This is a genomic window from Pseudomonas sp. GW821-FHT01A09 (assembly GCF_058986725.1).
Genome location: NZ_JBYSWB010000006.1, coordinates 170282 through 227952, shown reverse-complemented (window position 1 = coordinate 227952; position 57671 = coordinate 170282). Strand labels below are relative to the sequence as shown.

The following is a 57671-nucleotide window of genomic DNA, read 5'->3' as shown; positions in this document are numbered from 1 at the left end:
CAAGATTTCCGAGCCAGAACTCGCCCGCACCTACGGCATCAGCCGCGGGCCGCTGCGCGAAGCCATTCACCGCCTTGAAGGCCAGCGCCTGCTGGTTCGCGTGCCCCATGTCGGCGCGCGGGTGGTGTCGCTCGACCGCGCCGAACTGATCGAACTCTATGAAATCCGCGAATCCCTCGAAGGCATGGCCTGCCGGCTGGCAGCCGAGCGCATGACCCTGGAGCAGATCGACGAACTGCGCCGCGTGCTCGATACCCATGAACGCGATGCCGCCTTTCAGGCCGGCGTCGGCTACTACCAGCAGGAGGGCGATTTCGACTTCCACTACAAGATCATCCAGGGCAGCGGCAACCGCACCCTTACGCAGATGCTCTGCGGCGAGCTGTACCAACTGGTGCGCATGTACCGCATCCACTTCTCGGCCACGCCCAACCGTCCGCGCCAGGCCTTCACCGAACACCATCGCATCCTCGATGCCATTGCCGATCGCGACGGCGAGCTGGCCGAGCTGCTGATGCGCCGGCATATCGCTGCATCCAAACGCAACGTCGAGCGTCACTACCAGGACGCCCCCCATAACAACAGCCTACGAGGTGAGTCATGAGTCAGCCCAACAGCCCCGGCCAGCGCTTTCGCGATGCCGTCGCCAGCGAACGGCCCCTGCAGGTGGTCGGTGCCATCAACGCCAACCACGCCCTGCTCGCCAAGCGTGCCGGATTCAAGGCCATTTACCTGTCCGGTGGCGGTGTCGCCGCCGGTTCCCTGGGCCTGCCGGATCTGGGCATCAGCGGGCTGGACGACGTGCTCACCGACGTGCGGCGCATTACCGATGTCTGCGACCTGCCGCTGCTGGTGGATGTCGACACCGGCTTCGGCTCCTCGGCCTTCAATGTGGCGCGCACGGTCAAGTCGATGATCAAGTTCGGCGCGGCGGCCATGCACATCGAGGATCAGGTCGGCGCCAAGCGCTGTGGCCATCGGCCGAACAAGGAGATCGTCTCTCAGCAGGAGATGGTCGATCGTATCAAGGCAGCGGTGGATGCCCGCACCGACGACAGCTTCGTGATCATGGCGCGTACCGACGCCCTGGCAGTGGAAGGCCTGGAGTCCGCTCTGGAGCGCGCCGCCGCCTGCATCGAAGCCGGTGCCGACATGGTGTTCCCCGAAGCCATCACCGAGCTGGACATGTACAAGCTGTTCGCCGCGCGGGTGAAGGCGCCGATCCTGGCCAACATCACCGAGTTCGGCGCTACGCCGTTGTACACCGTGGACGAGTTGCGCAGTGCCGATGTGTCGCTGGTGCTGTACCCGCTGTCGGCGTTCCGGGCGATGAACAAGGCCGCCGAAAATGTCTATGCCGCGCTGCGCCGCGACGGCACGCAAAAGAACGTGATCGACACCATGCAGACACGCATGGAGCTGTACGACGCGATCGACTACCACGTGTTCGAACAAAAGCTCGATGCGTTGTTCGCGCAGAAGAAAGCTTGAACGTCAGCAGCCTGTAGGGGGGATAGCCCCCGAACCATGAGCCCCAGGCAGATAGCAGCGCTTTTCAGGGGCGAGCCCCCTCGCTACAGATGCACAAGCGGACATAACAACAAGATTGGAGAACTGAGATGGCTGAAGCAAAAGTATTGAGCGGCGCCGGCCTGCGCGGCCAGGTCGCCGGGCAGACCGCGCTGTCCACCGTGGGACAGGCAGGTGCCGGCTTGACCTACCGGGGTTACGACGTCCGCGAGCTGGCCGAGCACGCGCGCTTCGAAGAAGTTGCCTACCTGCTGCTGTACGGAGAGCTGCCGACCCAGGTCGAGCTCGACGCCTACCTGAGCAAACTCGGCGCCCTGCGCGAGCTGCCGGTGGCGCTCAAGGAAGTGCTCGAGCGCATCCCCGCCGATGCCCACCCGATGGACGTGATGCGCACGGGCGCATCGTTCCTCGGCAACCTGGAGCCGGAAACCTCCTTCGAGCAGCAGCGCGACGCCACCGACCGCCTGCTGGCGCTGTTCCCGGCAATCATGTGCTACTGGTACCAGTTCAGCCACCACGGCAAGCGCATCGACTGCAACACCGGCGAGGCCTCGATCAGCGGCCATTTCCTGCACCTGCTGCATGGCAAGACGCCGAGCGAGCTGCACCGCAAGGTCATGGACGTGTCGCTGATTCTGTACGCAGAGCACGAATTCAATGCCTCGACCTTCACCGCCCGGGTCTGCGCCTCGACCCTGTCGGACCTGCACTCCTGCATCACCGGCGCCATCGGCACCCTGCGCGGCCCCTTGCATGGCGGCGCCAACGAAGCGGCCATGGCGATGATCGAGAAGTTCTCCTCGGCCGACGACGCCGTCAAAGGCACCTTGGCCATGCTCGAACGCAAGGACAAGATCATGGGCTTCGGTCATGCCGTCTACCGGGACAGCGATCCGCGTAACGAGGTGATCAAGGTGTGGTCGAAAAAGCTCGCCAGCGAGGTCGGCGACACCGTCATCTACCCAGTGTCGGAAGCGATCGACAAGACCATGTGGGAGCAGAAGAAACTGTTCCCCAACGCCGACTTCTATCACGCCTCGGCCTATCACTTCATGGGTATCCCGACACCGCTGTTCACACCGATTTTCGTCTGTTCGCGGTTGACCGGCTGGGCCGCGCACGTGTTCGAGCAACGCGCCAACAACCGCATCATCCGCCCGAGCGCCGAGTACACCGGGGTGGAGCACCGCAGCTATGTGCCGATCGGCGAGCGCTGAGTCGGCGGGCTGCGCGGGTGCCCTCGCGCACGCTTTCGCAGGCAAGCCTTGCTCCCACATTGCACACTGCTCCGATGGCGTACACCTGTGGGAGCGAGGCTTGCCCGCGAAGAGGCCAGCCGCCACACCGACCAGCGCCCCCCATAAGCGCCCAGCCCCATTACCGTGAGCGAGCCCCAGACCATGAACACTGAGTACCGCACCAACCTCCCCGGCACCCCACTGGACTACTTCGACGCCCAGGCGGCAGTCGATGCGCTCCAGCCGGGCGCCTACGCCACCCTCCCCTACACTTCACGGGTGCTCGCCGAAAACCTGGTGCGCCGCTGTGACCCGAGCACCCTCCAGGCTTCGCTGACCCAGTTGATCGAGCGCAAACGCGATCTCGATTTCCCGTGGTTCCCTGCGCGGGTGGTGTGCCACGACATCCTCGGCCAGACCGCCCTGGTCGACCTCGCCGGCCTGCGCGACGCCATCGCCGATCAAGGCGGTGATCCGGCCCAGGTCAACCCGGTGGTGCCCACGCAACTGATCGTCGATCACTCGCTGGCCGTGGAGAGCGGCGGCTTCGACCCTGACGCCTTCGAAAAAAACCGCGCCATCGAGGACCGCCGCAACGAGGACCGCTTCCACTTCATCAACTGGACCAAGAAGGCCTTCAAGAACGTCGACGTGATCCCGCCCGGCAACGGCATCATGCACCAGATCAACCTGGAGAAAATGTCGCCGGTGATCCAGGCCCGCGAGGGCGTGGTGTTTCCCGATACCTGCGTGGGCACCGACAGCCACACGCCCCACGTCGATGCGCTGGGGGTGATCGCCATCGGGGTCGGCGGTCTGGAAGCCGAAAGCGTGATGCTCGGCCGCGCCTCCTGGATGCGCCTGCCGGATATCATCGGCGTCGAGCTAAGCGGCAAGTTGCAACCTGGGATCACCGCCACCGACATGGTCCTGGCCCTGACTCAATACCTGCGTCAGCAAAAGGTCGTCGGCGCCTGGCTGGAGTTCTATGGCGCCGGCGCCTCGGCGCTGACCCTGGGCGATCGCGCGACAATCTCCAACATGGCCCCGGAGTACGGCGCCACTGCGGCGATGTTCTACATCGACCAGCAGACCATCGACTACCTCAAGCTCACCGGCCGCGAAGACCAGCAAGTGCAGTTGGTCGAGCAGTACGCGCGCCTCACCGGGCTGTGGGCCGACAGCCTCGCCAGCGCCGAATACGAGCGCGTACTGCGCTTCGACCTGTCCAGCGTGGTGCGCAACATGGCCGGCCCGAGCAACCCCCACGCGCGGATGGCCACCAGCGAACTGGCCGCCAAGGGCATCGCCGGGCACTGGGACGAGGTGCCCGGGCAGATGCCCGATGGCGCAGTGATCATCGCTGCCATCACCAGCTGCACCAACACCAGCAACCCGCGCAACGTCATCGCCGCCGGGCTGATCGCACGCAACGCCAATCGCCTGGGCCTGACGCGCAAGCCGTGGGTCAAGTCGTCGCTGGCGCCGGGTTCGAAAACCGTGGCGCTGTACCTCGACGAAGCCGGGCTGACCAGCGAACTGGAGCAATTGGGCTTCGGCGTCGTGGCCTTTGCCTGCACCACCTGCAATGGCATGTCCGGGGCGCTGGACCCGGTCATCCAGCAAGAGATCATCGAGCGCGATCTGTATGCCACGGCGGTGCTCTCGGGCAACCGCAATTTCGACGGGCGCATCCACCCCTATGCCAAGCAGGCGTTCCTCGCCTCGCCGCCGCTGGTGGTGGCCTACGCCATTGCCGGTACCATCCGGTTCGACATCGAGAAAGACGTACTGGGCATCGACCCCCAGGGCAACGAAATTCGCCTCAAGGACATCTGGCCCAGCGACGAAGAGATCGATGCGGTGGTCAAGTCCTCGGTCAAGCCCGAGCAGTTCCGCCAGGTCTATATCCCCATGTTCGCCATCCATGAAGACACCGGCCCCAAGGTCGCGCCGTTGTATGCATGGCGGCCGACGAGTACCTACATCCGCCGCCCGCCGTACTGGGAAGGCGCCCTGGCCGGCGAACGCAGCCTGACCGGCATGCGCCCGCTGGCGGTGCTGCCGGACAACATCACCACCGATCACCTGTCGCCATCCAACGCCATCATGCTCGACAGCGCTGCCGGTGAGTACCTGGCGAAAATGGGCCTGCCCGAGGAAGACTTCAACTCCTACGCCACCCACCGCGGCGACCACCTGACCGCCCAGCGCGCGACCTTCGCCAACCCCAAGCTGTTCAACGAGATGGTGGTCGAGAACGGCAAGGTCAAACAGGGTTCCCTGGCCCGGGTCGAACCGCAGGGCGAGGTGATGCGCATGTGGGAAGCGATCGAAACCTACATGGCGCGCAAGCAGCCGCTGATCATCATTGCCGGCGCCGACTATGGCCAGGGCTCGTCCCGCGACTGGGCAGCCAAGGGAGTGCGGCTGGCAGGCGTGGAGGCGATCGCGGCAGAAGGCTTCGAGCGCATTCACCGTACCAATCTGGTAGGCATGGGCGTGTTGCCGCTGGAGTTCCAGCCGGGCACCGATCGTCACACGCTGGCCATCAACGGCACCGAGACCTTCGACGTGATCGGCCGACGTACCCCGGGGGCGACCTTGACGCTGGTGCTGACGCGACGCAACGGCGAGCGCCTGGATGTGCCGGTCACCTGCCGCCTGGATACCGCCGAGGAAGTCTCGATCTACGAGGCCGGCGGCGTGCTGCAGCGCTTTGCCCAGGACTTCCTGGAGTCATCGGCGGTGGCGTGATTTTGTAGAGCCCGCAAGGGCCCCTTCGTGGGCAAGCCCAGCTCCTGCACAGTCGTACACCTGTGGGAGCAGGGCTTGCCCGCGAAGACGCCGGTAGCATCACCGCTATCCCAAGCCTTATTCGGAGACACCACCATGCCCCACCCCGCGCAACTCCGTATCCCTGCCACCTACCTGCGTGGCGGCACCAGCAAGGGAGTGTTTTTCAAACTCGAAGATCTGCCCGCCGCCGCCCAGGTCCCCGGCCCGGCCCGTGATGCCCTGCTGCTGCGCGTCATCGGCAGCCCTGACCCCTATGCCAAGCAGATCGACGGCATGGGCGGCGCCACTTCCAGTACCAGCAAGACGGTGATCATCTCCCGCAGCCAACGCCCCGGCTTCGATGTCGATTACCAGTTCGGCCAGGTGTCCATCGATTCGGCCTTCGTCGACTGGAGCGGCAACTGCGGCAATCTGTCTGCGGCGGTGGGCCCGTTCGCCATCGCCAACGGCCTGATCGATGCGCAACGTATCCCGGAAGACGGCATCGCCACCGTGCGCATCTGGCAGGTCAACATCGCCAAGGCGATCATCGCCCACGTGCCGATCACCGCCGGGCAGGTCCAGGAAACCGGCGATTTCGAGCTCGACGGCGTGACCTTCCCGGCCGCCGAAGTGCAGCTGGAATTCCTCGACCCCGCAGCCGATGAAGGCGATGGCGGCGGCGCCATGTTCCCCACCGGCAATCTGGTCGACGACCTGGAAGTCCCCGGCGTCGGCACCTTCCGGGCGACCTTGATCGACGCCGGCATCCCGACCATTTTCATCGACGCCGAGGCGCTGGGCTACAAGGGCACCGAACTGCAGGACGCGATCAATGGCGACCCAGAGGCGCTGGCCATGTTCGAGACCGTGCGCGCCCATGGCGCCCTGCGCATGGGCCTGATCAAGCACCTCGATGAGGCCGTCAAGCGTCAGCACACGCCCAAGGTGGCGTTCGTCGCGCCCCCGGCGGATTACGTGGCGTCCAGCGGCAAGGCGGTAGCCGCGGGCGACATCGACCTGCTGGTGCGGGCGCTGTCCATGGGCAAGCTGCATCACGCGATGATGGGCACCGCAGCCGTGGCCATCGGCACGGCGGCAGCGATCCCGGGCACGTTGGTCAACCTCGCGGCCGGCGGCGTCGAACGCACTGCGGTGCGCTTTGGCCATCCGTCCGGGACCCTGCGCGTCGGCGCGCAAGCGCGCGAGGAAGACGGTCAATGGGTGGTGACCAAGGCCATCATGAGCCGCAGCGCCCGAGTGTTGATGGAAGGCTGGGTGCGAATCCCACAAGTCTGATTGCACGCCTTCGTGGGCAGAGCCCACGCCCACAGGGGGAGCGCATTCCAACCTGTGGGGGTGGGCTCTGCCCACGAAGAAACCCGCAAAGACGCCGCGCTTGGATCGTCCAGAAAGTGGACAATGCCCGCCCTCTGAACTGTCCAGCCGCTGGACACTTCACCCCCTCCTGCCACACCGCCATTGCCAGCCGGGCCCCGCCCCCAAGGCCTGCGACAAAATGGCACGCCCCCTGCTAAGACTATTGCAACACCAGCCCATCCATCAGGCGCTGGTGAGCGCTCGCGCCTCATAACGACAACCTGAAGACACGAGGGACATTTTTGATGAGCACCCCTGCCGCCACTGCAGAATTTCTCCCCGCATCACTCTGGACCCAACGCCTGTTCACCGGTACCTGGCAACCCGGCAGCGCCGCCCCGACGGCGGTGATCGAGCCTGCCACTGGCAAGGCGCTGGGCGAGATCGCCAATGCCGATGGCGGCCAGATCGGGCAATCGGCCAAGGTCGCCGCCAGTGCCCAGCGTGACTGGTATGCCCTGCCCTATGACGACCGCGCCGCAGTGTTGCGCAAGGCCGCACAACTGGCCGAAAGCAACTTCGACAGCATCGTCGACTGGCTGGTGCGCGAGAGCGGTTCGACCCAGCCCAAGGCCGCCTTTGAAACCAGCATCACCATCAAGGCCCTGTATGAAAGCGCCGCGCTGCCGTCGCGCAGCCAGGGCGAAGTCCTGCCCTCCAGCGCCGGCCGCTTGAGCCTGGCGCGACGTCGGCCGCTGGGCGTGATCGGGGTGATTTCACCGTTCAACTTTCCCTTGTATCTGGCCATGCGGGCCGTGGCCCCAGCCCTGGCCACCGGCAATGCCGTAGTCCTCAAGCCCGACCCGCGCACTGCCGTGTGTGGTGGGCTGGTGATCGCGCGGCTGTTCGAACTGGCTGGATTGCCGGCGGGCGTGCTGCACGTGCTGCCTGGTGGCGCTGACGCGGGTGCGGCGCTGACCAGCGATCCGCACGTGGCGATGATTCAGTTCACGGGCTCCACAGGCGCAGGGCGCAAGGTCGGTGAAGCGGCCGGCAGGCACCTGAAAAAAGTATCCTTGGAGCTGGGCGGCAAGAACTCGCTGATCGTGCTCGACGACGCCGATCTCGAACTCGCCCTGGCCAACGCCACCTGGGGCGTCTACCTGCACCAAGGGCAAATCTGCATGTCCACCGGGCGCCTGCTGGTACAGCGGGGTATCTACGAGCGCTTCCTGGCCAAGCTGGTGGCCAAGGCCGAAAGCCTCTCGGTCGGCGATCCGGCCAGCGGCCAGGTCCATCTGGGGCCGTTGATCAACGCTCAGCAGCGCGATCATGCGGCCAAAGTGGTCAAGGCAGCGGTCGAGGCCGGTGCCACCCTCGCTGCCGGGGGCAATTACACAGAGCTGTTTTTCGAGGCCACGGTGCTCAGCGATGTGACCCGCGACAACCCGGCCTTCCATGAAGAAATCTTCGGCCCGGTGGCCGTGGTGATTGCGTTCGATACCGATGCCGACGCCATCGCCCTGGCCAACGACACCGAGTACGGCCTCAGCGCCGCTGTACTGTCGCAGGACGTCGGCCGCGCGCTCAAGCTCGGCGAGCAACTACGCGTCGGCCTCCTGCATATCAACGATCAGACGGTCAACGACGAGGTCATCAACCCCTTTGGCGGCGTCGGCGCTTCGGGCAACGGCACCAGCATCGGCGGCCCGGCCAACTGGGAAGAATTCACGCAATGGCAATGGCTGACCGTCAAAGGTGATGCCCCGGCCTACCCGCTTTGACACCAGGAGAACAACAACAATGAACGCAACTGTCTACCGTCCCGTTACTGCAGCCGTCACACGTGGCAAAGGCGCGCCCTTCACCCTCGAAGCCGCGCAGATTCGCAATCCACGTGGCGATGAAGTGCTGGTGCGCATCGTCGCCACCGGCATGTGCCACACCGACATGATCGTGCGCGACCAGTACTACCCCGTGCCATTGCCAGCGGTACTGGGGCACGAAGGCTCGGGTATCGTCGAGGCTGTCGGGCCGCTGGTGCAGGGCCTGCAAGTGGGTGATCACGTGGTCCTCAGCTATGGCTATTGTGGCCATTGCCTGTCCTGTGGCGGCGGCCATACGGCGTACTGCCAGGAGTTTTTCGGGCGCAACTTCAGTGGTGCCGATCCCTTGGGCGAAAGCGCGTTGCAGGATGAAGCCGGTGCCCGCCTCAACGATCACTTCTTCGCCCAATCCTCCTTCGCCACCCTTGCCCTGAGCCGTGAGAACAACGCGGTCAAGGTCAGCCGCGAGGCACCGCTGGAGCTGCTCGGGCCATTGGGCTGCGGTATCCAGACCGGCGCAGGCGCGGTGATCAACTCGCTAAAGGTCACCCCTGGCAGCAGTTTCGCGGCCTTCGGCGGCGGTGCGGTGGGCCTGAGCGCAGTGCTGGCGGCCCGGGTCGCCGGCGCCACCACCATCATCGCCATCGACGTGGTGCCGTCACGCTTGACCCTGGCCACCGAGCTGGGGGCCACCCATGTGATCAACAGCAGGGACACCGACCCGGTCGCGCTCATCCGTGAAATCACCGGCGGCGGCGTCAACTTCGCCTTGGAGTCCACTGGCCGCCCGGCGGTGCTGCGCCAGGCCGTGGACGCCCTCGGCAGCCGCGGCGCGCTGGGCGTGGTCGGTGCACCGGCGCTGGGCACGACTGCGGAGTTCGACGTCAACGATCTGCTGCTGGGTGGCAAGACCATCCGCGGCATCGTCGAAGGCGACAGCGTGCCGCAGAAGTTCATCCCGGAACTGGTCAACCTCTACCTGCAAGGGCGCTTCCCGTTCGACAAGCTGGTGAAGTTCTACAGCTTCAACGAGATCAACCAGGCTGCCGCCGATAGCGAACAAGGTATCACCCTCAAACCCATCATCCGTATCGGCCAATGACTGAACGCCCGGGGCGCTCAGCGTACCGGGCTGTTCACCCATAACAACAAGAAAGGTACTTCCCATGCAGGTTTCTTCCCGCTCACGTCTGGGCGCGCTGGCGCTCGCCCTCGGTTCGAGCAAAGCCATGGCCGTCGACGTCAACGCCGGTGACTACACCGCCTTGCCGGCCGGCACCAACGTCGCCGCGTGGTACCAGCAGTACAGCCGCTCCGACCGCTTCAATGCCGATGGTGGCCCGGACAGCACAGGGCAGACGAGCCTCAAGTCCAACATCAGCATCCTGCGTCTGATTCACTTCATGGACATCGGCGGCATCACTGTCGACCCGCAGATTCTCCTGCCCTTCGGGCATGTCTATGACGCGCGTATCGGCGGGCAGTCGCTGGGCAGCGCCAGCGGCATGGGCGACCCCATCGTCGGCGCGACCTTCTGGCTGGTCAATCAACCGGCAGCAGGCGCCAGCGGCCGCTATTTCGGGATTACCCCGCTGCTGTACCTGCCGTGGGGCAGCTATGATCGCCACGACTCGCTGAACCTGGGCGAGAACCGCTTCAAGGGCGACTTGCAGGTGGGTTGGGTGGAGCCGTTGTGGGGCAAGGTGTCGATGGAGCTGTACGGCGATGCCATCGTCTATGGCCATAACGACGATGCTGGCAGCGGCAATCAGACCTTGAAGCAGGACCCGACCTATCAGGTGCAAGGCAACCTGCGCTACGACTTCAACCCGGCACAGCGCGTCGCCCTGGGCTACAGCGCCAGCACCGGCGGCAAGCAGTATCTGGATGGCAACTACAGCGGGCAGAAAACCCAGGTGCAGCAGGTGCGCCTGGAGTTCCAGCAGATGGTCGGGAGGCGCGTGCAGCTGAGCGCGCAACTGACCCACGACATCAGGGCCGTGGGTGGCTTCGAGGAAGACGCAGGGATCAACCTGCGGGCCTTGCTGCTGTTTTGATCTTGACGCTGGCGGGGGGAAGGTATATCTGAGAAAGGGTCGTGGTCGGTGCCTGTGCCGGCGCAACGCCGCAGCGCCTTACAAGCGTTCTCCCAACAATGATAGAGGTATCTCCATGGATGCCCGTGCTTTGCTGGATCAGCAACAGCTGATCCACGCGCGCCATCGCTTCGTCGAAGGCATGCCCCTACCCACCGGCCTGCTACCGGAACCCATTGCGCAATCCTGGGCCCGCTCCCGTGCCAGCGGCTTGCTGCCCTGGAACACCTGGCAGGCCGAACGCGACGATCAACTGCAGGTACTGGACGCCGCCGACCATCGCCTGGCCGAGTGCGTGCGTCCGGAGATCGATCGCCTGTGGCAACAGATCGGCGGCGCCTCGTGGACGCTGTTCTGCGTCAACCCTCAGGGTGTGATCGTCCATGCCCGCCAGTCTCGACAGCTCGACGGCCCGCTGTTGCCGTTGCAGATCGGTCGGCGTATCCAGGAGTCCGACATCGGCACCACCGCCCCCGCCTGCACCCTGGCCGAAGGCGTGCCAATGGTGGTGATCGGCAACCAGCACTACCTCAGCGAACTGGAACATGTGTTTTGCGTCAGCGTGCCGGTACGCGGCCTGCACGGCGAAATCATCGGCGCCATGGACATCACCGGCGTCGGCGAACGCCAGGCCGGTGCGGTACTGGAGCAGCTCAGCCACGCCGCCATGGCCGCCGAAAACCGGTTGTTCGCGACCTTGGGCGACTGCCGCATCCTGTCCCTGCAGCATGATCCGCGTTTGCTTGGTACGCCATTGCAGGGCCTGCTGGCCATCGACCATGCCGGACGCATCCGCAGCGCCAATCGCGCTGCTCAGCGGCTGCTGGGGCTGGAGCACTACCAGCCCGAAGGCCGTCATCTCGACCAATTGTTCGAAGCCAGCACCGCCATCGACCTGCATCGCGCGCCCCAGCAACTGACGCTCAACGATGGCTCGCGGCTGTTTGCCCGAGTGCTCGAGCAACAACGCCCGGCCGCGACCCGCAGTACGCGCCTGAATCAATCGCCCTCGCCGCTGGGGGCCGACCCGGCGCTGAATCGCCAATTGCAGCAGGCGCACAAGGCCTTCGCCGCCGGGGTGCCGATTCTGCTGCAAGGCGAGACCGGTACCGGCAAGGAGGTGTTCGCCCGCGCCCTGCACGAGCAGTGGAATGCCCAGGCGCCCTTTGTGGCGATCAATTGCTCGGCCATCCCGGAGAGCCTGATCGAGGCCGAACTGTTCGGATACGCCGAAGGCACCTTTACCGGTGCGCGCAAGGGCGGTGCCCGCGGCCAGTTGGAGGCGGCCCACGGCGGCACCTTGCTGCTGGATGAGATCGGCGATATGCCGGCGGCCTTGCAGACCCGCCTGCTGCGGGTGTTGCAGGAGCGAGAGATCACCCGCCTGGGCAGCAGCCAGCGCCAACCACTGGATGTGCGGGTCATCAGCGCCACGCATTGCGATCTGCTGCGACGCATGGCCGAACAGCTGTTTCGCCAAGACCTGTACTACCGGCTCAACGGTCTGTGCGTGCAATTGCCGGCTCTGCGCGAACGCGAAGACCTCGACACCCTGATCGAACGCCTGCGCCTGCGCCATGCCGGGCCGCCGTTGCATGCTGCGGCGCTGCAAGCTCTACAGCGCCAGCCTTGGCCGGGGAACATCCGCCAGCTTGAGCAGACGGTGCGTCTGGCCTCGGCATTGGCCCAGGGCGAGTCGATGATTCGCCTGGAGCATCTGCCGCCGCAGGTTCAACAGGTGCCCTTGGTCAGTCATGGCGATGATTTGCAGTCGGCGCTGCAACGTACGGTCAAGCAAGCCCTGGCGGCCAATGGCGGCAACATCTCCGCCACTGCCGCACAGCTGGGGATTTCGCGCACTACGTTGTACAAGAAGCTCGGACGCTGAGGGCCTCTTCGCGGGCAAGGCCCACTCCCACGATGGAACGGATTCCAATCCGTGGGCGCGGCCTCCTCCCGTGCAAGGGTTCATGATTCAGCCCAGGTCGCCGCCGCCTACGGGCAAGGTCACCCCAGTGATGTACGAAGCCTCGTCACTAGCCAGAAACAGAATCGCGCCAACCTGCTCGTCGATGGTCCCATAGCGCTTCATCAGGCTGCTGTCGATGGTCTGGTCGACGATCTGCTGATACCAGACTTTTTCATCCGCACTTGGCTCGGCGCTGTTGCGCGGGATGCGTCGTGGGGGCGCCTCGGTGCCCCCCGGCGCCGTGGCATTGACCCGCACGCCGCGCCCGGCGGTCTCGAACGCCAGGCAGGCGGTGAGCGCATTCACCCCGCCCTTGGCCGCGCCATAAGGCGCTCGGTTGACGCCACGCGTGGCGATGGACGAAACGTTGACGATCGCCCCCTGCCCTCGTTCGAGCATGCCTGGCAACGCTGCGTGGCAGCACCAGAGTGTCGGGAACAACGAGCGGCGCACCTCGGCCTCGACCTGTTCCGGCAAGTAATGCTCGAACGGCTTGGCCCAGATGGTGCCACCGACGTTGTTGATCAGAATGTCCAAGGCACCGAAGTGGGCGACGCCGGCAGCCACCACTTGCTCGCATTCGCTGTATTGCTCCAGGTCCGCCGTCAAGGTGAACACCGCGCCTTGATATCCCGGTAACTCCCGCAATTCATGCACCAGCTCGGAGCGGTCCACGGCGATCACCCGCGCGCCTTCGGCCAGCAGGCGCTCGGCGACACCGCGACCGATACCCTGTGCGGCACCGGTGACCAGCGCGACCTTGGCGCCGAAGCGCTGACGAGAAATTTGACTGCTCATGAATTGCCTCCTCAGGCCGCCGATGCCGCGAATTTTTCGTAGTAGAAATTGGCTGGCGTGATGCCCTGCTCACGGATGTACTGGCTGACCGCTTCGACCATCGGTGGCGGCCCGCACAGGTACACGTCCACATCGCCTTCGTTGAGATGACCCGGCGCAATATGCTGCGTGACATAGCCCTTGAGCGGGTGCTGGCTGTCAGGGTTGGCCACGCAGGCGCCCCAGGTGAAGTTGGGAATCTGCGCGGCCAGCGCGGCGAGCTTGTCCAGCTCCACCAGATCGAAATCGTTGGTCACGCCATAAATCAAATGCACCGGATGAGCACTGCCCTGCTCGGCAATTTTTTCCAGCATGGCGGTGAAAGGCGCCAGCCCGGTGCCTCCGGCCAGCAGCAACAATGGCCGACGAATCTCGCGCAGATAGAAGCTGCCCAATGGCCCGGCCAGGCTGAGGGTATCGCCGGCCTTGGCGAGGCCGGTGAGGAAGCTGCTCATCAAGCCGCCGGGCACATTGCGGATCAGAAAACTCACCTCGCCGCCCTTTTGCAACGAGCTGAATGAATACGCGCGGGTCTGCTCGCTGCCGGGCACCTGCAGGTTGACGTACTGGCCAGGCAGAAACGCCAGCTGATTGAGCGCCTCGCCCTTGATTTTCAGGGCGATGGTGCTGTCCGATAGCTGCTCGACGGCGCTGATCTGCGCCTGATAGGTCGCCTGGCTGACCTTGCACACCCCCGAGTCGACGGGCACGCGCACCACGCAGTCACTCTGGGCACGCATCTGGCAGGTCAGCACAAAGCCTTGCTCGGCTTCCTCTTCGGTCAAGGCGTCGTCGATGTACTCTTGTCCGAGGTCGTAGCGGCCAGCTTCGGCGAAGCATTTGCAGGTGCCGCAGGCGCCGTCGCGGCAATCCAGCGGGATGTTGACACCTTGGCGATAGGCAGCGTCGGCGACGGTTTCGGCGCCATTGGCCTGGATGAAATGGGTAACGCCATCTTCGAAATTCAGGGCGATCGTGTGCATGCTGCACCTCGCTTTTTATAAGGTTTCAGTGAATCAGGTGCATGGATCAGATGTGATAGATGTCGATGACCTGACGCACGTAGTCGTTCTTGAGCACTACTTTCTTGGCCTTGATCAGCGGCTGCTCGCCACGGATGTCGAGGGTGTAAAAGCTGGTGCCGAAGTAGCTGTCGACGGTCTTGTAGCGAAAGCTCAAGGTGTGCCAGTTGAAGCGCACCTTGCACAGACCGTCACCCTGCTCAAGCAGCTCGATGTTGCTGAGGTTGTGCGAGGTGCGGGTGTCGGGAATGCTGGCGCTGGAGCGCTCGGTCTCGATGCGGAACACGCGGTCTTCGAGACCGTCGCGGCGGCCGTACCAGATCAGCGAAATCTCCCGCTGCGGGTCCTCGGTGAGTTCATCGTCGTCGTCCCACGACGGCATCCAGAAGGTCGCGTCACTGGCGTACATTTCCAGCCAGCTGTCCCATTGCTTGTCGTCCAGGTGGCGAGCCTCGCGGTAGAGGAAGTCGCGCACCGTTTCATAGGTCATGGTCATTGCGCGGCCTCCACCGGGATACCTTTGGCCTGCTCTTCGGCCACGGCCTCGAGCATGGTCCGTTGCCAGTACTTGTGCTGCATCACGAACAGTCCTTCGTCCTCGGTGCGCACGCCGCTGAGCAGGGGTTGCAGATCGATTTCCTGGGCGGCGGCATCGGCGCCCTGGACCCAATGGGTGGCGCCACGGGACATGTCGTTCCAGGCGGTGGTGCTGCCTTGGTAGCCCATCTGGCAGGAGCGGAATTCTTCGAGGTCGTCGGGGGTGGCCATGCCGCTGACGTTGAAAAAGTCTTCGTACTGGCGGATGCGCCTGGAACGCGCCTCGTCGCTTTCACCCTTGGGGGCGATGCAGTAAATGGTGATCTCGCTGCGGTCCACTGACAGCGGCCGCACGATGCGGATCTGCGAGCTGAACTGGTCCATCAGGTAAACGTTAGGGTACAGGCACAGGTTGCGCGAGTTCTCGATCATCCAATTGGCGCGGGCCGAACCGAACGCCTGTGCCAGCTCGTCACGACGCTCGTACAACGGCCGATCCTCGGGGTTGGCCCAGCGCGTCCAGAGCAGCATGTGGCCCTTGTCGAACGAGTAGAAGCCACCGCCCTGCTTGGCCCAGCTGCCGGCGCTCATGGTGGGTGTGTCGTCGCCGGCCTCGCGTTGCTTGCGCTGGTTCTGAGTGGCGGCGTAGTTCCAGTGTACGGAGCTGACGTGATAACCGTCGGCGCCGTTTTCGGCGGTGAGTTTCCAGTTGCCTTCGTAGATGTAGCTGCTGGAACCGCGCAGGACCTCCAGGCCTTCGGGGGACTGGTCGACGATCATGTCGATGATCTTCGCCGACTCGCCCAGGTGCTCGGCGAGGGGCGCGACATCGGCCTTGAGGCTGCCGAACAGAAAGCCGCGATAGGACTCCAAGCGCGCGACCTTGGTCAGGTCATGGGAGCCTTCGCAGTTGAAGCTGTCCGGATAGCCCGCCTCGGCCGGGTCCTTGACCTTGAGCAGCTTGCCGGAGTTGTTGAAGGTCCAGCCATGAAACGGACAGGTATAGGAAGCGCGGTTGCCGGTCTTGTGGCGGCATAGCATGGCGCCGCGATGGCTGCAGGCGTTGAGAAAGGCGTTGAGCTCGCCGTTCTTGTTGCGCGCGATGAAGATCGGCTGGCGGCCCATGGTGGTGGTGTAGTAATCGTTGTTGTTGGGGATCTGGCTTTCATGGGCCAGGTACAGCCAGTTGCCTTCGAAGATGTGTTGCATCTCCAGGTCGAATAGCCGCGGGTCGGTGAACATCTCGCGCTTGCAGCGGAAGACGCCTTGCTCGTGATCTTCCTCGAGCAAAGAATTGAGGTATGCAGTTCCCAGGGACATGGCCGGGGCCTCCGTTGTTATTGTTCAGGCCAGGTCAGATTAGGATTTGACGGGGCGGCGCAATAGCCAACGGTCGCAGGCTGATATCCGCTTTGCGCCGATGAGTAGCCGTTTCTGGCACGGGCCTATCCGCTTTTCGCAGGAGGGATCGTGCAGCGGCGCCTGACGACGGTGGGGCGCCATCGTCAAGGTTGATCAGCGATGGCGCTTGAAGGTTTGCGAGGGCAGCTCGCCGAACAGCAGCCGGTAGTTTTCCGAGAACCGCCCGAGATGCAGAAAGCCGTAGTCCAGAGCGATTTCAGTCACGCTGCGCACATGGCATTGCGGATCGCTGAGGCAGGCGTGTACGCGTTCGAACTTCTTGCGGCGGATGAACAGCTTGGGGCTGACCCCGGCATGGCGCTCGAACAGGGTATACAGCGCACGGCTGCTGATCTGCGCCTGGCGTGCCAGGTCGTCAGGGTGGATATCGAGCTTGAGATTGCGTTCGATGTAATCGTTGAGGCGCTCGAAGGTCGGGTTGCGCAAGCCCGATGCCGGGCGCTGGACGTTGGTGTTCATCAGGCTGAGCATCTTGCCGGCGATGATCTGCTGGTAATGCTCCTGCACGCGCAGCATCGAATCGGCAGCTTCGGCCTCATGGCAGAGCATGCCCAGCAGCCCGGCGAAACCGTCGAGGTCGGCGAGGCGGTAGCGATTCTGCACGAAGCGTACGCCCCCTTGCGGCACGTCCCAGCGCTGCTCGCGGCACAGATCGTCGAGCACCCCGCGAGGCATCTTGAGGATGAATTTCTCGCAGTCTTCGGAATAGGTCAGATCGACCGGGTCATCGGGGTTGATCAGCAGCAACTCGCCGGGCATCAGGTACAGGTCTTCCTGGGCGCCACGGGACAGGCAGTGGCCACGCAAGAGAATCTGCAGGTGATAGATGGTGTCCAGCGCCGCCGAAGTGACCCTGACACTGGCGCCATAACTGATGCGGCACAGGTCGAGGCTGGCAAGCTTGCGGTGGTTGAGATCGGCGGCGCCCTGGCCACGATCGGGCATGCGGATACAGTGGGCACCGACATGCTGATTGACATAGGAAGAAACGGCATAGGGGTCGGCATGCTCGAACACCCGACTGCACTCACTCAGCAGACGACTTTCCATCACACGGCACTCACGGCTTGTTGTTCTTGTAGGTCTGGGTCTTCGCCCATGCTGGCAATACCGGCAGCTTAAGCCAATTCCCCGCGCAGAAGGAATAGCGGGCTGTCAGCCAGGCCGGCTATCCACATACGCTGGCAAGGATAACCGCCCGTAGAGGCAGGTTAGGCCGAACGGACCCGGCGGAGAAATACTTTGTGCCTATGTTGTGATACCCGGGAGGTATGCCGATGCGGCTTACTGCTCGGCTTCGGGACGGGCGCGTTGACCAAGTCCCATTTTGGGACTAGGATCCAGCCATGAGAATAATTGCGACAAGTCATCTGAAAGCGTTCTGGGAACGTCATCCCGATTCCGAACAGCCGCTGCTGTCATGGATCGATGAAGCAAAAAAGGCACGGTGGCTTCATCCGGGTGATATCAAGCCGCAATTTCGTGCTGCGAGCATTCTCAAAAGTCGCCGCGTGGTATTCAACATCAAGGGCAATGACTACCGGCTCGTCGTCGCTGTGGCCTATAGATTCGCTGCTGTCTACGTCAAGTTCGTGGGTACCCACAAACAGTACGACGCCATCGACGCCGATACTGTTGAAATGGAGTGATCGACATGAATATTCATCCTGTCCATACCGAGCAGGACTACAAGGCGGCGCTCAAAGCCGTGTCGCCGATGTTCGACAATGAGCCCGAGCCAGGCACCCCGGAAGGCGACTTCTTCGATGTCATGGTGACCTTGATCGAAGTCTATGAGGCCAGGCATTTCCCCCTGGACTTGCCTGACCCCATTGCCGCCATCCGTTTTCGCATGGACCAGTCGGGGTTGTCCGCCGCCGATTTGGTACCCGCGATCGGCCGACAGAATCGCGTCTACGAGGTGCTGAACGGTACCCGAGCCTTGACGCTGCCGATGATCTGGCGGCTTCACGAGATGTTCGGGATCCCGGCCGAAAGCCTGATCAAACCTTCTCGAGCACCTTGCAGCGGCTGATTTTCAGTACCCCAACCCCTTCAAGATCTCATCCACCGACCGCGTTGCCGGGCGTTTGTAGAACTTCAGCAGTTCACTGGCGCGATTGGTGAAGATGCCGTCGACGCCGGCGTCCATGACTTTCTGGTAGTCCACTGGATCGTCCACGGTGTACACGTGCACCAGCAGGCCTTTGTCGTGGGTGAGCTTGTTCATCCAGGGTTGCACCAAGTCCATGTAGCTCTGATCGCCGCCCTGAGTGAGCGCCGCCGAGGGGCCGGTACCGACGGCGCCGTTGGCCTTGGCGAAATCTATCCATTGCCCGAACTCGGCGGGGTCCTTGGGTTGCTGCCGAGCATAGTACGCCGCCTTGCTCTGGCCGCTGGCGGCGTCGAACGGCTTGGTGGATGCCGGCGTCATGCCGCCCTCGCCCACCCACAGCAACAAGATCTTCGGCACCTTGTGCATGTATTGGTCGAGCAGCGTCAGGCTGTTGCGCTCGAACGTCTGCAGGATCAGGTGATGACCGCTGGCGACGTCGCCATTGGCGGTGATCCAGCCGCGTTGCTGAAGCTTGGCGTGCAGGTCTTTTTCGATCCCCGGAAACAGCTGCGGCGCCTTGGTCTCGATATACAGGCCGGGGCGATGCCGGGGAGTCTGATCGGCGATATCGATGATGTCGTCGAGGGTCAGAATCTGCAATCCCGCATAGCCGGGCCGGGCGCGTTGGGGATACGCCTGGTTGAACCAGCTGCCGGCGTCCAGCGTGCGCAGCTCGGCCAGGGTGAACTGACTGACGGGCTGGTCCTTGCGCTCGGGAAATTTGCGGGCGATGTCGGTGGTGCGATTGAGGTTGGTGTCGTGCAGCGCGATCAACTGGCCGTCGCGGGTACGTTGCAGGTCCATCTCGAGGTAGTCGGCGCCCAGCTCGCGGGCCAGCAGGTAGGACGCGCGAGTCGACTCCGGCGCGTCGTAGGATGCACCGCGATGGGCGATCACCGCCGGCCAGGGGATGCCCGCCGCCTTGGCCAGTGTCTGGCCCGGCGCGGTGGCCGCATGAACGAAGGGGGTGGCGAGGGTCAGCGACAAGGCGCTGATCAACAGGGTTTTATGCCAGCTCGACAAGGGGACGCTCCTGCTTGGGTAGTTTTTGTGGTTCGAGGACGAACATAGTCGGTGCCGAAGATGACAGACAAATGTATCCAGGGCATCCGGTGAAACATCCAGCAACAGGCTGGGCAAGCAAGCCACTTGCCATTGCCGTTAGGATGCGCAAATACGAATGACATGCATCTGCGACTTCTGCGTCGTGGTGCTCGCAGCGCTTCAGGCCGAGACTCATTCGGTCACTCTCAGCACCTTCGTATGCCCCTTACCCCGCCCATCACTCAAGGATCCTCTCCATGCGTCACCTGCCAAAAACGCTGATCGCCGCCGCCCTGGGCGTGTTTCTCAGCGCCAATGCCTGCGCCCACGGCCTGTGGACCGAAGAACGCCGCGGCAATATCGAAGTGGTATTCGGCGACGGTGCCGAAGATGACGCCTACAAGGCCGAGCAGATCAAAAACGCCTGGGCCTACGATTCGACCGGCAAGGAAATCGCCGTCACCGTCGAGCCGCAAGCCGACCACGCACGGCTTAAACCGGCGAACAAGGCCGCCACCCTGTTCGTGGCCATGGACGGTGGTCTGTGGGCGCAGAAGCCCGACAAGACGTGGGTAGCGCAGGGTAAACGGGAAGTGCCCGGCGCCCTCGACGCGTTGCGCAGTGTGCGCTATAGCCTGGCAGTCCATGAAGAAAAGGCCAGGATAGTGGTGCCCAAGGACGTGCATTTCGTGATCGTGCCTCAGGTTGATCCACTGCATGTCGGCGTGGGCAAGGACCTGCCGGTGCAGGTGTTGCTCGACGGCAAGCCGGCCAGGGATGTATCGCTGATCGGCGACTTCCGTGGCGCACCGCACACCCTATCGGCCAAGACCGACGCCGAAGGCCGCGCCGCTATCGCGGTGCGTAACGACGGCCTCAACATCATCGCCGCCTACACCTCTCAGGACGTCACCGGCGATGCCGACGTCAACAAGAACAGCTACTTCACTTCGCTGACCTTTATCGGCACCCCCGAGCAAGAATAACCTGCAGACCCCGTAGCGAGGGGGCTCGCCCCCGATAATCGAAGCCCACACGCAACATAGTGGTTTATCGGTTTTCAAGGGCAAGCCCCCTCGCTACCCTGGCGGGTGGGCCGCTAACCTTTGGTCGACTGTCCAACAACGCACCACCGTGGCATAGTTTGCCCTGCACACCCGATGCCCGGCCCCCAAGCCGTGCACTTACAGAGCTAACAAACGCCGCAGGTGCCCGCATGTCGATCTACACGCAAGGCCTGGCCAAAGGGCCAGTCAATCACGTGGCCCTTACCCCACTCAGTTTCATCGAGCGCACCGCCCACACCTACCCCAACCACCTTGCGGTCATCCATGGCTCCTTGCGGCGCACCTGGGCGCAGACCTACGCCCGTTGCCGGCGTCTGGCCTCGGCCCTCGCGGCCCACGGCATCGGCCCTGGCGACACGGTCGCGACCATGCTGCCGAACATCCCGCCGATGCTCGAAGCGCATTTCGGCGTGCCCATGCTCGGCGCCGTGCTCAATACCCTCAACATCCGCCTCGATGCACCGGCGATCGCCTATATGCTGCGCCATGGCGAGGCCCGGGCACTGCTGGTCGACCGCGAATTCGCCACAGTGATTCGCGCCGCCCTGGCCCAGCTCGACAACCCACCGCTGGTGATCGACGTCAACGATCCCGAATACCCCCAGGGCGAGCCCGTATCGGACCTCGACTACGAGGCGCTGCTGGCCAGCGGCGACCCCGACTTCGCCTGGGCCTGGCCCGAAGACGAGTGGGACGCCATCTCGCTCAACTACACTTCCGGCACCACCGGCAACCCCAAGGGCGTGGTCTATCACCATCGCGGCGCCTTTCTCAATGCCGTCGGCAACCAGATGGCCTGGGGCATGGCGCATCATCCGGTGTACCTCTGGACCCTGCCGATGTTCCATTGCAACGGCTGGTGCTACCCCTGGACCATCACCGCCCAGGCCGGCACCCATGTGTTCTTGCGCAAGGTCGACCCGGTGAAGATCATCGAGCTGATCCGCGAGCACCGCGTCAGCCATTTCTGCGGCGCGCCAGTGGTGCTCAACGCCCTGGCCAATGCGCCGGACACCACGCCCTTCGAGCATCCCGTGGCGGTGATGACCGCCGGCGCCGCGCCACCTGCACGGGTGATCGCCTCGGTGGAAGCCATGAACATCCAGGTCACTCACGCCTATGGCCTTACCGAAACCTACGGCCCGGTAACGGTCTGCGCCTGGCACTCGGACTGGGATCGGCACAGCCCTGATGAACGCGCCCGGCTCAAGGCTCGGCAAGGCGTGCGCTATGCAACCCTCGAAGGGCTGATGGTCGCCGATGCCCAGACCGGCCTCGCCGTGCCCCAGGATGGCGAGACCCTGGGGGAAATCTTCATGCGTGGCAACACGGTGATGAAGGGCTACCTGGGCAATCAGGAGGCTACCGCCGAGGCCTTCGCCGGCGACTGGTTCCATACCGGCGACCTGGCCGTGTGGCATCCGGACGGCTATGTCGAGGTCCGTGACCGTCTCAAGGACATCATCATCTCCGGCGGCGAGAACATCTCCACCATCGAGGTCGAGAGCGTGCTTTACCGTCATCCGGCGGTGCTGGAAGCCGCCGTGGTGGCCCGCCCGGATGAAAAATGGGGCGAGACGCCTTGCGCCTTCGTGACCCTCAAGGACAACCACAGCGCCACGGCCGAGCAGATCATCCTCTTCGTGCGCGAGCACCTGGCCAGCTTCAAAGCGCCGAAAACCGTGGTGTTCACCGCGCTGCCAAAAACCTCCACCGGCAAGATCCAGAAGTACGTGCTGCGCGAGGAGGCCAAGAAGCTCTGAGCCGGCTGTGACACCCACGGTCCATGCAAGCGACAAGCCCCCATAACAACAACACCGGGTCAAGTGCTGCCGATGAACATCCTTTACGACGAACGCGTCGACGGCGCCCTGCCCGCCGTCGACCGGACCGAACTGCTGCAAGCGCTGCGCGCGCGGGTGCCGGATCTGGAGCTGTTGCATCGCAGCGAAGACCTGCGCCCGTACGAGTGCGACGGCCTTTCGGCCTACCGCACCACGCCGCTGCTGGTGGCCATGCCGCGGCGCCTCGATCAGGTCCAGGCGCTGCTGCGACTCTGTCATGAGCGCCGCGTGCCGGTGGTGGCGCGCGGCGCCGGTACCGGGTTGTCCGGCGGTGCGTTGCCACTGGCCAAGGGCGTGCTGCTGGTCATGGCGCGTTTCAACCGCATCCTTGAAGTCGACCCGGCGGCGCGTCTGGCGCGGGTCGAACCCGGCGTGCGCAACCTCGCGATCTCCCAGGCCGCTGCCCCGTTCGGGCTGTATTACGCCCCCGATCCGTCCTCGCAGATTGCCTGCTCCATTGGTGGCAATGTCGCCGAGAACGCCGGCGGCGTGCACTGCCTGAAGTACGGCCTGACCGTGCACAACCTGCTCAAGCTGGAGATTCTCACCGTCGAGGGGGAACACCTGACCTTGGGCAGCGAGGCCCTGGACGCGCCCGGTTTCGATCTGATGGCGCTGTTCACCGGCTCCGAAGGCATGCTCGGGATCATCACCGAAGTCACCGTCAAGCTGCTGCCCCGCCCGCAGGTGGCCAAGGTGCTGCTGGCGGCTTTCGATGATGTCGAGAAAGCCGGCCGGGCCGTGGCCGATATCCTCGCCGCCGGGATCATCCCAGGTGGTTTGGAGATGATGGACAACCTGGCGATTCGCGCCGCCGAAGATTTCATCCACGCCGGTTACCCGGTCGATGCCCAGGCCATTGTGCTGTGCGAACTGGACGGCGTCGAAGCGGATGTCCACGACGACTGCGCGCGGGTCCGCGAGGTGCTGGAGCGCGCTGGCGCCACCGAGTTGCGCCAGGCCCGGGACGAGGCCGAGCGCGTGCGCTTCTGGGCCGGGCGCAAGAATGCCTTCCCCGCGGTCGGGCGCCTCTCGCCAGACTACTACTGCATGGACGGCACCATCCCCAGGCGCGCCCTGCCCCGGGTGCTGCAAGCCATCGCCGAGCTCGCGCGGGAATACCAGTTGCGGGTCGCCAATGTCTTCCATGCCGGGGACGGCAACATGCACCCCTTGATCCTGTTCGACGCCAACCAGCCGGGCGAGCTGGAGCGCGCCGAGGCCTTCGGCGGCAGGATTCTGGAGCTGTGCGTCGCGGTCGGCGGCAGCATCACCGGCGAACATGGCGTGGGCCGCGAGAAGATCAACCAGATGTGTGCGCAGTTCAACAGTGACGAAATCACCCTCTTTCACGCGGTCAAGGCCGCCTTCGATGCCCATGGCCTGCTCAACCCCGGCAAGAATATTCCGACCCTGCAGCGCTGCGCCGAATTCGGTGCCATGCATGTGCATGGCGGGCAGCTGCCGTTCCCGGAACTGGAGCGATTCTGATGCTCGATCGACCCGATCAGGACTTCGCCGCGACCCTGCTCGAACAGGTCGAGCAGGCACTCGCCCATGGCACGCCGCTGCGTATCCGCGGTGGCGACAGCAAGGCAGCGCTGGGCCGCGAGACCACCGGCCAAGCCCTCGACCTGCGCCCGCACCGCGGCATCGTCCATTACGATCCGACCGAACTGGTGATCACCGCCCGCGCCGGTACGCCGCTGCAGACGCTCTACGAGACCCTCGATGCGGCCGGCCAGATGCTGCCCTGCGAAGCGCCCTTCGCCGAACGCGGTGCCACGGTCGGTGGCATGGTCGCGGCCGGGCTGTCAGGGCCAAGACGGCCCTGGGCCGGCGCAGTGCGCGATTTCGTACTCGGCACCCGGGTCATCACCGGCCACGGCAAGCACCTGCGCTTCGGCGGTGAGGTGATGAAAAACGTCGCTGGCTACGACCTCTCGCGCTTGCTGGCCGGCAGTCTGGGCAGCCTCGGGGTGATCACCGAAGTATCCTTGAAGGTCCTGCCCAAACCGCGTTGTTGCACCAGTCTGGCCTTGCCCATGGACACCGCCCAGGCGTTGGCGTGCCTGGCCGAATGGCGCCAACAGCCGCTGCCGATCAGCGCTGCCTGCCACGATGGCGAGCGCCTGCATCTGCGCCTCGAAGGCGGCGAAGGCTCGGTCCAGGCCGCCAGCGATCGGCTCGGCGGCGAGCCGCTGGAGGCGAGCTACTGGCAAGACCTCAACGCCCAGCGGCTGGCATTTTTCGCGCACGAGCACCCGTTGTGGCGCCTGTCGCTGCCCGACAATTGCCCAGCGCTGCCGCTGCCCGGCCACCAGTTGCTGGATTGGGGCGGCGCGCAACGCTGGCTGTGCTCGGCGGCCGACGAAGCGCAGATCCGCGCCGTCACCAGCGCCCATGGCGGCCATGCGATCTGCCTGACCCCGGGCGCGGCGGCGTCGCCCTTGCATCCGTTGCCCGCCGCCTTGCTGCGCTATCAGCGCCAGCTCAAGGCACAGCTCGACCCACAAGGCATCTTCAACCCCGGCCGCCTGTATCAGGAGCTCTGACCATGCAGACCACCCTCAGCGAACAGGCCCGGCAACTGCCACGCGGCGACGAAGCCGAACGCATCCTGCGCAGTTGCGTGCACTGCGGCTTCTGCAACGCCACCTGCCCGACCTATCAATTGCTGGGTGACGAACTGGACGGGCCGCGCGGGCGCATCTACCTGATCAAGCAAGTGCTCGAGGGCCAGCCGGTTACCGCCTCCACCCAGTTGCATCTGGACCGCTGCCTGTCGTGCCGTAACTGTGAGAGCACCTGCCCGTCCGGCGTGGACTACCACAACCTGCTGGACATCGGCCGCGCAGTGGTCGACGACGCGGTCGCGCGGCAGCCGGGCCAGCGCTGGCTGCGTGCCGGCCTGCGCCATGTGGTGACACGGCCGACGCTGTTCGCTGCGCTGATCCACATGGGCCAGCTGTTCAAGCCGCTGCTGCCGTCAACCCTGGGAGCCAAACTGCCGGACCGGGCAGTGGCTCGCCCACCCTTGCCGACCCGGCAGCATAGCCGACAGGTCCTGATACTCGAAGGCTGCGTGCAACCCGCCCTGGCGCCCAACACCACGATTGCCACGGCGCGGGTGCTGGACCGGTTGGGCATCGGCGTCACGCCAGTGCGCGAAGCCGGCTGTTGTGGCGCCGTTGACTATCACCTCGACGCCCAGGCCGCCGGGCTGGACCGCGCCCGGCGCAATATCGATGCCTGGTGGCCGCACCTGGAACAAGGCGCCGAAGCCATAGTGCAGACCGCCAGCGGCTGCGGCGCGTTCATGAAGGACTACGGCAAGCTGCTGGCCACCGACAGCCGCTATGCGCACAAGGCCAAGCGGGTCAGTGAGCTGACCCGCGACCTGGTGGAGGTCCTCGCCGAGGAGCCATTGCACAGACTGGACATGGCGCCGCAACAGCGCCTGGCGTTTCACTGCCCCTGCACACTGCAGCATGCGCAAAAGCTCGGGGGCGCCGTCGAAGCGCTGCTGACCCGCCTGGGTTTCGTCCTCACCCCGGTGCCGGATGGGCATCTGTGCTGCGGCTCGGCGGGGACCTATTCGATCACTCAGCCGGCGCTGGCGCGGCAGCTGCGTGACGAGCGCCTGAATGCTTTGGAGAGCGGCCATCCGCAGTTGATCGTCACCGCCAACGTCGGTTGTCAGAGCCATCTGGCAGGGGCTGGACGCACGCCGGTTCGGCACTGGATCGAGGTGGTCGAAGCCGCCCTGGCGCCGCAACCCTGATGCCGTGGCGGTACCCCTCTAGCGCCAGAGGCGCCCGGCGCGGGCCTAGGCTCGGTGTCCCTTCTCTTGAGGTACACCGACATGAACGCCATCGGTCCCCTGGAACAACTCGAAGCGCAGGATCAAGCCCTGAGCGCTGAACTGGCGAACGCCTTTTCCCTCCGCCGGTTGCTCGCCAAGCGCGTCGCCGACCGCCTGCCGAAGCTCGACACCACGCAGCTGCGCATTGGCAAACTCAGCCTGCCTGAAGCGCTGATCGCCGGACTCGACGACGACGCCGCGATTGAGCAAAACGATGGCACCGCGCTGCCAACGGCGCAGAGCCAGGCATTACTCGACTACCTGCGGCGGCTGGGCGAGCAACTGCCGCAGCTCGCCGTGGACAGCGCCGTCGGTTTCTGGAAAACCGCACGCTGGCCGGGGACCACGCTGCCGGCGCTGGAGGGCCTGGCGGCAGAGCTGCAACGCCGCTGGCGCGCTCAACTGGCCCTGCGCCAGGAGGACCATACACTGGACGCCGGCAGTATCGGGTTGATGCACCAGGCGCTGGCCAGCGCGCCCGCCGGCCTTTGGATCAAGCGCCTGTGCCTGAAAGCCGAGCCGCAAGCATCCAGCCTCGCCCTGCCGGGGGTATTCGTCATCGGCGCCGACAGTGCCCCGGCGGTATTGCTGCACAGCCTGGCCTTCGGCTTCGAACAGTTCGTCTCTTTGTCGCGCCTCGAACGGGAGTTCAGCGAGCGCCTCGACGACCCGCGCCAAGGTAGCGCCCTGCTGGCGCCGCTGACCACCGCGCAACGCCATGAGGCCCACCAGGCCGATGCCCTGGTCTTCGAGCCGCTTCAGGGCGAACTGGCGGCGACCATTGCCCGCGACCTGCGCGATTGGCATCTGCGCCATCTGCGTCAAGCGTGGCAGCAGCGCCCACTCGACACCGATCTGGCGAGCCTCGAACAGCACCTCGATAAAGGTGCCGACCTGGCGCAGTTGCTGCATCGTCGTGGCGCACTGCAAACGCGCTATGCGCTGCTGCTGGCCCGGCACATGCTGCCCTGGTTCAAGAACACCGCCGAGGATCAGAAAATCAACGCCATGCAGGCCATTCGCGAGTTGATCCTGGCCATGACCCTGGCGCGCAGCCCGGCGCTGCCCAATGCCCACCAATTCAGTCAGCGCGATGAACTGCTGGCCTTTGCCACGCGCCAATTGCGCCAGCGCATCCTTGTCGAACTCGGCATCGAGGTGGACCCACAGCAGGTGATGATCGCCACTACCCGGGCGGTCCGGACCGGGCCGCTGTTGCACCCACTGCAGCCCAGCAGCTACATCTCGGGCGTACTGCGTGACCAGGCAGGGGAATCGCTGACCCTCATTACCCACCGCCGCAGCCTGGCGGCATTGGCACTGGAAAACGTCAGCCTGCTGGATCTGGACTTCATCCTGACCGCGCGGGTGAGCCTCGATGGCGCACCGGCCCCACGAGCGCTGACCGCCACGGTGGTCAAGAAGCTGGTCCGCCGGCTCAATCTGGGCAGCAGCTATGTGGCGTTCGTACAGCAGCGACTGCTGCACGACACCGACGCGCAATGGCGGCGCGAGCGCTACCGCCATCTGGCGCTGGCGCGCATGCGCTACGAGGCCTACAAGAGCAACGCCAGCGGGCGCTTTATCGATCACCCGCAGCAGCGTGGTTTCAACTGGGCCTGCACCCTGCTCGATCATCCGCAGGCCAGCGAGCGCCAGGCATTGCCGAGTCCTCGGCGACTGGAAGTCAATCAACTGCTGATTCAGGAAGCGACCATCAGCGGCGTGCTGGTGATCACCGCGACCGCGTCCCAGGCGCCCTTCAACGTCGTGGTCTATACCCCCGCCGCGCCAGATCGCCGAACCTGGCGCGAGTACAGCAGCCGTGCCGCATTCATACAGGCCTTCACTCGCGAGGCTGCGCTGCTGGACTATCTGGTCAACCGGGCCAGCCTGGCCGAACAAGCGCGCGTCCGGCAAGCGCTGGAAAACCCGGCCGGGGGCAGCGCGCTGAAACTGGCCGCTATCGATGGCGACTTCATCGAGCGCAGCTATGACGCGGAAGTACGCCATGTCCTGGCCAATATCCGCGCACAGACCACCAGTACCGGGCGCCTGGACAGCATCATCTTCACTCAGGTCGGGCTCTCGGTACTGGAGCTGATGGCCGGATTCGCGCCGATGCCGGTGCCCTTGCTGGTGGCGCTGGCCAGGGCCTTGGGCAATCTGTGGGAGGGTCTTGAGAACCATCGCGATCGCGATGCGGCGTTGCAGCACTTCATGAGCGGCATCACTTATCTGGGCGATGCGGGCGTGAGCCTGGCGGGCTCACCGGTGTTCGCCCGCGCCTTCCGTAACCTGCCGTTGCACTCTCCTTCGGTGCTCAACAGCGCCATGGCCGTGCCACGGCAAAACACGCGCCTGCGTTACCGCATCGACGGCATCTACCGTGAGGGCGTGTACGAAACCCTGGGCGAGGACGGCGCGGCCGCCGAGTACCTGATCGAAGATCGTGCCGGGCGGCGCTACAAGATCGAGTTCGACGGCGAGTATTGGCACATCATCGACCCGCGCAACGCCGAAGCCAATCATCCGCCGCAGGTGCGCAAGAACCAGGCCGGCGAGTACGAAATCGTCTCTGACCTGTATTGGCAAGGCACCCGGCCGGACCTGACAAGGCTGCTCGCCCAGGCCCGATTGAACACAGTCCCCGACGGCCTGAATTTCAATCACCGCGGCATGGCCACGCGCAACCATCAACGCTTCATACGATTAAGCCAAGGCGTCTACGAGGTGCGCAAAAGTCTGGTGCGTAGCCGCTACCGTCTGGTGCTGCCGCAAAGCAGCGGCGTGATTTATCCAGCCACGGTGCTGCTGCGCAGGGACGCCAGCGATCGACGCTGGCAGATCATGGTCAAGCAGACGGGGATCGGCAGCCCCTGGCTGGAGCTGCCCTCCCAGGAGTAATGCCGCCGTTGAACAGTGGCCCTGCTTGCCGGCCTCTTGGCCGGCAAGCCGTGCTCCAACCGGTGCACAATCCGCTACTCACCGCGCCCGCAAATGCTGCACGTAGCGATCCCCCAGGTACTGAATGCCGCACACCAGCACGATCAGGATCGCAATCACGCACAGCATCACCTGGGTGTCATAGCGTTGATAGCCGTAACGGATCGCCAGATCGCCCAGGCCGCCTGCGCCAATGGCACCGGCCATGGCCGAGGCGCCGATCATTGCCACCAGGGTGATGGTGAAGCCGCCGATGATGCCGGGCAGCGCTTCGGGCAGCAGCACATTGAAGATGATATGTCGCCGCTCGCAGCCCAGCGCCTGGGCCGCTTCGATCACGCCGCCGCCGACTTCACGCAGGCTGACCTCGGCGATACGCGCGAAGAACGGCGTGGCGCTCAGGGTGATCGGCACCACCGCCGCCCACACACCGATGGTGGTGCCGGTCAGCAGGCGCGTCAGCGGGATCAGCGCCACCAGCAAGATGATGAAGGGCGTGGCCCGAAAACCGTTGACGATGCCGCCCAGCACCCGGTTCAAGGTCGGCGCTTCGAAGATCGCCCCGCGCGCGGTGGTGATCAGCACCATGGCCAGGGCGATGCCAGCGAACCACACCACCACACCGGAGATACCGACCATGGTCAGGGTGTCGACAAAGGCCTTCCACAAGGCTTTAAGCATGAATTCAGACATGACCGATCACCTTGGCGCTGCTGAACAGCCCGGTTTTTTCCAAAAAGGCCGCCACGCGGCTGGCCGGCGCCACAGTAGAAATCAGCAGCCGCCCCTGGGCGCGCCCCTGGATCCGGTCGATACCGCCATGCAGCAACTCCACCTGCCCGCCCAATGCCTGGCCGATAGCGAACACATCGGGTTCGCGCGCACTCTGGCCATCGAAAATCAACTCCAGCACGGTCGCACCCTTGCCCTCGCTGGCGTGCAGACGCGCCGCCAGATCAGCCGGCAGCTGCGTCGATAGCGGCGCGAGCAATGCCCGGGTGGCCTCGGCCTGGGGCTGACCGAAGATTTTCCATACCGGTCCCTGCTCCACCACGCGGCCCTGTTCCAGCACCACCACGTGATCGCAGATCTGCCGGATCACCGCCATCTCGTGGGTGATCAGCACCAGCGTCAGGCCCAGGCGCTGGTTGATTTCCTTGAGCAGCGCCAGCACCGATTGGGTGGTTTCCGGGTCCAGCGCGCTGGTGGCTTCGTCGCACAAGAGGATCTGCGGTTCGAGCATCAATGCCCGCGCAATGCCGACGCGCTGCTTTTGCCCGCCCGACAGCCGCGACGGATAGACCTTCTCCTTGCCCTCCAGGCCCACCAGCGCCAGCAGTTCGCGGGCGCGCTGTTCGATCACCGCGCGGCCGATGCCAGCGGCCTTGAGCGGCAGCGCCAGGTTCTCCAGCACGGTTTGCGACGACAACAGATTGAAGTGCTGAAAGATCATGCCGATGCGCCGCCGCAACGCCACCAGCTCCTTGCCATGCAAGGTGCCAATGTCGATGCCGTCGATGCTGACGCTGCCCTCGGTGGGCTCCTCGAGGCGGTTGAGCATGCGAATCAGGCTGGATTTGCCGGCGCCGCTGCGGCCAATGACGCCGAAGATCGCCCCACGGCGGATGCTCAGGTCAACCCCGGTCAGAGCCGTGACGGCACCGCTGCCGGCCTGGTAGGTCTTGCCCAGCTGGCTGATCTGCACATGCACCTGGGCGGTGTCCGGCGCGGGCTCGACCGCAGGCGCCAATGGTCGCAGTGGCACCACCTGGCTCATCGCGAGGCCTCTTTGGCGTCATCCAGCCAGCCCAGCGAGTAGAGTTTTGGGTTGCCGTAGGATTTTTCGATGGCTGCGCGGACCTCCGGGTCGTTCTGGAAAATCTGCACGAACTCCTTGATCGCCGGGTTATCGAGGTTCTTGCGCGCGACCACGAAACGCAGCGCATAGAGGTGGTCGCCCGGGGCGTTCTGGCTGAACAGCAAAGCGTTGTTCGGGTCCTTGCCGGCAGCCAGCATGTGCGACGGGTAGCTCTGGGCGATGGTGACGTCATTTACCACGCGGGCCAGTTGTGGCCCAGGCAGCTCGATGAACTTCAGGTGTTTGGGGTTGGCGGTGATGTCCTGCAGCCCGGCCTTGGGCCCGGCATCGGCACGCAAGGTGATCAGACCGGCCTGCTCGTACAGATGCAGGCCGCGGCCCTGGTTGACCGGGTCGTCGGCCACGGCAACGGTGTCGCCGTCCTTGACCTGATTGAAGGATTTGATCTTGTTGGAATACAGGCCGACGCGGTTCTCGACGCCATAGCCGATAGGCACCAGATCGAAGCCATTCTGCTTGTTGGCGTTGTCGAGGAAGGGTTGGTGCTGGAAGTAGTTGACGTCGATATCACCGTTGCTGAGCGCGATGTTCGGCGTGTTCCAATCACTGAACGACACCAGTTCGACGTCCAGCCCCCTGGCGGCGGCGCGCTGGGCAGCCACCTCCAGTGCGACGTTCTGCGGGCTGTCGTTGATACCGATACGAATGTGCTGAGTGGGCTGCGCGGCGAAGCCCGCCACCGGTGTGAGCAGCACGGAGAACAGCAGAGAGTGACGCAATACGGACCTGATCGACACGGCAAAGCTCCTGAAGGAAGCGATCTCCGGTAGTCCGGTCGAGGCAGGGATTTAGGTTAGGAGTACTAAAGTTATACGAATAAGAGCCGAGCTTTAAATACTCAAATGGAATATAAATATAGCTTCAGCACCGTCCCTGTAGCGAGGGGGCTTGCCCCCGATTCGGTCTCCAGTTGCACCCCCCTTGCTGGCAGACTTTCGGGGGCAAGCCCCCTCGCTACAGATGATTCAAACCAGCGCCGCGCCTCGCTGGCGAGCTAGCTTGGGGTTGAGGGCGGTATTGAGGGCATCGCCGAGCAAATTGAGCGCCAGTACGGTGAGCATGATCGCCACGCCAGGCAGCGCGGTCATGTAAGGCGCCGTACGCAACGCCTCGCGGCCCACACCGACCATGCTGCCCCAGCTCACATGGTTAGGGTCTCCCAGTCCGAGAAACGCCAGCCCCGCCTCGGACAGAATCGCGTTGGCCACTAGCAACGCGGTGCTGACGATGATCGGCGTCAGCGCGTTAGGCAGGATCTCCAGCACGATCAGGCGTAACGACGATGCACCGAGCGCCTCGGCGGCACGCACGAACTCGCGCTCGCGCAGCACCAGGAACTCGCCACGGGTCAGGCGTGCGATGCCGGTCCACGAGGTCACGCCCAAGGCGAACACCAGGGTCGCCAACGACGGTTGCAGCACCGCCACCAGAATGATCGCCAGCAAAAACGCCGGGATGGTCTGGAAGAACTCGGTGATGCGCATCAGCACCGCATCTACCTTGCCGCGATAGAACCCGGCCAGCGCACCGATGAGGATGCCGATGCTCAAGGCGATCAAGGCCGCCACCCCGCCCACCAGCAGCGACACTTGCGCGCCGTGAAGCAACCCGGCCAGCAGATCGCGGCCCATCAAGTCGGTGCCCAAGGGGAAATCACCGTCCTCGCCCGGCGCCAGGTACGGCGCACCGACCATCTCCAGCGGATCACCGGGAAACCAATACCTCGCGCTCAGCGCTGCACCCACTGCCGCCAGCAACATGATGCCGCCGATCCAGGCCGAGGGTTGTCGTGCCAGAGTGCGTAGTAGTTGCTTCATGCTTCACTCCTCACGCGCGGATCGAGCACGCGGTACAGCAGGTCGACCAACAGATTCAGGAGCACCACCAGCACCGCACTGAACAGCAGGATGCCGAGCAGCACGTTGAGGTCGCGATTGCTGATGGCGTCGAACGACAACTGCCCCAGCCCCGGCCAGGCGAACACGCTCTCGACCACGATGCTGCCACCGAGCAAGGCACTGCTCTGCAGGCCGAACATGGTCACCACTGGCAGCATGGCGTTGCGCAAGGCATGCCGCCAGACGATCCGCGGCCCTCGGTTGCCCTTGGCCCGCGCGGTGCGAATGAAGTCTTCCTGCAGGGTCTCGATCATCGACGCCCGCGACAACCGCGCGAACACCGCCAGGTAATACAGGGCCAAAGTCGAGGCCGGCAGCAGCAGATGCCGTGCGCGATCCCACCACAGCGCCCAGCCGTGGCGCTCGACGCCGATCTCCTGGATACCCGAGACCGGCAGCCACTCCAGGTGCACGCCGAACAGCACGATGAGCATCAGCGCGGTCCAGAACATCGGCGCGCTGTAGCCCAGCGTCGACAGACTCGACAGCAAGGTGTCGAGCCAGCCATGGGGGCGCTGCGCCGAGGCGATGCCGAACAGCACGCCAAAGACCACCGCCAGCGTCAGTGCCGCGCCCACCAGTGCCAGGGTCGCGGGCAGGCGCCCGAGGATCAGGCCGAGCACCGATTCGTTGTAGCGAAACGAATGCCCCAGATCCAGGTGCGCCAACTGCCATAGATAGTGCCAGAGCTGGGTCAGCAGACCGCTGTCCAGGCCATAGGCAGCCCGCAGCTGCGCCATGTATTCGGGGGTGGCCGAGCCGCTCTGGACGGCGATGACATCCACCAGATCGCCCGGCACCGCCTTGAGCAGAAAGAAATTCAGCACCGCCGTGGCCAGGACCGTCAACACGATCAATGGCAAGCGGCGCAATACCAGGTTCAGCATGGCTGTGTCACCGGGTCAGGTCCCGCCGCGAGATGCCCGCCATGGGCACCCCGCGACCGGGAGGTATTACTGGGCGCCGGCCTTGGGAGCAAGCCAGACGTGCGCGAAGTTGCTTTGCGAGTGATCGTAGGTGTCGGTGACGTTGTGCAACTGACGGTCCCAGATACCGAACCAGCGGAACTCGAACTGCACGATCTGTGACAGATCACGCTGTGCCAACTGCTGCACCTTGTTGTAGTCGGCCACGCGCTTGGCCGGGTCGAGCTGGGTCTGGGCATCCTCCAGCGCGGCGTCCATGTCCGGGTTGGCATAACCGGTGGCGTTCAACCACGGCGTGCCCTTGCTCTCGGCCTTGGACCAGAAATGCTGCTCGACCCCCAGCTGCGGATCCTGCCAGTTGGCGCCCCAGGAGCTGACCAGCTGGAAGTTGTAGTCGGTGAACACGTTCTTGGTCCAGGTCGCCAGGTCGAGGCTGCGCAGGGTCACGTCGATACCGACCTTGCGCAGCGCCTGACGGACGAACTCGCCAGTGCGCTTGTAGTCATCGCCATAGGGGATGTAGTCGTGGTTGAGCTTGAAGCGCCAGCCATCGGCCTGACGCGGGAAGCCGGCGGCGTCGAGCAGCCGCTCGGCCTCGGCGGGGTCGTAGTCGTACTGCTGGGTGTCCTTGTCATAGAAGCCTTTGAGCAACGACGACACCGGCCCGGTGGCGGGCACCGCGTAGCCGTTCCAGACGGTCTTGACCAGCGCCTGGCGGTCGATGGCATGGGCGATGGCTTGACGCACCTGCAGCTTGCCGAGGATCGGATCGCGCAGGTTAGGCATCAGCCAGAACCAAGAGGCGAAGCCGTTGTAGCCGTCGGTCGAGACCTCGAGGTTGGGCAGCTTGCTCAGACGCTTGGCATCGGCGAAGGTCACCGGGTTGCGCTCGCCGTATTGCACGTCCCCGGTCTCGAAGGCGGTGGCGCGGCCGGCGACATCAGGAATGATCTTCCAGACGATACCGTCCAGGTACGGCTTGCCGGCTTCCCAGTAGTGATCGTTGCGGGTCAGGCTGATGAAGCTGCCGCGTTGCCATTCCTTGAACACGAACGGCCCGGTGCCCACCGGCTTGTTGTTGTACGGGTTGGCAAGAATGTCGGTGCCCTCGTACAGGTGCTTGGGCAGAATCGGCGCGCTGACCACGTCCAGCGCATTGACCAGCACCGGCGCCGGCTTGGACAGGTGCAGCACCACGGTCAGATCGTCCGGAGTGTCCACCGAGGTCAGATTCTGAAAGATCCGCCGTGCGGTCGGAGCGTATTTCTTCCAGATCACTTCGGCGCTGAACTTGACGTCGGCGGCGGTGAACGGCTGGCCGTCGTGCCATTGCACATTGGGGCGCAACTTGAAGGTCACGGTCAGTCCATCCGCCGAGATGTCCAGGCTCTGGGCCAGTTGCGGGCGCGGCTTGAGGTCCGGGCCGTAGTCGAACAGGCCGTCGAAGATCTTGCTCGCCACCGCCCGGGTCGGCGTCGCGGTGTTGATGAAAAACGCCAGGGTCGGCGGCTCGGGCTGGATGACCGCCTTGAGCACGCCGCCGCGCTGGGCGCCTTGCTCACTGGCTGGGGCGTTGCCCGTAGCGGCTGCCGGGTCGTCGGCAAAGGCGCTGGCGCTCAACAACAAGCTGCCAGCCAGCACCGTGTTGGCCACCATCGCGAGGGCGCGACGGGGCAGCAATGAAAAGTCGTGCATGAGGTTGTTTCCTGAAAAGAGCGCTCACAGCGCTTAAACGGCGGACACCGCCGTGGGCCGAGACAATGACTGCCAGCTCGCCTCGGGCCGACAGCTCGGCACCGCTTCGATCAGGCTCTGGGTGTACGGGTGTTGCGGGTGCTGCCAGACCTGCTGGTGATCGCCGCTTTCGACGATGCGCCCGGCGTTCATCACCAGCACCTGATCGGCGAAATAACGCACCACCGCCAGGTCGTGGGAAATGAACAGATAGGCCAGGTTGAACTGCGCCTTGAGCTCGACCAGCAGGTTGAGGATCTGCGCCTGCACCGAGACGTCCAATGCCGACACCGGCTCGTCGCAGATCAACAGTTGCGGCTCCAGCAGCAGCGCCCGGGCAATGCCGATGCGCTGGCGCTGGCCGCCTGAGAATTCATGGGGATAGCGTGCCAGGGCAGTGTTCGGCAGGCCGACCGCATCGAGCATGCGTGACGCGCGCTGCTGACGTTCGCGACGATCGCCCACGGCATGGATGCGCAAGGCGGTGTCGAGCAGCGTCGCCACGTTCTGCCGCGGGTTGAGCGAGGCGTAAGGGTCCTGAAAGACCATCTGCACTCGGCGCCGAAACGGCTTGAGCGCACGCCCGTGCAGCGCGGTGATGTCCTCGCCGTCGAGCAGAATCTGCCCGCCGGCACTGTCCACCAGGCGCATGATCGCCCGCGACAGACTCGACTTGCCGCACCCCGATTCGCCCACCAATCCCACGGTCTGCCCGCCTCGTACGTCGAAACTGACACCACGCACGGCTTCGACGCGCTCGCCATGGGGCGCGGTGTAGTGGACCTCGAGATCCCGCACCTGCAGCAATGGCTGACGGCCAATCGGCAACAGCTGCACGGGCGCCGGGGTGAAGCCCTGGAACAGCGGCTGGCCCCGAGCGTCCTCGCGCACGCGGATCTCGCTCAAGCGCTTGTCGCGGTAATGACCCTTGCTGCCGTCGTGCATCGAGGCCTGCAGCAGCCCGGACGCATAAGCGTGCAACGGTGGCTGCGGGTTGGCGGCGAACAAGCGTTCGGTGCTGGCCTGTTCGACCTTGCGGCCACCGTGCATGACCACCACACGGTCCGCCCACTGCCCTACTACGCCGAGGTCATGCGTGATGAGCAGCAAGCCCATGCCCAGCTCGGCACGCAGTTCATCCAGCAGCGTGAGAATCTGCGCCTGCAGGGTGACGTCCAGCGCCGTGGTCGGCTCGTCGGCGATCAGCAACCGAGGTCGGCAGGCGATGGCCGCGGCGATCATCACCCGTTGGCGCTGGCCGCCAGACAGCTGGTGGGGATAGTCATGCAAGCGCTTGCGGGCCTCGGGCAGCTTGACCCGATCGAGCAGGGTCAGGGCCTCGGCCAGCGCCGCTTGCTGCGTCATGCCACGGTGCAGCACCAGGGTTTCGGCAACCTGATGGCCGATGCTTTGCAGTGGATTGAGCGAGGTCATGGGCTCCTGAAAAATCATCGACAGGGCATCACCACGCAACTGGCTCATGGGTTTTTCCGCCAGACCTAGCAGCTCGCGGCCTTCGAACCATACCTGCCCGCGGACCTTGGCCTGCTTGGGCAGCAAGCGCATCAGCGCCATGGCCGTGCTGGACTTGCCACAGCCGGACTCGCCCACCAAGGCCAGGGTTTCCCCGGCCTGCAGGGTGAAGTCCAGGTCGCGCACCACGGCCTGACCGGCAAAACCGACCTCCAGGCCACGGACGTCCAGTAGCGCTGTCATGACCGCGCCACTTTGGCGGTATTCGCAGCGCCGCCACCCTGACGCCAGCGCGCCCCGCTGTGTTCGGCGGGCAGACGATCGCCCTGGCCGAACAGCTTGTGGCGCAGGCTGCCCTGGGCGTATTCGGTCTTGTACAGGCCGCGGGCCTGCAACACCGGGATCACCAGGTCGATGAAGTCTTCGTAGCTTTCCGGGGTCACGGTGCGGGTCAGGTTGAAGCCGTCCAGGCCGGTGTCTTCGATCCAGGCCTGCAGCGCATCCGCCACCTGCTCGGGATCGCCGACCAGCGCTGGGTAGCGGCCACCCAAGGCGTTTTCCTCGAGGATGCGCCGTACCGTCCAGTCGTTGTTGCGGGTCAGGGTCTTGACCGCCGACTCGATGGCGTTGTTCTTCTCGTAACGGATCGGCTCGTCCAGTTCATAGCGCGACAGGTCGATGCCGGTGGAGGCGGCGTAGTGCGCCAGGCCAGCCTCGGGGTTGGCATAACGCAGGTATTCGGCGTGTTTTTCGCGGGCCAGGGCCTCGGTCTTGTCCACCACCACGCTGATGCCCATGAACACCTTGATCGCCTGGGGATCGCGCCCGGCCTTGCGTGCGCCTTCACGGATGCTGTCCACCGCGACCTTGACCGCCGCGCGGCTCTGCCCGCTGATGAAAACGCACTCGGCATGCTCGCCGGCAAAGCGCTGACCACGGGGCGACGAGCCGGCCTGGAACAGCACCGGGGTGCGCTGCGCCGAAGGCTCGCACAGGTGATAGCCCTCGACCTGATAGAACTCGCCACGGTGCTCGACCTTGTGCACCTTGCCCGGCTGGGCATAGACGCGGCGCTCGCGGTCCTTGACCACGGCGTCGTCTTCCCAGCTGCCTTCCCAGAGCTTGTACAGCACCTCCAGGTATTCATCGGCCTGGTCGTACCGGCGATCGTGTTCGACCTGGGCCGGGCGGCCCATGGCGGTGGCCGCGCTTTCCAGGTAACCGGTGACGATGTTCCAGCCGACGCGGCCACGGGTCAGGTGATCGAGGGTCGACATGCGCCGGGCGAACAGATAGGGCGCGTCGTAACTGAGGTTGGCGGTCAGGCCGAAACCCAGGTTGCGGGTCACTGCGGCCATGGCCGAGACCAGCAGCAAGGGGTCGTTGACCGGCAGCTGGATGCTCTCCTTGAGCGTCAGGTCGATGCCCTGCTGGTAGACGTCATAGACGCCGACGATATCGGCGATGAACAGCCCGTCGAACAGCCCGCGCTCCAGGGTCCTGGCCAGGTCGGTCCAGTACTCCAGGGTGTTGTATTCAGTCGAGCGGTCCCGCGGGTGGGTCCACAGGCCGTGGTTGATATGGCCCACGCAGTTCATGTTGAAGGCGTTGAGCAGAATCTGTTTTGGCTGTGCCATGGAGTGATCTCTTGGTGGCCGGAGCATGCGCTGGGCTGAGCGGCGGCTCAGATGTAGCCCTTGCGCGGCGGCAATTGCTGATTGAGGTGGAAGTTGCCGATGGCGTGATACTTCCAGCGCACCGGGTCGTGCAGGGTGTGCACCCGGGCGTTGCGCCAGTGGCGATCCAGACCATGTTCGCTGAGGGACGCGCGGGCGCCACCCAGCTCGATCAGCTTGCTGCCGGCGGCCAGCGATACCTCTGTGCTCAAGGCCCGGGCGGCGGCAACCGCCAACGAAGCATGGCCGACGTTGTCGGCGTCGGGCGCGTGCAGCGTGGCATCGACGGCCGTGCCGGCGCGTTCGAGCAGCGCTTCGGCGGCATGCAACCGAATGGCCAGGCGGCCGATCTCGCTGATGGTCAGCGGATCGTCCGTGGCCTTGTCGACGCCCGAATCCGGCCAGGGCCGCGCGTGCTCGCGCACGAAACGCAGGGTGTCCTCATACGCGGCGCGGGCGATACCGGTGTCGATGGCGGCATGCATCAACTGCGCGTGCGGGCCGACGCTGGTGGGGCGATCGAACGAAGCCTGGAACGGCACGATGTCGTCGGCCTGTACGTAGACGTTGTCGAGCACCACCGAGCCGCTGCCGGTGGTGCGCTGGCCGAAGCCGGACCAGTCGTCGACGATGCTCAAGCCCTGGGTGTCGCGATCGATGAAGACCATGTGCTGCACACCCTGCTCGTCCACCGCCGAGGTGGGAATACGCTGGGCATACAGGGCGCCGGTGGCGTAGAACTTGCGACCGTTGACGCGATAGCCGTCGCCCTCGCGGGTCAGTGTCGTGGTGCGGATCTGCGAAGTGCTGGTGCCCAGTTCGGCCAGCGCATTGCCGAAGCGCGCGCCGGCCAGCACCTCGGCGAACAGCCGCTGCTGCTGAGCCAGGCTGGCGTTGACGCGCAATACCTCCAGTGCATAGAAGTGGTTCTGCGGAATCTGCCCCAGCGAGCCATCGGCCTGGGCGATCCGGGCGATGACCTTGGCCAGCGTCACGCTGCTGACCTCGGCGCCACCAAAGGCTTTCGGCACGGTGATGCCCCACAGCCCGGAGCGGGAGAACGCCTCCAGTTCGGTATGCGGCAACCGCCGCTGGCGATCACGCAGCGCCGCCTCGAGGCCGAACTGCTCGGCCAACTGCTCGGCAGCGGCCAAGGCTTGGGCGTCGTTTTCGATCAACACGGCCGACCCCGTCACGGGGCGTTGCAAAGGTGCGTTCATGGCTTCAGATCCAGGAATGACGCGCGGGCAAGGCGCCGTTGAGGTGGTAATTGCCGACGGCGTGCACCTTCCAGCGCACCGGGTCATGAAGGGTGTGGGTGCGGGCGTTGCGCCAGTGGCGATCGAGACTGAATTCGGCCAAGGTGGCGCGGCTGCCGGCCAGCTCGAAGAGTTTTTCGCTGGCCAGCAAAGCGATTTCGGTGGTCAGCACCTTGGCTTCGGCCACGGCGATGGAGGCTCGCGCGGTGGTGGCAGGGTCCAGTGGCTGTGCGGCTACTTCGTCCAGAGTGCGGGCGGCGCGTTCGAGCAGCGCATCGGCGGCCAGCAATTCGATCTGCAGTTTGCCGACTTCGGCGATCAGGAACGGCTCCAGCCGCGCCTGCTCGACCTGCGCATCGTGCCAGGGCCGCGCTTTGTCGCGCACGAAGGCGATCGCATCGGTCACTGCGGCGTGGGCGATGCCGGCGTCGATGGCGGCCTGAATCAACTGCGAGAAAGCGCCCTGGATATTCGCCACCTGCGCCAGGCGGCCGCTGTGGATCACCCGCTCGGCAGGCACCACAACATCGCGCAGCACCACCGTGCCGCTGGCGGTGGTGCGCTGGCCGAAACCGGACCAGTCATCGACGATATGCAAGCCCGGGGTGCCTCGCTCGACGAAGGCCATGACCGCCTGGCCGTCATCGTCCAGTGCCTTGATGCTGACCCAATGGGCGAACAAGGCGCCGGTGGAATAGAACTTTTCGCCATTGAGGCGATAGCGGCCGTCAGCCTGGCGCTGTGCAGTGGCGCGGATCTCCAGCGTATGTCGGGTGCCCCGCTCCGGCCCACCGTTGCCGATGCGCCGGCCTTCGAGAATGCTCTTGAACAGGGCCTGCTGCTGCGCCGGCTCGGCCACATGGCGCACCACGCTGAGTACACCGAAATGATTCTGCGGGATCTGCCCCAGCGCCGGGTCGGCCTGGCAGATGATCTTGAACACCTGGGCGACCGTCACATAGCTGACGTCGGCGCCACCAAAGGCGTGAGGAATGGTAATGCCGCCCAGGCCGCTGGCGGTGAAGCGCTCGAGCTCGGCCCAGGGCAGGCGGCGTTCGCGATCACGCAGCGCCGCGTCCCGGCGGGCATAGGCGGCAAAATCGCGGGCGGCCTGCAAGGCCTCAGCGTCGCTGGCAATCACATGGGCGGGAAAGACGGCCGGAACGGTGTCGGCCGGGAGTTGCTCGGAAAAGGTGGTCACACGGGCCTCGCTTCGATGGCGTAGGCCAGAACTGCGAGCAGCTCCGGCCAGCGTTTGGAATGCTGTCGTCTTGACCAGCATCGAAGTCCGGTTGACCGGTGTACTTATGTTATGCGGGAATAAAAATAATTATAAATAGCGATTTAGAATATATATATTCGCGTTTGGGCAGCGGCCTCTGGACCGCTGTTCCTAACGCGCCTGCCAGCGCTATCAATCGCCGCCGCCCGGCAGCAACAAGGCGAAGACCGTCTCCCCGCCCCGTCCATACACCACCATCAATCGTCCACCATGGGCTTCGACGATCGACTTGCAGATCGCCAGCCCCATGCCCATGCCGCTGGCCTTGGTGGAGTAGAACGCCTGGAAAATCTGCTCGGTATCGGCGACAGCGACCCCAGGGCCACTGTCCTCCACCAGCAGCATCGCCCCCTGCGGCAGCGCCCGCAGCGCCAGGCGCAGCAGCCGCGCGCCAGGCTCGACCGCTTGCATGGCTTCGACGGCATTGCTGATCAGATTGAGGACCACCTGCTGTAACTGCACTGGGTCGCCCTGCAGCCTGGGCAACGGCTCGATGACCATCTGCACCGCGACGTGCTTGTCCTCCAGCTCCGCGCGGGTCAGCTCCACCACGCGATGCACCAGCGCTTCCAGCGCCAGTGGCTGGCGCCGCATCGGCTCCTGGCACGCGAGCGAACGCATGGCGCTGACGATGTCGGCGGCGCGTCTGCCATCGGTGAGAATATCGCGCACGCTCTCGGTGGCTTCTTGCATATCCGGCGTATCCCGTTCGAGCCAGCGCAGACTGGCGCTGGCGTTGGCCAGGATCGACAGCAGCGGCTGATTGATTTCGTGAGCGATGGAGGCTGCCAGTTCGGCCAGCACCGTGCGCTGGCTGATCCGGGCCATCTCCGCCCGTGCGCTGCGCAATGCAGTCTGGGAGCTCAGCAACCGCGTTTCGCTGTCGCGCCGGCGGCGGTTCTCCTCGAGCAGGTCTTCGTACAGCCGCGCGGTGGTCAGGGAAATCGCCGCCTGGGCCGCCAGCACTTCGAGCACGTCGACCCGCGCCGGATTGAACACCCCGGCCACCAGCAGGTTTTCCAGGTACATGGCGCCAATGATCTCGTTTTGCTTGAGCAACGGCACACACAGCAGCGAGCCGGTGCGGCGGCCACGCAAGTACGGATCATCGACGAAGCGCTCGGGATGACGGGCGTTTTCGATGACGATCGAGCGGCGGCTGCGCAAGGCAGTGCGCACCAGGCTCAAGGGCAGTTGGTCGGCCCGCGGAACATGGCGCATCAGAGTGACTTCGACGCCGTCGGCACCGGCCTGCCCGACCGCTTCGACGCTCAGGCTGTCGCCCTGCATCAGCAACAAGGTGGCATGGCTGGCGCCGGCATGGACAATGGTGTTGGCCAGCAGCGTCTTGAGCAGTTGCTCGACCTGCAGCTCGCGGGACAGTGCCTGACAGGCCTTGGTGATGGAGATCATGTCCAACTGCTGCTGGCCGCCCGGCAGGTCGACGCTGGCGCGGGCGCCCACGGCCTGATCCTGCAGGTAGGGGTGCTGCGCCTCCATCTGCTCGGCCAGGCCATGGGCACCCCATTGCCGCCAGGCGTCCCGGGCCTTGCGCAGGTGGGTGCGGGTCGAAACCGTCAGGCCCAGAGCCTGATGACAGCGGCTGGCGAGCTCGTGGGCCAGGCCCTGGATATGCACGGCGCCACACCCCACTGCCTTGGCCACTGATTCGTCGTACAGCCGCAGCGCCTCCAGCGTCTGCCCCTTGGCCCGCAGCACCTCGGCGCGGCCCAGGGCGAGGCGATCGCCGAACGCCTTGGGGTTGAGCGAAGCCAGATACTGCAGGCGCTCCATGGGCCGTTCCAGTGCACTCAGCGAGTCCGGCGAGCCATCCAGCCGCGCCGCACTGTTGAGCACCGAAAACAGCGCCAGATCGATCAGGTGAATATGCGCTGGCGCCGCCCAGCTCAGGGCCCAGGCCCGATCCAGTTCGAGGCTGGCGCGGGGAAAGTTGCCTTCGAGATAGAAGAACAGCCCTTCGAACAGATGCCACCAATACTGCGCCGGGCCAACGCGGCCGACTGCCATGCGGCGGGCCATCTCGTCGCGACTCGGCAGCGCCATGCCACCGGCGCCGCCACCTGCCAGTCGGCGAATGTACAGCGCCTGGATAAACAGGATGTTCTGCGAGTCGACGAACTCCAGGTGCTGGGCCAGCGCCAGACCGGTGTCGATCTGGCGCAACGTGCGCTCGATCGGCGCCCCCATCACCAGCAGGTTGGAGACGATATGGTTGTTGGCATAACAGCCCATGATCGGTGTGTCGCGGGCCAGGCTGGTGCGCAATGCCTGCTCGGCGCAGCCCAGCGCAAAGGGCAATGGCCGCGCCCAGGCGCTGATGCGGTCCAGGGCCAGCAGCACCGAAGGGCGCCGCTCGGTGTAGCCACGCTGGTCGACCAGGCGCAGGGCCATTTGTGCCCATTCGAAGCCCTGCGCATGGCTGTCGTGACGGTGGGCGCTGGACACCCCGAACCAGGCGAAGGTACGCGTCGCCGCAGCGGTCAGGCCATGCTCCAGGCTTAAGCGCACGCCATGGCAGAGCAGCACGAACATCAGGTTGCGCTGCACGAAGCAGCCGATGATAGCGGCGGTGGTGAGCAATTCGACCAGGCAGGCGATACGGCTGTCGTCAGTCTCCGGCAGCTCGCTCAGAGAGGCGATCGGGCGGCCGTCGAGGCTCGCCAGCAGCGCCTGCCAGGCTCGCTCGGCCGCCACGTCGTCGGGCGCGCAATCGACGTGCAAGCCCAGGCAGGCGAGCCCTTTGACGGCCGCGCCGACGGCTTCGGTATAGTCGCCGGCCAGCAACAGAATCTCGGTCTTGAGCACGTATAGCGACGACAACGCAGCGCTGTCGTCGACCCAACCGAGGAGCTCGACGATCTGCTCATCGGCCTTCAGGTACTGGGTGCTGAGGATCAGGCACTGGGCGCGCAGAAAAGCCATTTCATAGGTCAGGCGCGCGTCCGCCGGCACCGGCCGCTGATCCAGCAAGTGCTGCGCATGGGCCAGGTAGTCGAGGGCGAAGGGCGCCGCGGCAGCCTCCTTGGCCCGATACGCGGCGCGCAGCAGCAGGTCGATGAATGCCTGGCGCTGTTCATCGGCAAGGCCCTGACTGTCGGCCTGCAACACATGGGCGGCGGTACGGAAGACCTGTTCGGCAGAGGCGCTCGCGCACAGCGTGCGTAGCAGCCGCGTGGCGATATGGCGGTGCTCGGTGCCCAGTGGCGCCGGCAGCAGGCGCATGGCCGCCTCTTGCAACTGGTCGTGACAGAACAGCAGGCCATCGTGGCTTTCGCGAATCAACTGCGCGTTCAAGGCTGGCGCCAGCACCGCATCCAGCGCGTCTGGGCACAACCCGCAAGCCGCCGCCAGGGAGCTGCGCTCGACGTGGTTGCCGAGCAGCGCCATGCGCCCGAGCAGTGGCCGCGTCGCCTCGGGCAGGCGGGCCAGGCGCGCGGCCATTACTGCGAGCAGGTCTCCCACCGCCAAGGTCTCGGCCTGCGGCGGGCTTTCTTTGAAGGCTTGCAAGGCCTGGCTGACGAACAGCGGATTGCCGTCGCCCTGCTGGTGCAGACGCTGTGCCAGGTGCAACGCGTCCGGCTCGCAAAGGGTCAGGCCGGCCTGCACCATGGCCAGCACTTCGGACGCCGTCAGCCCCTGCAATTGCAGCTCGTCGTGCGGTACCGGCAAGCCGCGGACAACGCGCAGAAAACCCTGCAGGGCGGCGTTGTCGACGTCACTGCGATAGGCCGCGATCAACAACAGGTGCTGGAAGTCTTCGCCGCGCAACGCCTGGAAAAACGCCAGGCTTTCGCTGTCGAGCCAGTGCAGGTCATCGAAGAACACGATGACCGGGCGCTCGGCACTGCCCAGGGCCCGCAGCGCGCGCAGGAACAGCCCCAGCAGGCGCCGACGGGCTTGGGCGGCAACCGGTTCGTTGTCACCCGGCAGCGGCCCGGTGACCCATTCCAGCTCCGGCACCAGCCCCGCGAGCAATTGCCCGTGGCAACCCAATGTCGCCCTGAGCCGGGCACTGCAGCGTTGGAGTTCCTCGGGCTCATCGCCCACCACCCGCGTCAGCAACGAAGTCAGCACGCTGGACAGCGCTGCATAGGGGCTTTTCTGCAGCCCTGCTTCGAACTTGCCGCTGCCGAACATCAGCGATCCGCCCGCCAGCTCACTGCGCAATTGGCGTACCAGCGCGGTCTTGCCCATACCCGCAGGCGCCGAGATGCACAGCACGCCACCGCAGAGCCCGGCGCTCAGGCGCTGACTGCCGGCAAGCAACTGCTGGTACTCGACCGCGCGCCCGAGCAACGGCGCCTGTGCGGCGACCAGCACCTCGGCATCATCAGCGCCGACCGGCTCATTGATATGGGCGAACTCGTTCCACTCGCTCAAGGCCTGGCGCAACTGGGTCGCCAGCATTGCCGCACTGGCGAAGCGCTCGCGGGCGGACTTGGCCAGCAGCCCATCGATCAAGCGTTGCAGAGCACTGGGCAAGCCCTGGCGATTATGCTCCAGAGGCACCGGCGCCACTGCCACATGTTGATGCAACCAGCCGGCAGCGTCGCTGGCCTTGAACGGCAGCTGCCCGGTGAGCAATTCGAAGAGGCTGACACCCAGCGAATACAGATCGCTGCGCTGATCGGCCGCGTGATTGAGGCGCCCGCCCTGCTCCGGGGACATATACGGCAGGCTGCCGCTGATGGCTTCGGCATCCGCGGGCAGGGGCAACTGCGGATGGGTGGCCAACATGAAGCCGCTCAGACGCAGCTGGTTGTCGCCGCCAAGGATGAAGTGCGCGGGCTTGATGTCACGGTGGGTGATGCCTTGGGCATGGGCCGCCGCCAACGCCGATGCCGCCGCCGTGGCCAGCCGCAGGAACCGGCCCACGGCGATCTGCCCATCTGCAAGGGCCGACAATGGGCGGCCGCCGTCGTCATCGAAGACCAGCAGCGGTCCGTCACTGGAGTGCAGCTTGAGCACCGGCAGCACCGCCCAGCTCGGTTGCAGATAGCCCGCGAACAGCAACTCGCGGTCCAGGCGGCGCACATCGGCGTCACTGGCTTCGGCCCGCGGCCGCACCACCAGCCAGCTGCGCGTGGCCGCGGGCGAGCGCACCTGCCACCACACCAGGCCGCCATGATCCTGCAGCGGCGTCCACTGCAGATCGCGCAGCCATTGCTCGTCGAACCGCTCGGTGTCGGCGCGTAGGTTGGCATCAGCCCAGGCCAGGCTATGGGGGTCGAGAGCAGTCATGGTTGCAGGCTGTCCATGGGGTTGATGCAACACGCACGACTGAAGCGTGGCTGCAGGGCAAGGATTCAATGCATAGAGAGTATGGAGTTATAACGGGGCGACTGATTTGCTCGCAAGTTTATTGCTCACAACATAAATGCAATAAATAGAGAGGGAACCCCCGGTTTACGGGGCCCAGGAGAAATCCATGCCGCGATCGTGGCCAGATTGGGCACCTGAATGTCCTGATTGCGCACCATGAGTTAGAGCGAACGATCCTAGGCAATCCGCCAAGGCCAGCAAGCTCATTGAATCCTTGACCCCGGCTGCCCCGGGCTTCATCGCGATGGTCTCGATCGTGGAGCTCGTTTGGGTACTTCAGCCTTGCTATGACTCGGCCAAAAGCGAAATCATCGTTGTTCTGGAAACGCTTTTACGCACCCGGGAACTGATCGTCGAAAACTCGGAAATCGTCTGGCAGGCCTTGCGCCGATATTCTCAAGCGAATGCAGATTTCGCCGATTGCCTGATCGAGCGCAGTGCATATGCCGCCGGCTGCGACCATACCGTCAGCTTTGACGCCAAGGCGGCCAAGACGGCTGGCATGCAGCGCCTGACCTGACCCATCACTCCTGCGGCGCGCACTCGACGCGGTTGCGCCCTGCTCGCTTGGCGCGATACAGAGCTGCATCCGCTGTCCCGTAAGCACTGTCGAACGGCGTGCCGGCAGCATTGGCGCTGACGCCGAAACTCGCGGTGATCTGCCGTTGTACCGGTGCCTCGAATCGATGCTCGGCGATGGCCACGCGCATGGCTTCGGCCAGCCCCCGCCCTTGTTCGAGGGAGGCCGCGGGCACCAGCACGGTGAACTCTTCACCCCCTACCCGGCCCACCTGCCCGGCGCTGCCAACGACCCGGCGCAGGCACTCGACGATGCCCTTGATCAACGCGTCCCCCACCGGATGACCGAAATCGTCATTGATGCGTTTGAAATGATCGATGTCCAGCACGATCATCACCGCGCCCGCAGTGCTCAGGGTTTCGCAGGACCTGTCGATGATCGCGCCACGGTTGAGCACCCCGGTGAGGGCATCATGGGTGGCGCGGTATTCCAACTGCCGGGCCAGGGTCCCGAGCTGCAGATTGAGGGCGTTCATCTCCCGCTCGGCACGGTCGCTACGGCCGATCAGGCGGCGCGTCTCGCGCATCAAGCGCTCGAAATGCAGCATGATTTCCACCAGTGACTCGCGGTACACCGTGGACGTGACGCCGGGTGTCGCCAGCGTCTGGCGAACGCGTTCCAGGGCCTGGGTTTCGCTCTCGAAGAGATCGGGCAAAGGGGTTGCTGCAGCGATACTGTTCATGGCCCTGGCTCCTTTCAGGTGGTCACCGGATGATCGGTGAAGAGGATCGCGGTGAAATCGGCTTGCAGCTCTTCGCCGAATTCGAAAATGGTTTCGTCTTCGGCGTCGTGGTACCAGTTCATGTGCACGGTGTTGCCGGCCTGAGCGGCCTGATCTAGCGCGTCGAACAGGCTGAACAACATCTTGGTGCTGGAACTGTTGAAGTACGCCAGCGCGATATCGGCCGTGATGGTCTGCCCTGCACAGCTCGCCAGGTACTCGCGCAGCTGCTGGATGATGGGTGCGTAAAAGGCCGCGGCGTTTTCGGGATACGACTCGCCCTTGAGCGCCAGCCGGTGCTCATCGAAGCGAAAGTCCACCAGGGGCGAGGTCGCCGTTGCAGCAATTGCCAGGTTATCCATGAAGTCATTCTTCCGTTGCAGTCAGATGATTGCCTTGAGGCAAAATACGGTGGTCTCGGGATCGTCCTCGCGGACTCTGAAGGCGAACTCCAAAGGTGCACTGGCGTCCCGCGCCATGGTCAGGAACCCCAGCCCTGCACCTTTGCTGTGTTCCGGGGTGTCGGCGCGCAGCGAGACCTTGTAGGCCTGCTTGATTTCTTCCAGCGACATGCTGCGCAGCGGCTCGAGCTTGTCGCGCAGCCCCTGCACTTCGCCGCTGGCAATCGGGTTGGCGCAGAGCATGTAATGCCGCTCGCCTTCGACGCTGATGGACACCGCGCCCTGGCGCACGGACGCCTCGTCACCGCCCAGCGTATCGGACGAGTAGTAAATGATGTTCTGCGACAGCTCGACGAAAGACGAGAACAGCCGGCGCCGGGTCGGACCGCTGACACCGGCCACCTCCAATTGCAGCTTCACCACCTCGGCCATGGCCGACACGATGCTGTGGGAGAAGTAACCCTGGTGATAGAAGATCACCTTGCGCTGCTGGGCGAGTTCCAGAAACGCATAATCGTTTACAGACAAAGCACAGGCCATTGACGGCTCTCCTTGAGGCGGGCGCAAAAGAATGTGAGGTCATCGCGGCGTACTTGTTCGCCCTGCCATTGCGCCAACGCGCCTTGCAGCACGTCGGCCATGGCGCTGGTGGGGAGGTGGCGTTGCTCCAGCAGGGTTTCCAGGGCGCGCCGGCGGCCAAAAGCGATGCGCCGTGGCCCGCCAATCTGGTCGGTAAGGCCGTCGGTGCAGATGAACAGCAGGCTGCCATCAGTCACCGCGACACTGACATCGGCCCACTGCTGATCGATATCGCTGTCCACGTAGCCCACCCCCCTGCGCTGGCCCGCGATGCATTCGAAGGCGTCGGCGTCAGGGCGTAACACATTCAAGGCAATGCGCGCGCCGGCGAACGTCAGGTTCTGGCTGGCGTTGTCGAACCAGACGAACGCCGCATCCAGGCCGTCGTCGGACTCCGGCACCTGGGTGCCGCCCTGCTCCTGCCCAAGCAGGCCCTTGACGCTGCGATTGACCGCCGCCAGCAGCGCGCCGGGCTGCCGGGGGCCCAACTGCGCCAGCGCCTGGGTCAAGGCCGACGACGCAATCAAGGTCATGAACGCGCCCGGCACGCCATGGCCGGTGCAATCGGCGATGGCGCCGAACCAGCCGTCGGCATAACGCGCGAAATGGTAGAAATCGCCACCCACCACGTCCCGCGGCGCCCACAGCAATGCGGCATCGGCCAGGGTGGTCGCCAGAGTGTCCCGCGATGCCCGCAGCATGGCGCGCTGGATGACGCTCGCGTATTCGATGCTCTGCATGATCTGGCGGTTTTTCTCGGCCTGCATCTCGGCCACCACGCCCATCAGCTGCAAGCCGTTGCCCAGGCCGGCGAACTGGCCATCACGGGTGACGATAAAACCATCGGCCAGGGCTTTTTCACCCGACTCCACGGTCTTGAAGGTCAGCGCCTCGATGCTCATTTCGCCGTCGACGATCAACGGTTGCTTGTCCATGAAGGCGATGCAGCTCTTGCGATCGTAAAGCTCACGGTGGAAGGGCCGGCTCATCTGCGACATGAAGATGGTGCGATTGATCAGGCCGATCGGCCGGCCCTCTTCGAGCACGGCCAGAGACACCAGCTCACGGTGCGCCGAGAACAGATCCATGACCACGATATTGACGGTATCGGCATCGACGGTCGGTGCCGCTTGGCACAGGTCGAAGGCCCGACGGCGGTTCCACAGCCCGTCAGCGGGCGGCAAAGAGGGCAGCTTGGCGTTCATGCGAAATACTTCACGCAGGATTGAACGAGCGAGCTTAGGGCAGTGATATTAAAGTGATGTTACAGCATGAAGAAAATGGCGGCCGCAATGCGCAGCGCGACCGCCATCCGCGCCTCGTTACTTCAAGTCAAAGCGATCCAGATCCATCACCTTCGCCCACGCCGCCACGAAGTCGCGCACGAAGCGCGCCTGGGCATCGCTGCTGGCATAGACCTCGGCGATCGCCCGCAGCTGCGCATGGGAGCCGAACACCAGGTCGACCCGGGTAGCGGTCCATTTCGGCGCGCCGGTCTTGCGATCGACGCCGTTGAACAGCGCCGTGCCACCCGCTACTGGCTTCCACTGCGTGCCCATGTCCAGCAGGTTGACGAAGAAGTCATTGGTCAAGGCTTGTGGGCGCTGGGTGAAGACGCCATGGGCCGCGCCGTCGACATTGATGTTCAGTACCCGCAAGCCGCCCAGCAGCACGGTCAACTGCGGCGCCGTGAGGGTCAGCAGTTGCGCCTTGTCCACCAGCAGCGCTTCGGCCGAGACCTTGTATTGGCCTTTGAGGTAGTTGCGAAAACCGTCGGCGATGGGCTCGAGAAAACCGAACGACTCGACATCGGTCTGCTCCTGGGACGCATCGGTGCGACCCGGCGTGAACGGCACGATGATCTGCGTGTGCCCGGCGTTTTTGGCCGCTTGCTCGACCCCGGCGGCACCGGCCAGCACGATCAGGTCGGCGAGCGAGATCTTCTTGCCCCCGGCCTGCCCGGCGTTGAACTCGGCCTGGATGCTTTCGAGGGTCTTGAGCACGCTGGCCAGCTGCGCGGGCTGATTGACCGCCCAGTCTTTCTGCGGCGCCAGGCGCAGACGGCCGCCATTGGCACCGCCGCGTTTGTCGGAGCCACGAAAGGTTGAAGCCGCCGCCCAGGCGGTGAACACCAGTTGCGAGACCGACAGGCCCGAGTCGAGCACCTTGGCCTTGAGCGCGGTGATGTCGTCAGCGTCCACCAGCGGGTGGTCCACGGCGGGAATCGGGTCTTGCCAGAGCAGTTCTTCGCTGGGGACTTCCGGGCCCAGGTAGCGCGCCAGCGGGCCCATGTCCCGGTGAGTCAGCTTGTACCAGGCGCGGGCGAAGGCGTCGGCCAGTTGCTCGGGGTTGTCCTTGAAACGCCGGGCGATCTTTTCATACTCCGGGTCGAAGCGCAGGGCCAGGTCCGAGGTGAGCATGGTCGGCGCGTGGCGCTTGGCCGGATCGTGGGCGTCGGGGACGGTGCCGGCACCGCCACCGTTGACCGGGCGCCACTGATGGGCGCCGGCCGGGCTCTTGGTCAGCTCCCAGTCGAAATTGAACATGTTCTCCAGATACTGATTGCTCCAGCGCGTCGGCGTCGAGGTCCAGGTCACTTCCAGGCCGCTGGTGATGGCGTGGGGGCCCTTGCCGGTGCCGAAGCTGTTGCGCCAGCCGAAGCCCTGCTCTTCGAGGCCGGCGGCTTCGGGCTCGGGGCCGACGTTTTCGGCCGGGCCGGCGCCGTGGGTCTTGCCGAACGCGTGACCGCCGGCGATCAGTGCCACGGTCTCTTCGTCGTTCATGGCCATGCGCCCGAAGGTCTCGCGAATGTCCTTGGCCGACGCCACCGGATCGGGATGACCTTCCGGGCCTTCAGGGTTGACGTAGATCAAGCCCATCTGCACCGCCGCCAAAGGGTTTTCCAGGTTGCGCCCGGGGCCGTCGGTGCGGCTCTGCTCGCTGCCATGCAGGTCGGGCTCGGCCACTATCGTGCCGTCGCCGGGCGCCGCCTTGCCGTAGCGCGAATCGCCGCCCAGCCAGGTGGTCTCGGTGCCCCAGTAGACGTCTTCGTCGGGCTCCCACACATCGGCACGCCCGCCTGCGTAACCGAAGGTCTTGAAGCCCATGGATTCCAGCGCGACGTTGCCGGTGAGGATGATCAGGTCGGCCCAGGAGATACTGCGCCCGTACTTTTGCTTGACCGGCCAGATCAGCCGGCGGGCCTTGTCCAGGCTGACGTTGTCGGGCCAGCTGTTGAGCGGCGCGAAACGCTGCTGACCGGCGCCGGCGCCACCACGGCCATCGCCGGTGCGATAGGTACCGGCGCTGTGCCAGGCCATGCGGATGAACAGCGGGCCGTAATGGCCGAAATCCGCTGGCCACCAGTCCTGGGAGTCGGTCATGACCTTGAGCAGGTCGGCCTTGACTGCCGCCAGATCAAGGCTGTTGAAGGCTGCGGCGTAGTCGAAATCGCCGCCCAGAGGGTCGGAGAGCGACGAATGCTGATGGAGAATCCTGAGATTCAACTGGTCGGGCCACCAGTCTTTATTGGTGGTGCCACCCCCAGCGGCGTGATTGAAGGGGCACTTCGATTCTGTTGCCATGGCTGCTGTTCCTTAGGTCGTGATCATCCGCGCGACCGATCATATCGAGCGGTCATTACCGAATGAGGTCGATGGCATGGTCAGGCGCCTGCGTGTGGGGGCACCTGTTGCGCATTCTGTTGTGATCATCAGGGATTGCGACGCAGCAACAAGATTAGACGCCATGAGCCCGGGTTGCCACGGTGGATGAGGTAGAACTGCCGCCCTTGTGGTGAGGGGGCTTGCTCCCGATGCGGTGTGTCAGGCACGGACGGGGTGACTGACACGCCGTATCGAACTGCCGCCCTGTGGTGAGGGGGCTTGCTCCCGATGCGGTGTGTCAGGCACTGACGGGGTGACTGACACGCCGTATCGGGAGCAAGCCCCCTCGCCACAGGGGTGAGATGACCTCGGGGTATTGGCTTCAAGGCAGGTAAAGCGTGAACAACCCACCGCCCAGCGCTCCGCCGTTGGCCAGTTCGATCCGGCCCTGCACGCCGTTGCGCTGATGGCGTTCAGCGATGCGCGCGGCGAAATACAGGCCCAGCCCGGTACTGCCGCTCACCAGGTTGATGCCCTGCACGTAATCGGACTGGCGCTCGATCATCTCGGTGCGATAACCCGGGCCGTCGTCGTTGATGCTCAGCACCAGTTGCCCCTGCTCTTCATGGACCGTGACGGCAATCGCATGGCGCGCATAGCGAATGGCGTTGATGAGGATATTGGCGACCACCGAGCCGATCAGCTCGCGGTCGAAAAAGCCCAGCGGGCAGAACTCATCGACCTCGCTCGTGGCGCTGATGCCGCGGCTGTCGAGCACCTCCTGATGCCCCGCCAGCTGCGCACCGATAAAGTCGTCCAGCTCGTGGTAATCGGGGCGCAACGGCAGTTGATTGACCCCCAGCTTATAGAGGCCCAGCAGCTGCACCATCATGCCGTTGAGGTGGGCGAATTCGTAATCGATGACCGCGCGTTCGGGATCGTGGCGCTGCGCCTCGGGCAAGCGGTCAAGCCATTGCGCATGGGCGCGCATGACCGTGGTCAGGGCGTTTTTCATGTCGTGCACAGTCGAGGCGATGACCATGGAAAAATCCAGACCCGCTTGCGATTCGCTCATGCGCCGAACGCCCTGATCTGCAGTTTCTGGAAACGCTCGAAGCGCGGGTCGGTGTGCGGCATCTTGCCGACCATGCGCAGGCAGTTCTGGCACTCCTTGAGCTTGCTCAGGTCCTGTTCCTCGCCTTTGCCCGGCAGCAACGCCTGCGCCAGGTTGAGGGCGATACTGATGTTCTTCGGCTGCAGCCCAAGCCCCTTGCGGAACAGCTCCCGGGCCTGATCGATTTCGCCCGCCTTGTAGGCGCGCACGCCTTGCAGGTTGTAGTCGATGGCCAGCTTGTTGGCGCCGAGGATTTGCGGATCGTCGGTCTTGGCGGCGATGCGCATCATGACCTGCGGGTCGTCGCCGTAGATTTCGGCGCAGCTTTTCAAGACTCCAGCAGCAGCACCGGGCTGGCCGAGATTCTGCAGCTGGGTAGCGACCGTGAGCGCCGCGCCGGAGGTCATGAAGTCGTCCATGCGCTGCAGACGCTCCATGGCCTCTTGAGTCAGCTTGGCGGCAGCCTCGGGGTCGGATTTCTGCAGGCTGGTGGCGGTCATCAGGCGGGTACGAATCTGCAGCCCCTCGTCGTTGCCGTGCTCCTTGGCGACTTCGCCCAGGGTGTTGTTAAGTTCGATGCGGCTGCGGGCATCGAGGCCCTGATCACCATTCTTGTTGAGCAGCGCGTTGGCGAAGCCGAGATTGGTCTCCGGATTCTTGAATCGCGAATGCTGCCCTTGCGACACGGCGCTGCGGTAAGCGCGAGTCGAGCTTTCGAAGTCTTCGTTCTCGAACGCCAGCCGCCCCAGCAGGCTCTGGCGGCGCACCGCCAGCGGCGACAGCTTGACGGCGTCTTCGAGCACCCGTTGCGCGCGACGCACTTCACCGGCGGACACCAGCACGTCGGCCAGGCCATCGTAGAGCGCGGGGAACATCGGAAAAGCCTCCAGCGCGCGTTCGTAGACGCCCTGCGCCTCGGCGATCTTGTTGCGCTTGAACAGCAGCGTGCCGAGCATCCGGTACGCCCAGGGCGTGGGCCGATCGGCGAGGATGGTCTTGAGCAGTTTTTCCAGCGCGTCGTGCTGATTGAGGTCGCGCAGCGCATCGGCCTGATAGCGCAGGCACAGCGGGGCGTAGCGCTGATCCTGCTGGGTCAGTTGCGTGCAGGCGGTCAGCACTTCGGCGGGCTTGCCGCGGTCCAGCGCCTGCAGGATCGGCTTGAGCAACGTCTTGCGCTGCACCAGCTTGTCCAGCCGCTGGGCCAGGCCGGCGCGGTTGAACGGCTTGGTCAGGTAGGCGTCCGGCTCCCATTCCAGGGCGCTCATGACCATCGCCTGAGTGTTCTCGGCGGTGACCATGATGAACACGCACTCGCGGCTCAGCAGCTTGTCGACCATCAGGTCTTCCAGCACATGCTGGCCGTTCTTGCGACCGTCGCCGAGGTTGAAGTCGTGCAGGATGAAGTCGTAGCGCTTGGCCGCGCACATCTTCAGGGCCTGTTCGCCGGTGTCCGCGGTGTCCACGTCCTTGACCCCCAGATCGCGCAGCATCGAACGCACCGAGCTACGGAAATCGGAGAAGTCATCAACGATCAGAAACTTTTTTTGGTTGTACGCCAAGATCAGCATCCTGTCAGAAAGGCCACAAGGTACCGGCCGGGGCTTTGCAATAGAGTCCATATCGGCACGGTACGGTACTTCTTGAGGCTAGCTCACTGCGCGGACACTCCGGCGCGCAAATGCGCCAACAACACCTGCAATGGATGCTGCAGACTGCGGCCGTCCTGACGCTTGACCTGGCTGCGGCACGAGTACCCATCCGCCAGCAACCGGCCCTGATCGCCATGCCTGGCAACCAGAGGCTGCCAGGATTGCCCATAGATCACCTGGGAGGTCTGCACATTGCGGGCTTCGTGGCCGTAGGTGCCGGACATCCCGCAGCAACCGCTGGCGAGCACCTCCAGGCGGGCACCGAACTTCTCGAACACCTGGCGCCAGGCCTCGATGCTGCTCGGGGCGTTGGTCTTCTCGGTGCAGTGCGGCAGGAACTGCCAGGTTTCGCCCAGCGCGGCAGCCGATGCCTTGGGCAACACGCTGGCCAGCCACTCCTGGGGCAGCGCCACCTGGGGGGCATGTTCGCTGCCCAGTGTCTTCGCGTATTCCTGGCGATAGACCAGGGTCATGGCCGGGTCCAGGCCCACCAGCGGCACGCCACAGGCCTGCAACTGCAGCAGGCTCTGGGCGTTGCGCCGCGCAGCCTTGGCGAACGCGTCGAGAAAGCCCTGCACCTGCAAGGGCTTGCCGTTGGCCATGAAGGGCGCCAGCCAGACCCGATAGCCCAGGCGCGAGAGGGTCTCGAGCCACTCGGCCAACAGTGGCGTCTCGAAATAGCGGGTAAAGGCATCCTGGACCAGCACCACGCTGCGCTCACGCTCGGCCTCTGACAGCGCCGCCAGCGCACGCGGGGTGGCCAGCTTCACCTGCCAGCGGTTGCACACCGCCTGGAAGTCGACGGCGCTCAGCAGCGGGCTGTCGACCATGCCCGCACCGTGCTCCAGCAGCCAGCGCACCGGCGCGGCCGCCATGATCGCGTTGTAGGCACGGGGAAAGCGCGCCAGGTGCGGGATGCTGAACTCCAGCGAACCGATCAGGTAATCCTTGAGCGGGCGCAGATAGCGGCTGTGATACAGCTCGAGAAAGCGCGCGCGAAAATCCGGCACGTTGACCTTGACCGGGCACTGCCCCGCGCAGGACTTGCACGCCAGGCAACCGGCCATGGCGTCATAGACCTGGTGGGAGAAATCACCGCGACCGCGCAAGGTATGCCATAGCCGCGCCAGCAACGGATGCGCCTTGGCGGCGCCGTCCAGCACATTGACGCCCTGCTCGCCCTGGCGCCGCAGCCACTCGCGAATCAGCGAGGCGCGGCCTTTGGGCGAGTGAATGCGGTTGCGCGTGGCCTTCCAGGACGGGCACATGGCGTCGTTGGGGTCGAAGTTGTAGCAGGCGCCATTGCCGTTGCAGTGCACGGCAGATTGGTAGTGCTGCCACACGCGCTCATCGATGCTGCGGTCCAGTTCGCCGCGCAGGGTCACCTCGTCGACGGCAGTGAGTCGCGCTTCGGGGACGCTGGCGGGGGTAGCGATCTTGCCGGGGTTGAGCTGGTTGCCGGGGTCGAAGGCTGCTTTCAGCGCCTGCAGCGCCGGGTACAACTCGCCGAAATACGCCGGCACGTACTGCGAGCGCAGGCCCTTGCCGTGCTCGCCCCACAGCAGCCCGCCATGCTTTTGCGCCAGGGCCGCGACGGCATCCGACAACGGCCGGATCATCGCCGCCTGGGCGGGGTCTTTCATGTCGAGGATCGGCCGCACGTGCAACACGCCGGCATCGACATGACCGAACATGCCGTATTGCAGACCGTGGCTGTCCAGCAACGCGCGGAACTCGGCGATGTACTCGGCGAGGTTTTCCGGCGGTACCGCCGTGTCCTCCACGAACGGCTGTGGCCGCGCCTCCCCCTCGACGTTGCCCAGCAGGCCCACTGCGCGCTTGCGCATGCCGTACACCTTACCCACCGCCTGGGCGCCGATCGCCAGGGTATGCCCCAGGCGCACCACCGAGGTGTCGGTTTCAAGGTGCTGGATAAAGTCGTGCACGCGTTGTTCGAGCTCGGCCTGATCGTCGCCGCTGAACTCGATCAGGTTGATGCCCAGGGTTGGCGTCTGCGGGTCGGCCGGAAAATACTCGGCCACGCCATGCCAGACGATGTCCTGCATGGCCAGCAGCAGCACCTTGGAGTCGACGG

At 64.8% G+C, this 57671-nt stretch carries 42 protein-coding genes and 1 pseudogene (2 of these 43 running past the window's edge); 18 read left to right on the top strand and 25 right to left on the bottom strand.

What is annotated here, in order from left to right:
* The 9 genes from AC3WJP_RS10275 to AC3WJP_RS10235 form a co-directional block, all read left to right on the top strand.
* On the top strand, nt 1-604 hold the 3' portion of the coding sequence (locus AC3WJP_RS10275; protein WP_493720805.1) for a GntR family transcriptional regulator. It extends 107 nt beyond the left edge of the window; the window shows 604 of its 711 coding nt (coding positions 108-711); its start codon lies beyond the left edge, outside the window; the stop codon is at nt 602-604.
* On the top strand, nt 601-1491 hold the full coding sequence (gene prpB, locus AC3WJP_RS10270) for a methylisocitrate lyase (RefSeq protein WP_493720804.1): 891 nt from the start codon (nt 601-603) through the stop codon (nt 1489-1491). The genes AC3WJP_RS10275 and prpB overlap by 4 nt, the downstream gene beginning before the upstream one ends.
* Before the next feature lie 128 nt (nt 1492-1619).
* Entirely contained in the window at nt 1620-2747 is a 1128-nt protein-coding gene (prpC, locus tag AC3WJP_RS10265; RefSeq protein ID WP_493720803.1) for a bifunctional 2-methylcitrate synthase/citrate synthase, read from the top strand.
* 183 nt (nt 2748-2930) lie between these two features.
* A complete protein-coding gene (gene acnD / locus AC3WJP_RS10260; RefSeq protein WP_493720802.1) occupies nt 2931-5525 on the top strand; it encodes a Fe/S-dependent 2-methylisocitrate dehydratase AcnD in 2595 nt (864 codons plus the stop codon).
* Between the two features lie 135 nt (nt 5526-5660).
* Nucleotides 5661-6845, top strand: a complete 1185-nt coding sequence (gene prpF, locus AC3WJP_RS10255; protein WP_493720801.1) for a 2-methylaconitate cis-trans isomerase PrpF — start codon at nt 5661-5663, stop codon at nt 6843-6845.
* Between the two features lie 326 nt (nt 6846-7171).
* Nucleotides 7172-8650 (top strand): benzaldehyde dehydrogenase, encoded by a 1479-nt coding sequence (locus AC3WJP_RS10250; RefSeq protein ID WP_493720800.1) that lies wholly within the window; start codon nt 7172-7174, stop codon nt 8648-8650.
* Between the two features lie 19 nt (nt 8651-8669).
* A complete protein-coding gene (locus AC3WJP_RS10245; protein WP_493720799.1) occupies nt 8670-9794 on the top strand; it encodes an NAD(P)-dependent alcohol dehydrogenase in 1125 nt (374 codons plus the stop codon).
* Nucleotides 9795-9858: 64 nt separating this feature from the next.
* The gene (locus AC3WJP_RS10240) at nt 9859-10749 is read left to right on the top strand and encodes a transporter (RefSeq protein ID WP_493720798.1); all 891 of its coding nucleotides are present in this window, start codon (nt 9859-9861) and stop codon (nt 10747-10749) included.
* 115 nt (nt 10750-10864) lie between these two features.
* The gene (locus AC3WJP_RS10235; RefSeq protein WP_493720797.1) at nt 10865-12676 is read left to right on the top strand and encodes a sigma-54-dependent Fis family transcriptional regulator; all 1812 of its coding nucleotides are present in this window, start codon (nt 10865-10867) and stop codon (nt 12674-12676) included.
* An 87-nt stretch (nt 12677-12763) separates the two neighbouring features.
* Here AC3WJP_RS10235 and AC3WJP_RS10230 read toward each other — a convergent pair whose 3' ends face one another.
* The 5 genes from AC3WJP_RS10230 to AC3WJP_RS10210 form a co-directional block, all read right to left on the bottom strand.
* Nucleotides 12764-13555, bottom strand: coding sequence for a 1,6-dihydroxycyclohexa-2,4-diene-1-carboxylate dehydrogenase (locus tag AC3WJP_RS10230; RefSeq protein WP_493720796.1), 792 nt, complete (start codon nt 13553-13555; stop codon nt 12764-12766).
* 11 nt (nt 13556-13566) lie between these two features.
* The gene (benC, locus tag AC3WJP_RS10225) at nt 13567-14577 is read right to left on the bottom strand and encodes a benzoate 1,2-dioxygenase electron transfer component BenC (RefSeq protein ID WP_493720795.1); all 1011 of its coding nucleotides are present in this window, start codon (nt 14575-14577) and stop codon (nt 13567-13569) included.
* Between the two features lie 46 nt (nt 14578-14623).
* The gene (benB, locus tag AC3WJP_RS10220) at nt 14624-15112 is read right to left on the bottom strand and encodes a benzoate 1,2-dioxygenase small subunit (protein ID WP_493720794.1); all 489 of its coding nucleotides are present in this window, start codon (nt 15110-15112) and stop codon (nt 14624-14626) included.
* On the bottom strand, nt 15109-16473 hold the full coding sequence (gene benA, locus AC3WJP_RS10215; protein WP_493720793.1) for a benzoate 1,2-dioxygenase large subunit: 1365 nt from the start codon (nt 16471-16473) through the stop codon (nt 15109-15111). The genes benB and benA overlap by 4 nt, the downstream gene beginning before the upstream one ends.
* Nucleotides 16474-16668: 195 nt before the next feature.
* Nucleotides 16669-17628 (bottom strand): AraC family transcriptional regulator, encoded by a 960-nt coding sequence (locus AC3WJP_RS10210; protein WP_493720792.1) that lies wholly within the window; start codon nt 17626-17628, stop codon nt 16669-16671.
* 293 nt (nt 17629-17921) lie between these two features.
* On the opposite strand from AC3WJP_RS10210, the gene AC3WJP_RS10205 reads away from it, so the two are divergent.
* A complete protein-coding gene (locus AC3WJP_RS10205) occupies nt 17922-18224 on the top strand; it encodes a type II toxin-antitoxin system HigB family toxin (protein WP_493720791.1) in 303 nt (100 codons plus the stop codon).
* A 5-nt stretch (nt 18225-18229) separates the two neighbouring features.
* Entirely contained in the window at nt 18230-18610 is a 381-nt protein-coding gene (locus tag AC3WJP_RS10200; protein WP_493720790.1) for a helix-turn-helix domain-containing protein, read from the top strand.
* 3 nt (nt 18611-18613) lie between these two features.
* Here AC3WJP_RS10200 and AC3WJP_RS10195 read toward each other — a convergent pair whose 3' ends face one another.
* Nucleotides 18614-19714 (bottom strand): glycerophosphodiester phosphodiesterase, encoded by a 1101-nt coding sequence (locus tag AC3WJP_RS10195; RefSeq protein WP_493720789.1) that lies wholly within the window; start codon nt 19712-19714, stop codon nt 18614-18616.
* Nucleotides 19715-19992: 278 nt separating this feature from the next.
* Between AC3WJP_RS10195 and AC3WJP_RS10190 the strand changes: the two genes are divergently transcribed.
* The 6 genes from AC3WJP_RS10190 (at nt 19993) to AC3WJP_RS10165 (ending at nt 29418) form a co-directional block, all read left to right on the top strand.
* A complete protein-coding gene (locus AC3WJP_RS10190; protein WP_493720788.1) occupies nt 19993-20721 on the top strand; it encodes a DUF4198 domain-containing protein in 729 nt (242 codons plus the stop codon).
* A 230-nt stretch (nt 20722-20951) separates the two neighbouring features.
* On the top strand, nt 20952-22565 hold the full coding sequence (locus AC3WJP_RS10185; protein WP_493720787.1) for an acyl-CoA synthetase: 1614 nt from the start codon (nt 20952-20954) through the stop codon (nt 22563-22565).
* Between the two features lie 72 nt (nt 22566-22637).
* Nucleotides 22638-24137: a glycolate oxidase subunit GlcD gene (glcD, locus tag AC3WJP_RS10180; RefSeq protein ID WP_493720786.1), complete on the top strand. Its 1500-nt coding sequence runs from the start codon at nt 22638-22640 to the stop codon at nt 24135-24137.
* Nucleotides 24137-25201 carry a glycolate oxidase subunit GlcE gene (gene glcE / locus AC3WJP_RS10175; protein ID WP_493720785.1) on the top strand — a complete coding sequence of 355 codons (1065 nt, stop codon included), beginning with the start codon at nt 24137-24139 and terminating at the stop codon, nt 25199-25201. Before glcD ends, glcE begins: the two co-directional genes overlap by 1 nt.
* Before the next feature lie 2 nt (nt 25202-25203).
* Complete coding sequence (gene glcF / locus AC3WJP_RS10170; protein ID WP_493720784.1) at nt 25204-26430, top strand: glycolate oxidase subunit GlcF; 1227 nt, start codon at nt 25204-25206, stop codon at nt 26428-26430.
* Nucleotides 26431-26511: 81 nt separating this feature from the next.
* Nucleotides 26512-29418: a hypothetical protein gene (locus AC3WJP_RS10165; protein WP_493720783.1), complete on the top strand. Its 2907-nt coding sequence runs from the start codon at nt 26512-26514 to the stop codon at nt 29416-29418.
* Nucleotides 29419-29496: 78 nt separating this feature from the next.
* Here AC3WJP_RS10165 and AC3WJP_RS10160 read toward each other — a convergent pair whose 3' ends face one another.
* The 11 genes from AC3WJP_RS10160 to AC3WJP_RS10110 form a co-directional block, all read right to left on the bottom strand.
* Nucleotides 29497-30150, bottom strand: a complete 654-nt coding sequence (locus AC3WJP_RS10160; RefSeq protein WP_493720782.1) for a methionine ABC transporter permease — start codon at nt 30148-30150, stop codon at nt 29497-29499.
* Entirely contained in the window at nt 30143-31234 is a 1092-nt protein-coding gene (locus tag AC3WJP_RS10155; RefSeq protein ID WP_493720781.1) for a methionine ABC transporter ATP-binding protein, read from the bottom strand. The genes AC3WJP_RS10160 and AC3WJP_RS10155 overlap by 8 nt, the downstream gene beginning before the upstream one ends.
* Nucleotides 31231-32073: a MetQ/NlpA family ABC transporter substrate-binding protein gene (locus AC3WJP_RS10150; RefSeq protein ID WP_493720780.1), complete on the bottom strand. Its 843-nt coding sequence runs from the start codon at nt 32071-32073 to the stop codon at nt 31231-31233. Before AC3WJP_RS10150 ends, AC3WJP_RS10155 begins: the two co-directional genes overlap by 4 nt.
* Before the next feature lie 228 nt (nt 32074-32301).
* Nucleotides 32302-33153, bottom strand: coding sequence for an ABC transporter permease (locus AC3WJP_RS10145; RefSeq protein ID WP_493720779.1), 852 nt, complete (start codon nt 33151-33153; stop codon nt 32302-32304).
* A complete protein-coding gene (locus AC3WJP_RS10140; protein WP_493720778.1) occupies nt 33150-34121 on the bottom strand; it encodes an ABC transporter permease in 972 nt (323 codons plus the stop codon). The genes AC3WJP_RS10145 and AC3WJP_RS10140 overlap by 4 nt, the downstream gene beginning before the upstream one ends.
* 66 nt (nt 34122-34187) lie before the next feature.
* Nucleotides 34188-35855, bottom strand: coding sequence for an ABC transporter substrate-binding protein (locus AC3WJP_RS10135; RefSeq protein ID WP_493720777.1), 1668 nt, complete (start codon nt 35853-35855; stop codon nt 34188-34190).
* 33 nt (nt 35856-35888) lie between these two features.
* Nucleotides 35889-37610 (bottom strand): ABC transporter ATP-binding protein, encoded by a 1722-nt coding sequence (locus AC3WJP_RS10130; protein ID WP_493720776.1) that lies wholly within the window; start codon nt 37608-37610, stop codon nt 35889-35891.
* Nucleotides 37607-39004 (bottom strand): LLM class flavin-dependent oxidoreductase, encoded by a 1398-nt coding sequence (locus AC3WJP_RS10125; RefSeq protein WP_493720775.1) that lies wholly within the window; start codon nt 39002-39004, stop codon nt 37607-37609. Before AC3WJP_RS10125 ends, AC3WJP_RS10130 begins: the two co-directional genes overlap by 4 nt.
* Before the next feature lie 47 nt (nt 39005-39051).
* Nucleotides 39052-40263 carry an SfnB family sulfur acquisition oxidoreductase gene (locus AC3WJP_RS10120; protein WP_493720774.1) on the bottom strand — a complete coding sequence of 404 codons (1212 nt, stop codon included), beginning with the start codon at nt 40261-40263 and terminating at the stop codon, nt 39052-39054.
* Nucleotides 40264-40267: 4 nt separating this feature from the next.
* Nucleotides 40268-41503 (bottom strand): SfnB family sulfur acquisition oxidoreductase, encoded by a 1236-nt coding sequence (locus AC3WJP_RS10115; protein ID WP_493720773.1) that lies wholly within the window; start codon nt 41501-41503, stop codon nt 40268-40270.
* A 213-nt stretch (nt 41504-41716) separates the two neighbouring features.
* The gene (locus tag AC3WJP_RS10110; RefSeq protein WP_493720772.1) at nt 41717-46846 is read right to left on the bottom strand and encodes a trifunctional serine/threonine-protein kinase/ATP-binding protein/sensor histidine kinase; all 5130 of its coding nucleotides are present in this window, start codon (nt 46844-46846) and stop codon (nt 41717-41719) included.
* Between the two features lie 241 nt (nt 46847-47087).
* On the opposite strand from AC3WJP_RS10110, the pseudogene AC3WJP_RS10105 reads away from it, so the two are divergent.
* Nucleotides 47088-47447 (top strand): annotated as a pseudogene (locus AC3WJP_RS10105) (type II toxin-antitoxin system VapC family toxin); the annotation flags it as partial.
* Between the two features lie 4 nt (nt 47448-47451).
* Here AC3WJP_RS10105 and AC3WJP_RS10100 read toward each other — a convergent pair.
* From AC3WJP_RS10100 to ydiJ, 8 genes are all read right to left on the bottom strand, one after another.
* The gene (locus AC3WJP_RS10100) at nt 47452-48189 is read right to left on the bottom strand and encodes a GGDEF domain-containing protein (protein ID WP_493720771.1); all 738 of its coding nucleotides are present in this window, start codon (nt 48187-48189) and stop codon (nt 47452-47454) included.
* A gap of 14 nt (nt 48190-48203) precedes the next feature.
* Nucleotides 48204-48590 (bottom strand): DUF1987 domain-containing protein, encoded by a 387-nt coding sequence (locus AC3WJP_RS10095; protein ID WP_493720770.1) that lies wholly within the window; start codon nt 48588-48590, stop codon nt 48204-48206.
* 21 nt (nt 48591-48611) lie between these two features.
* On the bottom strand, nt 48612-49169 hold the full coding sequence (locus tag AC3WJP_RS10090; RefSeq protein ID WP_493720769.1) for a SiaB family protein kinase: 558 nt from the start codon (nt 49167-49169) through the stop codon (nt 48612-48614).
* Nucleotides 49148-50413 (bottom strand): SpoIIE family protein phosphatase, encoded by a 1266-nt coding sequence (locus AC3WJP_RS10085; protein ID WP_493720768.1) that lies wholly within the window; start codon nt 50411-50413, stop codon nt 49148-49150. The genes AC3WJP_RS10090 and AC3WJP_RS10085 overlap by 22 nt, the downstream gene beginning before the upstream one ends.
* 117 nt (nt 50414-50530) lie before the next feature.
* Nucleotides 50531-52792, bottom strand: a complete 2262-nt coding sequence (gene katG, locus AC3WJP_RS10080; protein WP_493720767.1) for a catalase/peroxidase HPI — start codon at nt 52790-52792, stop codon at nt 50531-50533.
* Nucleotides 52793-53195: 403 nt separating this feature from the next.
* Complete coding sequence (locus tag AC3WJP_RS10075) at nt 53196-53888, bottom strand: sensor histidine kinase (RefSeq protein WP_493720766.1); 693 nt, start codon at nt 53886-53888, stop codon at nt 53196-53198.
* Nucleotides 53885-55489: a response regulator gene (locus AC3WJP_RS10070; protein WP_493720878.1), complete on the bottom strand. Its 1605-nt coding sequence runs from the start codon at nt 55487-55489 to the stop codon at nt 53885-53887. The genes AC3WJP_RS10075 and AC3WJP_RS10070 overlap by 4 nt, the downstream gene beginning before the upstream one ends.
* A gap of 89 nt (nt 55490-55578) precedes the next feature.
* Nucleotides 55579-57671, bottom strand: partial view of a D-2-hydroxyglutarate dehydrogenase YdiJ gene (ydiJ, locus tag AC3WJP_RS10065; protein WP_493720765.1) — the 3' portion only. It continues 940 nt past the right edge of the window; 2093 of the gene's 3033 nt are visible here — the last part of the coding sequence; the start codon falls outside the window, past its right edge; its stop codon occupies nt 55579-55581.

Bases quoted from the DNA above. Each gene is read 5' to 3' on its own strand.
- prpB (WP_493720804.1), top strand. From the start codon at position 601: ATGAGTCAGCCCAACAGCCCCGGCCAGCGCTTTCGCGATGCCGTCGCC.
- prpC (WP_493720803.1), top strand. From the start codon at position 1,620: ATGGCTGAAGCAAAAGTATTGAGCGGCGCCGGCCTGCGCGGCCAGGTC.
- acnD (WP_493720802.1), top strand. From the start codon at position 2,931: ATGAACACTGAGTACCGCACCAACCTCCCCGGCACCCCACTGGACTAC.
- prpF (WP_493720801.1), top strand. From the start codon at position 5,661: ATGCCCCACCCCGCGCAACTCCGTATCCCTGCCACCTACCTGCGTGGC.
- AC3WJP_RS10250 (WP_493720800.1), top strand. From the start codon at position 7,172: ATGAGCACCCCTGCCGCCACTGCAGAATTTCTCCCCGCATCACTCTGG.
- AC3WJP_RS10245 (WP_493720799.1), top strand. From the start codon at position 8,670: ATGAACGCAACTGTCTACCGTCCCGTTACTGCAGCCGTCACACGTGGC.
- AC3WJP_RS10240 (WP_493720798.1), top strand. From the start codon at position 9,859: ATGCAGGTTTCTTCCCGCTCACGTCTGGGCGCGCTGGCGCTCGCCCTC.
- AC3WJP_RS10235 (WP_493720797.1), top strand. From the start codon at position 10,865: ATGGATGCCCGTGCTTTGCTGGATCAGCAACAGCTGATCCACGCGCGC.
- AC3WJP_RS10230 (WP_493720796.1), bottom strand. From the start codon at position 13,555: ATGAGCAGTCAAATTTCTCGTCAGCGCTTCGGCGCCAAGGTCGCGCTG.
- benC (WP_493720795.1), bottom strand. From the start codon at position 14,577: ATGCACACGATCGCCCTGAATTTCGAAGATGGCGTTACCCATTTCATC.
- benB (WP_493720794.1), bottom strand. From the start codon at position 15,112: ATGACCATGACCTATGAAACGGTGCGCGACTTCCTCTACCGCGAGGCT.
- benA (WP_493720793.1), bottom strand. From the start codon at position 16,473: ATGTCCCTGGGAACTGCATACCTCAATTCTTTGCTCGAGGAAGATCAC.
- AC3WJP_RS10205 (WP_493720791.1), top strand. From the start codon at position 17,922: ATGAGAATAATTGCGACAAGTCATCTGAAAGCGTTCTGGGAACGTCAT.
- AC3WJP_RS10200 (WP_493720790.1), top strand. From the start codon at position 18,230: ATGAATATTCATCCTGTCCATACCGAGCAGGACTACAAGGCGGCGCTC.
- AC3WJP_RS10190 (WP_493720788.1), top strand. From the start codon at position 19,993: ATGCGTCACCTGCCAAAAACGCTGATCGCCGCCGCCCTGGGCGTGTTT.
- AC3WJP_RS10185 (WP_493720787.1), top strand. From the start codon at position 20,952: ATGTCGATCTACACGCAAGGCCTGGCCAAAGGGCCAGTCAATCACGTG.
- glcD (WP_493720786.1), top strand. From the start codon at position 22,638: ATGAACATCCTTTACGACGAACGCGTCGACGGCGCCCTGCCCGCCGTC.
- glcE (WP_493720785.1), top strand. From the start codon at position 24,137: ATGCTCGATCGACCCGATCAGGACTTCGCCGCGACCCTGCTCGAACAG.
- glcF (WP_493720784.1), top strand. From the start codon at position 25,204: ATGCAGACCACCCTCAGCGAACAGGCCCGGCAACTGCCACGCGGCGAC.
- AC3WJP_RS10165 (WP_493720783.1), top strand. From the start codon at position 26,512: ATGAACGCCATCGGTCCCCTGGAACAACTCGAAGCGCAGGATCAAGCC.
- AC3WJP_RS10160 (WP_493720782.1), bottom strand. From the start codon at position 30,150: ATGTCTGAATTCATGCTTAAAGCCTTGTGGAAGGCCTTTGTCGACACC.
- AC3WJP_RS10155 (WP_493720781.1), bottom strand. From the start codon at position 31,234: ATGAGCCAGGTGGTGCCACTGCGACCATTGGCGCCTGCGGTCGAGCCC.
- AC3WJP_RS10145 (WP_493720779.1), bottom strand. From the start codon at position 33,153: ATGAAGCAACTACTACGCACTCTGGCACGACAACCCTCGGCCTGGATC.
- AC3WJP_RS10140 (WP_493720778.1), bottom strand. From the start codon at position 34,121: ATGCTGAACCTGGTATTGCGCCGCTTGCCATTGATCGTGTTGACGGTC.
- AC3WJP_RS10135 (WP_493720777.1), bottom strand. From the start codon at position 35,855: ATGCACGACTTTTCATTGCTGCCCCGTCGCGCCCTCGCGATGGTGGCC.
- AC3WJP_RS10130 (WP_493720776.1), bottom strand. From the start codon at position 37,610: ATGACAGCGCTACTGGACGTCCGTGGCCTGGAGGTCGGTTTTGCCGGT.
- AC3WJP_RS10125 (WP_493720775.1), bottom strand. From the start codon at position 39,004: ATGGCACAGCCAAAACAGATTCTGCTCAACGCCTTCAACATGAACTGC.
- AC3WJP_RS10120 (WP_493720774.1), bottom strand. From the start codon at position 40,263: ATGAACGCACCTTTGCAACGCCCCGTGACGGGGTCGGCCGTGTTGATC.
- AC3WJP_RS10110 (WP_493720772.1), bottom strand. From the start codon at position 46,846: ATGACTGCTCTCGACCCCCATAGCCTGGCCTGGGCTGATGCCAACCTA.
- AC3WJP_RS10100 (WP_493720771.1), bottom strand. From the start codon at position 48,189: ATGAACAGTATCGCTGCAGCAACCCCTTTGCCCGATCTCTTCGAGAGC.
- AC3WJP_RS10095 (WP_493720770.1), bottom strand. From the start codon at position 48,590: ATGGATAACCTGGCAATTGCTGCAACGGCGACCTCGCCCCTGGTGGAC.
- AC3WJP_RS10090 (WP_493720769.1), bottom strand. From the start codon at position 49,169: ATGGCCTGTGCTTTGTCTGTAAACGATTATGCGTTTCTGGAACTCGCC.
- AC3WJP_RS10085 (WP_493720768.1), bottom strand. From the start codon at position 50,413: ATGAACGCCAAGCTGCCCTCTTTGCCGCCCGCTGACGGGCTGTGGAAC.
- katG (WP_493720767.1), bottom strand. From the start codon at position 52,792: ATGGCAACAGAATCGAAGTGCCCCTTCAATCACGCCGCTGGGGGTGGC.
- AC3WJP_RS10075 (WP_493720766.1), bottom strand. From the start codon at position 53,888: ATGAGCGAATCGCAAGCGGGTCTGGATTTTTCCATGGTCATCGCCTCG.